The organism is Mesohalobacter halotolerans, assembly GCF_006120725.1.
Taxonomy (GTDB): Bacteria; Bacteroidota; Bacteroidia; order Flavobacteriales; family Flavobacteriaceae; genus Psychroflexus; species Psychroflexus halotolerans.
This window is the reverse complement of sequence record NZ_SWMU01000004.1, coordinates 1-56,007: the sequence shown is the minus strand read 5'-3', so window position 1 is coordinate 56,007 and position 56,007 is coordinate 1. Positions and strand designations below refer to the sequence as shown.

The 56,007-nt window shown below is 35.4% G+C and carries 68 protein-coding genes (1 of these 68 only partly in view); 20 read left to right on the top strand and 48 right to left on the bottom strand.

The window, feature by feature from the left end:
* The 4 genes from FCN74_RS10130 to eno form a co-directional block, all read right to left on the bottom strand.
* Positions 1 to 1,162: the 5' portion of a sodium:solute symporter gene (locus FCN74_RS10130; RefSeq protein ID WP_138932647.1), read on the bottom strand. Its footprint begins 275 nt before the window's first position; the window shows 1,162 of its 1,437 coding nt (coding positions 1-1,162); the start codon lies at positions 1,160 to 1,162; the stop codon falls past the left edge of the window.
* Between the two features lie 185 nt (positions 1,163 to 1,347).
* Entirely contained in the window at positions 1,348 to 1,860 is a 513-nt protein-coding gene (gene azu / locus FCN74_RS10125; RefSeq protein ID WP_138932487.1) for an azurin, read from the bottom strand.
* A gap of 17 nt (positions 1,861 to 1,877) precedes the next feature.
* Positions 1,878 to 3,164 (bottom strand): citrate synthase, encoded by a 1,287-nt coding sequence (locus tag FCN74_RS10120; RefSeq protein ID WP_138932486.1) that lies wholly within the window; start codon positions 3,162 to 3,164, stop codon positions 1,878 to 1,880.
* Between the two features lie 156 nt (positions 3,165 to 3,320).
* Entirely contained in the window at positions 3,321 to 4,616 is a 1,296-nt protein-coding gene (gene eno / locus FCN74_RS10115; protein ID WP_138932485.1) for a phosphopyruvate hydratase, read from the bottom strand.
* 214 nt (positions 4,617 to 4,830) lie between these two features.
* Here eno and FCN74_RS10110 point away from each other — a divergent pair, with 214 nt between their 5' ends.
* The gene (locus FCN74_RS10110; protein WP_138932484.1) at positions 4,831 to 5,349 is read left to right on the top strand and encodes a fasciclin domain-containing protein; all 519 of its coding nucleotides are present in this window, start codon (positions 4,831 to 4,833) and stop codon (positions 5,347 to 5,349) included.
* A 50-nt stretch (positions 5,350 to 5,399) separates the two neighbouring features.
* Here FCN74_RS10110 and carA read toward each other — a convergent pair whose 3' ends face one another.
* From carA to rpsL, 33 genes are all read right to left on the bottom strand, one after another.
* Positions 5,400 to 6,503 carry a glutamine-hydrolyzing carbamoyl-phosphate synthase small subunit gene (gene carA / locus FCN74_RS10105; protein WP_138932483.1) on the bottom strand — a complete coding sequence of 368 codons (1,104 nt, stop codon included), beginning with the start codon at positions 6,501 to 6,503 and terminating at the stop codon, positions 5,400 to 5,402.
* Positions 6,504 to 6,578: 75 nt separating this feature from the next.
* Positions 6,579 to 7,181 (bottom strand): 50S ribosomal protein L17, encoded by a 603-nt coding sequence (gene rplQ, locus FCN74_RS10100; RefSeq protein ID WP_138932482.1) that lies wholly within the window; start codon positions 7,179 to 7,181, stop codon positions 6,579 to 6,581.
* Positions 7,182 to 7,195: 14 nt separating this feature from the next.
* Complete coding sequence (locus FCN74_RS10095; RefSeq protein ID WP_138932481.1) at positions 7,196 to 8,188, bottom strand: DNA-directed RNA polymerase subunit alpha; 993 nt, start codon at positions 8,186 to 8,188, stop codon at positions 7,196 to 7,198.
* Between the two features lie 20 nt (positions 8,189 to 8,208).
* A complete protein-coding gene (rpsD, locus tag FCN74_RS10090) occupies positions 8,209 to 8,814 on the bottom strand; it encodes a 30S ribosomal protein S4 (RefSeq protein WP_138932480.1) in 606 nt (201 codons plus the stop codon).
* A 69-nt stretch (positions 8,815 to 8,883) separates the two neighbouring features.
* Positions 8,884 to 9,267 (bottom strand): 30S ribosomal protein S11, encoded by a 384-nt coding sequence (rpsK, locus tag FCN74_RS10085; protein WP_138932479.1) that lies wholly within the window; start codon positions 9,265 to 9,267, stop codon positions 8,884 to 8,886.
* Between the two features lie 2 nt (positions 9,268 to 9,269).
* On the bottom strand, positions 9,270 to 9,644 hold the full coding sequence (gene rpsM, locus FCN74_RS10080; RefSeq protein WP_138932478.1) for a 30S ribosomal protein S13: 375 nt from the start codon (positions 9,642 to 9,644) through the stop codon (positions 9,270 to 9,272).
* 2 nt (positions 9,645 to 9,646) lie between these two features.
* Complete coding sequence (gene ykgO, locus FCN74_RS10075) at positions 9,647 to 9,763, bottom strand: type B 50S ribosomal protein L36 (protein ID WP_015361145.1); 117 nt, start codon at positions 9,761 to 9,763, stop codon at positions 9,647 to 9,649.
* A 4-nt stretch (positions 9,764 to 9,767) separates the two neighbouring features.
* Positions 9,768 to 9,983, bottom strand: coding sequence for a translation initiation factor IF-1 (gene infA / locus FCN74_RS10070; protein ID WP_138932477.1), 216 nt, complete (start codon positions 9,981 to 9,983; stop codon positions 9,768 to 9,770).
* 2 nt (positions 9,984 to 9,985) lie between these two features.
* On the bottom strand, positions 9,986 to 11,329 hold the full coding sequence (gene secY / locus FCN74_RS10065) for a preprotein translocase subunit SecY (protein ID WP_138932476.1): 1,344 nt from the start codon (positions 11,327 to 11,329) through the stop codon (positions 9,986 to 9,988).
* 10 nt (positions 11,330 to 11,339) lie between these two features.
* A complete protein-coding gene (rplO, locus tag FCN74_RS10060; RefSeq protein WP_138932475.1) occupies positions 11,340 to 11,792 on the bottom strand; it encodes a 50S ribosomal protein L15 in 453 nt (150 codons plus the stop codon).
* Positions 11,793 to 11,799: 7 nt separating this feature from the next.
* Entirely contained in the window at positions 11,800 to 11,982 is a 183-nt protein-coding gene (gene rpmD / locus FCN74_RS10055) for a 50S ribosomal protein L30 (protein ID WP_138932474.1), read from the bottom strand.
* Between the two features lie 12 nt (positions 11,983 to 11,994).
* Entirely contained in the window at positions 11,995 to 12,519 is a 525-nt protein-coding gene (rpsE, locus tag FCN74_RS10050) for a 30S ribosomal protein S5 (protein ID WP_138932473.1), read from the bottom strand.
* A 4-nt stretch (positions 12,520 to 12,523) separates the two neighbouring features.
* Positions 12,524 to 12,874 (bottom strand): 50S ribosomal protein L18, encoded by a 351-nt coding sequence (gene rplR, locus FCN74_RS10045; protein WP_138932472.1) that lies wholly within the window; start codon positions 12,872 to 12,874, stop codon positions 12,524 to 12,526.
* A gap of 2 nt (positions 12,875 to 12,876) precedes the next feature.
* Complete coding sequence (gene rplF / locus FCN74_RS10040; RefSeq protein ID WP_138932471.1) at positions 12,877 to 13,419, bottom strand: 50S ribosomal protein L6; 543 nt, start codon at positions 13,417 to 13,419, stop codon at positions 12,877 to 12,879.
* Between the two features lie 20 nt (positions 13,420 to 13,439).
* Positions 13,440 to 13,838 (bottom strand): 30S ribosomal protein S8, encoded by a 399-nt coding sequence (gene rpsH, locus FCN74_RS10035; RefSeq protein ID WP_138932470.1) that lies wholly within the window; start codon positions 13,836 to 13,838, stop codon positions 13,440 to 13,442.
* A 16-nt stretch (positions 13,839 to 13,854) separates the two neighbouring features.
* Positions 13,855 to 14,124, bottom strand: a complete 270-nt coding sequence (gene rpsN / locus FCN74_RS10030; protein WP_138932469.1) for a 30S ribosomal protein S14 — start codon at positions 14,122 to 14,124, stop codon at positions 13,855 to 13,857.
* A gap of 1 nt (position 14,125) precedes the next feature.
* Positions 14,126 to 14,677: a 50S ribosomal protein L5 gene (gene rplE, locus FCN74_RS10025; protein ID WP_138932468.1), complete on the bottom strand. Its 552-nt coding sequence runs from the start codon at positions 14,675 to 14,677 to the stop codon at positions 14,126 to 14,128.
* A 2-nt stretch (positions 14,678 to 14,679) separates the two neighbouring features.
* A complete protein-coding gene (rplX, locus tag FCN74_RS10020; protein ID WP_138932467.1) occupies positions 14,680 to 14,994 on the bottom strand; it encodes a 50S ribosomal protein L24 in 315 nt (104 codons plus the stop codon).
* Between the two features lie 10 nt (positions 14,995 to 15,004).
* On the bottom strand, positions 15,005 to 15,373 hold the full coding sequence (rplN, locus tag FCN74_RS10015) for a 50S ribosomal protein L14 (RefSeq protein WP_138932466.1): 369 nt from the start codon (positions 15,371 to 15,373) through the stop codon (positions 15,005 to 15,007).
* 2 nt (positions 15,374 to 15,375) lie between these two features.
* A complete protein-coding gene (gene rpsQ / locus FCN74_RS10010) occupies positions 15,376 to 15,633 on the bottom strand; it encodes a 30S ribosomal protein S17 (protein ID WP_138932465.1) in 258 nt (85 codons plus the stop codon).
* A gap of 12 nt (positions 15,634 to 15,645) precedes the next feature.
* Positions 15,646 to 15,837, bottom strand: a complete 192-nt coding sequence (gene rpmC, locus FCN74_RS10005) for a 50S ribosomal protein L29 (protein WP_138932464.1) — start codon at positions 15,835 to 15,837, stop codon at positions 15,646 to 15,648.
* Positions 15,838 to 15,845: 8 nt separating this feature from the next.
* Positions 15,846 to 16,265 (bottom strand): 50S ribosomal protein L16, encoded by a 420-nt coding sequence (rplP, locus tag FCN74_RS10000; protein ID WP_138932463.1) that lies wholly within the window; start codon positions 16,263 to 16,265, stop codon positions 15,846 to 15,848.
* Positions 16,266 to 16,277: 12 nt separating this feature from the next.
* Positions 16,278 to 16,991, bottom strand: coding sequence for a 30S ribosomal protein S3 (gene rpsC, locus FCN74_RS09995; RefSeq protein ID WP_138932462.1), 714 nt, complete (start codon positions 16,989 to 16,991; stop codon positions 16,278 to 16,280).
* 6 nt (positions 16,992 to 16,997) lie between these two features.
* Complete coding sequence (gene rplV, locus FCN74_RS09990; RefSeq protein WP_138932461.1) at positions 16,998 to 17,405, bottom strand: 50S ribosomal protein L22; 408 nt, start codon at positions 17,403 to 17,405, stop codon at positions 16,998 to 17,000.
* Between the two features lie 12 nt (positions 17,406 to 17,417).
* Positions 17,418 to 17,690 (bottom strand): 30S ribosomal protein S19, encoded by a 273-nt coding sequence (gene rpsS, locus FCN74_RS09985; RefSeq protein WP_138932460.1) that lies wholly within the window; start codon positions 17,688 to 17,690, stop codon positions 17,418 to 17,420.
* 2 nt (positions 17,691 to 17,692) lie between these two features.
* Entirely contained in the window at positions 17,693 to 18,517 is an 825-nt protein-coding gene (gene rplB, locus FCN74_RS09980; RefSeq protein WP_138932459.1) for a 50S ribosomal protein L2, read from the bottom strand.
* Between the two features lie 9 nt (positions 18,518 to 18,526).
* A complete protein-coding gene (gene rplW, locus FCN74_RS09975) occupies positions 18,527 to 18,817 on the bottom strand; it encodes a 50S ribosomal protein L23 (RefSeq protein WP_138932458.1) in 291 nt (96 codons plus the stop codon).
* A gap of 2 nt (positions 18,818 to 18,819) precedes the next feature.
* Positions 18,820 to 19,449, bottom strand: a complete 630-nt coding sequence (gene rplD, locus FCN74_RS09970) for a 50S ribosomal protein L4 (protein WP_138932457.1) — start codon at positions 19,447 to 19,449, stop codon at positions 18,820 to 18,822.
* The gene (rplC, locus tag FCN74_RS09965; RefSeq protein WP_138932456.1) at positions 19,449 to 20,063 is read right to left on the bottom strand and encodes a 50S ribosomal protein L3; all 615 of its coding nucleotides are present in this window, start codon (positions 20,061 to 20,063) and stop codon (positions 19,449 to 19,451) included. Before rplC ends, rplD begins: the two co-directional genes overlap by 1 nt.
* Positions 20,064 to 20,088: 25 nt before the next feature.
* The gene (rpsJ, locus tag FCN74_RS09960) at positions 20,089 to 20,394 is read right to left on the bottom strand and encodes a 30S ribosomal protein S10 (RefSeq protein ID WP_125087413.1); all 306 of its coding nucleotides are present in this window, start codon (positions 20,392 to 20,394) and stop codon (positions 20,089 to 20,091) included.
* 10 nt (positions 20,395 to 20,404) lie between these two features.
* On the bottom strand, positions 20,405 to 22,519 hold the full coding sequence (gene fusA, locus FCN74_RS09955; RefSeq protein WP_138932455.1) for an elongation factor G: 2,115 nt from the start codon (positions 22,517 to 22,519) through the stop codon (positions 20,405 to 20,407).
* A gap of 5 nt (positions 22,520 to 22,524) precedes the next feature.
* On the bottom strand, positions 22,525 to 23,001 hold the full coding sequence (gene rpsG, locus FCN74_RS09950) for a 30S ribosomal protein S7 (RefSeq protein ID WP_138932454.1): 477 nt from the start codon (positions 22,999 to 23,001) through the stop codon (positions 22,525 to 22,527).
* A 106-nt stretch (positions 23,002 to 23,107) separates the two neighbouring features.
* Positions 23,108 to 23,482: a 30S ribosomal protein S12 gene (gene rpsL, locus FCN74_RS09945; RefSeq protein ID WP_125087410.1), complete on the bottom strand. Its 375-nt coding sequence runs from the start codon at positions 23,480 to 23,482 to the stop codon at positions 23,108 to 23,110.
* Between the two features lie 328 nt (positions 23,483 to 23,810).
* On the opposite strand from rpsL, the gene deoC reads away from it, so the two are divergent.
* The 6 genes from deoC to FCN74_RS09915 all read left to right on the top strand — a co-directional run bounded on the left by deoC (position 23,811) and on the right by FCN74_RS09915 (position 27,872).
* Positions 23,811 to 24,467: a deoxyribose-phosphate aldolase gene (gene deoC / locus FCN74_RS09940; protein WP_171047160.1), complete on the top strand. Its 657-nt coding sequence runs from the start codon at positions 23,811 to 23,813 to the stop codon at positions 24,465 to 24,467.
* A gap of 4 nt (positions 24,468 to 24,471) precedes the next feature.
* Complete coding sequence (gene deoD / locus FCN74_RS09935) at positions 24,472 to 25,179, top strand: purine-nucleoside phosphorylase (RefSeq protein ID WP_138932452.1); 708 nt, start codon at positions 24,472 to 24,474, stop codon at positions 25,177 to 25,179.
* Between the two features lie 105 nt (positions 25,180 to 25,284).
* Positions 25,285 to 25,656, top strand: a complete 372-nt coding sequence (locus tag FCN74_RS09930; protein ID WP_138932451.1) for a hypothetical protein — start codon at positions 25,285 to 25,287, stop codon at positions 25,654 to 25,656.
* A 100-nt stretch (positions 25,657 to 25,756) separates the two neighbouring features.
* Positions 25,757 to 26,593 carry a DUF1853 family protein gene (locus tag FCN74_RS09925; RefSeq protein WP_138932450.1) on the top strand — a complete coding sequence of 279 codons (837 nt, stop codon included), beginning with the start codon at positions 25,757 to 25,759 and terminating at the stop codon, positions 26,591 to 26,593.
* A gap of 123 nt (positions 26,594 to 26,716) precedes the next feature.
* Positions 26,717 to 27,250 carry a redoxin domain-containing protein gene (locus FCN74_RS09920; RefSeq protein WP_138932449.1) on the top strand — a complete coding sequence of 178 codons (534 nt, stop codon included), beginning with the start codon at positions 26,717 to 26,719 and terminating at the stop codon, positions 27,248 to 27,250.
* Between the two features lie 4 nt (positions 27,251 to 27,254).
* A complete protein-coding gene (locus tag FCN74_RS09915) occupies positions 27,255 to 27,872 on the top strand; it encodes a thioredoxin family protein (protein WP_138932448.1) in 618 nt (205 codons plus the stop codon).
* Positions 27,873 to 27,948: 76 nt separating this feature from the next.
* Here FCN74_RS09915 and FCN74_RS09910 read toward each other — a convergent pair whose 3' ends face one another.
* The 3 genes from FCN74_RS09910 to msrA are packed head-to-tail and all read right to left on the bottom strand — an operon-like array spanning position 27,949 to position 30,977.
* Positions 27,949 to 29,802 carry a CocE/NonD family hydrolase gene (locus tag FCN74_RS09910; protein WP_138932447.1) on the bottom strand — a complete coding sequence of 618 codons (1,854 nt, stop codon included), beginning with the start codon at positions 29,800 to 29,802 and terminating at the stop codon, positions 27,949 to 27,951.
* 57 nt (positions 29,803 to 29,859) lie between these two features.
* On the bottom strand, positions 29,860 to 30,447 hold the full coding sequence (folE, locus tag FCN74_RS09905; RefSeq protein ID WP_138932446.1) for a GTP cyclohydrolase I FolE: 588 nt from the start codon (positions 30,445 to 30,447) through the stop codon (positions 29,860 to 29,862).
* Between the two features lie 2 nt (positions 30,448 to 30,449).
* Positions 30,450 to 30,977, bottom strand: a complete 528-nt coding sequence (gene msrA, locus FCN74_RS09900) for a peptide-methionine (S)-S-oxide reductase MsrA (RefSeq protein WP_138932445.1) — start codon at positions 30,975 to 30,977, stop codon at positions 30,450 to 30,452.
* Between the two features lie 242 nt (positions 30,978 to 31,219).
* Here msrA and uvrB point away from each other — a divergent pair, with 242 nt between their 5' ends.
* From uvrB to FCN74_RS09875, 6 genes are all read left to right on the top strand, one after another.
* Positions 31,220 to 33,226: an excinuclease ABC subunit UvrB gene (gene uvrB, locus FCN74_RS09895; RefSeq protein ID WP_138932444.1), complete on the top strand. Its 2,007-nt coding sequence runs from the start codon at positions 31,220 to 31,222 to the stop codon at positions 33,224 to 33,226.
* A gap of 18 nt (positions 33,227 to 33,244) precedes the next feature.
* Positions 33,245 to 33,373, top strand: a complete 129-nt coding sequence (locus FCN74_RS12295; RefSeq protein ID WP_262710035.1) for a hypothetical protein — start codon at positions 33,245 to 33,247, stop codon at positions 33,371 to 33,373.
* A 224-nt stretch (positions 33,374 to 33,597) separates the two neighbouring features.
* Positions 33,598 to 34,260, top strand: a complete 663-nt coding sequence (locus tag FCN74_RS09890) for a TetR/AcrR family transcriptional regulator (protein WP_138932443.1) — start codon at positions 33,598 to 33,600, stop codon at positions 34,258 to 34,260.
* Entirely contained in the window at positions 34,261 to 35,571 is a 1,311-nt protein-coding gene (locus tag FCN74_RS09885) for an ABC1 kinase family protein (protein ID WP_138932442.1), read from the top strand.
* Between the two features lie 134 nt (positions 35,572 to 35,705).
* Entirely contained in the window at positions 35,706 to 36,911 is a 1,206-nt protein-coding gene (locus FCN74_RS09880) for an NAD(P)-dependent oxidoreductase (RefSeq protein ID WP_138932441.1), read from the top strand.
* A 22-nt stretch (positions 36,912 to 36,933) separates the two neighbouring features.
* Positions 36,934 to 37,773: a CvfB family protein gene (locus tag FCN74_RS09875; RefSeq protein ID WP_138932440.1), complete on the top strand. Its 840-nt coding sequence runs from the start codon at positions 36,934 to 36,936 to the stop codon at positions 37,771 to 37,773.
* A 45-nt stretch (positions 37,774 to 37,818) separates the two neighbouring features.
* Here the strand turns inward: FCN74_RS09875 and FCN74_RS09870 are convergent, their stop codons facing one another.
* Entirely contained in the window at positions 37,819 to 38,334 is a 516-nt protein-coding gene (locus FCN74_RS09870; protein WP_138932439.1) for an adenine phosphoribosyltransferase, read from the bottom strand.
* Positions 38,335 to 38,460: 126 nt separating this feature from the next.
* On the opposite strand from FCN74_RS09870, the gene rplS reads away from it, so the two are divergent.
* Together rplS and FCN74_RS09860 are read left to right on the top strand one after the other, a co-directional pair.
* Entirely contained in the window at positions 38,461 to 38,811 is a 351-nt protein-coding gene (gene rplS / locus FCN74_RS09865) for a 50S ribosomal protein L19 (protein WP_138932438.1), read from the top strand.
* A gap of 124 nt (positions 38,812 to 38,935) precedes the next feature.
* Entirely contained in the window at positions 38,936 to 41,161 is a 2,226-nt protein-coding gene (locus FCN74_RS09860; RefSeq protein WP_138932437.1) for an NADP-dependent isocitrate dehydrogenase, read from the top strand.
* A gap of 3 nt (positions 41,162 to 41,164) precedes the next feature.
* Here FCN74_RS09860 and FCN74_RS09855 read toward each other — a convergent pair whose 3' ends face one another.
* Complete coding sequence (locus FCN74_RS09855; RefSeq protein ID WP_138932436.1) at positions 41,165 to 42,136, bottom strand: carbohydrate kinase family protein; 972 nt, start codon at positions 42,134 to 42,136, stop codon at positions 41,165 to 41,167.
* Between the two features lie 151 nt (positions 42,137 to 42,287).
* On the opposite strand from FCN74_RS09855, the gene FCN74_RS09850 reads away from it, so the two are divergent.
* Both FCN74_RS09850 and FCN74_RS09845 read left to right on the top strand, forming a co-directional pair.
* The gene (locus FCN74_RS09850; RefSeq protein ID WP_138932435.1) at positions 42,288 to 43,775 is read left to right on the top strand and encodes a Gfo/Idh/MocA family protein; all 1,488 of its coding nucleotides are present in this window, start codon (positions 42,288 to 42,290) and stop codon (positions 43,773 to 43,775) included.
* 62 nt (positions 43,776 to 43,837) lie between these two features.
* Positions 43,838 to 44,635, top strand: a complete 798-nt coding sequence (locus FCN74_RS09845; protein ID WP_138932434.1) for a 3-keto-disaccharide hydrolase — start codon at positions 43,838 to 43,840, stop codon at positions 44,633 to 44,635.
* An 89-nt stretch (positions 44,636 to 44,724) separates the two neighbouring features.
* On the opposite strand, the gene FCN74_RS09840 is transcribed toward FCN74_RS09845, so the two are convergent.
* The 3 genes from FCN74_RS09840 to FCN74_RS09830 form a co-directional block, all read right to left on the bottom strand.
* Positions 44,725 to 44,997: a type B 50S ribosomal protein L31 gene (locus FCN74_RS09840; RefSeq protein ID WP_138932433.1), complete on the bottom strand. Its 273-nt coding sequence runs from the start codon at positions 44,995 to 44,997 to the stop codon at positions 44,725 to 44,727.
* Positions 44,998 to 45,065: 68 nt separating this feature from the next.
* The gene (gene meaB, locus FCN74_RS09835; protein WP_246062606.1) at positions 45,066 to 46,106 is read right to left on the bottom strand and encodes a methylmalonyl Co-A mutase-associated GTPase MeaB; all 1,041 of its coding nucleotides are present in this window, start codon (positions 46,104 to 46,106) and stop codon (positions 45,066 to 45,068) included.
* 11 nt (positions 46,107 to 46,117) lie between these two features.
* Positions 46,118 to 46,684 (bottom strand): DUF2911 domain-containing protein, encoded by a 567-nt coding sequence (locus tag FCN74_RS09830; RefSeq protein WP_138932431.1) that lies wholly within the window; start codon positions 46,682 to 46,684, stop codon positions 46,118 to 46,120.
* Positions 46,685 to 46,831: 147 nt separating this feature from the next.
* On the opposite strand from FCN74_RS09830, the gene FCN74_RS09825 reads away from it, so the two are divergent.
* Both FCN74_RS09825 and FCN74_RS09820 read left to right on the top strand, forming a co-directional pair.
* On the top strand, positions 46,832 to 48,811 hold the full coding sequence (locus FCN74_RS09825) for an alpha-ketoacid dehydrogenase subunit alpha/beta (RefSeq protein WP_138932430.1): 1,980 nt from the start codon (positions 46,832 to 46,834) through the stop codon (positions 48,809 to 48,811).
* Between the two features lie 54 nt (positions 48,812 to 48,865).
* Positions 48,866 to 49,558 (top strand): OmpA family protein, encoded by a 693-nt coding sequence (locus FCN74_RS09820; protein ID WP_171047159.1) that lies wholly within the window; start codon positions 48,866 to 48,868, stop codon positions 49,556 to 49,558.
* Here FCN74_RS09820 and yidD read toward each other — a convergent pair.
* The 3 genes from yidD to folE (FCN74_RS09805) are packed head-to-tail and all read right to left on the bottom strand — an operon-like array spanning position 49,555 to position 51,970.
* On the bottom strand, positions 49,555 to 49,785 hold the full coding sequence (gene yidD / locus FCN74_RS09815; RefSeq protein ID WP_394348028.1) for a membrane protein insertion efficiency factor YidD: 231 nt from the start codon (positions 49,783 to 49,785) through the stop codon (positions 49,555 to 49,557). The genes FCN74_RS09820 and yidD overlap by 4 nt on opposite strands.
* A gap of 18 nt (positions 49,786 to 49,803) precedes the next feature.
* Positions 49,804 to 51,288, bottom strand: coding sequence for a cysteine--tRNA ligase (gene cysS, locus FCN74_RS09810; protein WP_138932428.1), 1,485 nt, complete (start codon positions 51,286 to 51,288; stop codon positions 49,804 to 49,806).
* A gap of 4 nt (positions 51,289 to 51,292) precedes the next feature.
* A complete protein-coding gene (gene folE, locus FCN74_RS09805; RefSeq protein WP_138932427.1) occupies positions 51,293 to 51,970 on the bottom strand; it encodes a GTP cyclohydrolase I FolE in 678 nt (225 codons plus the stop codon).
* Between the two features lie 282 nt (positions 51,971 to 52,252).
* Between folE (FCN74_RS09805) and FCN74_RS09800 the strand changes: the two genes are divergently transcribed.
* On the top strand, positions 52,253 to 56,007 hold a 3,755-nt coding region (locus FCN74_RS09800), incomplete at its 3' end, for a PKD domain-containing protein (RefSeq protein ID WP_138932426.1).

The window sequence follows — 56,007 nt, the reverse complement described above, 5'->3', positions numbered from 1 at the left end:
AAATTAACATTACAAGAATTAAAATTAATGAAATTGCAACATGCGTTAACTTTCTGATTTTAACTTGTTTATGCTTTGGATATCTGTTTTCAATATCTAAAATATCAATGCTAAAAGAGGTTGTTAGTGAAGTTAATGCACTATCTGCGCTTGAGTAGGCTGCTGCTATGAGACCTAATAAAAAGAAAACAGCTACTGCAATACCTAATTCACCTTGCATGGCAATGGCAGGAAACAAGTCATCTTTTTGCGCACTGATACCATTATTATTGGCATAATTTGTTAATAATAAGCCTAGAAATAAAAATAAAAAGTTGACCACGGTCAAAATAATGGTAAACGAAAATATATTCTTTTGAGCATCTTTTAGATTTTTACAGGTTAGATTTTTTTGCATCATATCTTGGTCTAGCCCTGTCATGACGATAGCGATAAATGCACCGGATAAAAATTGTTTAAAAAAGAAATCAGAAGAACGCCAATCTTCAAAAAAGAAAATTTTGGCTTGGGTATTTTCACTCAAATATGCGGGAATATCACCGACTGAAATATCGAAATTTTGCAATAAAAAAACGATGGAAACCCCTAACGCCAATAACATAAACAAAGTTTGTAAACTGTCTGTCCAAACAATGGTTTTAATCCCGCTTTTAAACGTGTAAACCCATATCAACAGGATAGTGATAGTTACCGTGACATAAAACGGCACGCCTAAACTATCAAAGACAATTAATTGCAACACGCCAGCGACTAAAAACAATCTAAAACTTGCACCAACAATACGTGATAGTAGAAAAAATGACGCTCCTGTTTTATAAGCGTAAAATCCAAAGCGCTGGTCGAGATAGGTGTAAATTGAAGTCAAATTCAATCGGTAATATAAAGGCATCAACACCAGACTGATGACGGCATAACCAATAGTATAGCCCAGAACCACTTGAAAATAGCTAAATGCTGAAAATTCTACCGTTCCTGGAATAGAGATAAAAGTAATGCCGCTGAGTGATGCACCTATCATGCCAAAAGCCACCAGATACCAAGGTGACTTATTGTTAGCTTTAAAAAATTCGGCGTTGCTCCCAGTTTTATTAGTTAAAAAAGAAATACCAATTAAAACAACAAAATATCCTGCAATGAGGAGTAAAATAAATGTAGGACTCAGCATCTATAAAATTATGTGGACAAATTTAGGGATAAAATAGGAATCTGAAACAAGTTCAGATTGACAGGTTAAATGTAATCTGAAACAAGTTCAGATTGACAAAGAAAATCTAATTTGAAACGAGTTCAGATTGATTGAAAAAATGAAATTTGAAACAAGTTCAGATGGACTGTGGGAGTTGAAAACTATTCAACAATAAATTTTCCTTGCATTAAAGCTACATGACCCGGGAAACTACATATAAAATCATACACTCCTTTTTTGGGTGCATCAAATGTAATAGAGGTTTGTTCGCCACCACCAATCATTTTTGTATGCACAATAACATTTTCAGTATTTTCAGGAATGTAATCGTTATCTTTTGCGGCTACTGCACGTGAGGCAAAATCGTTGATATTTGTCTCTGGTTCAAGTAAAACAAAGTTATGACCCATAACGTTTACATCGAGTTCTCCTATATGTTTTAACGTCAATTTGACCTTATCTCCAGCTTTGACTTTAATTTGTTTTAAGTTAAAACGCATTTGATCATTGCCTGTTAATAGAATTTCTGTTACGCCATCTTCTGCTTCTTGTTGTTCAGATGTAGGTTGATTAATTTTTATAGATTGTTTCTCTTCTTTTTTATCATCTGTAGAATTGCCACAAGAGGTTACTATTAAAAGTAACAACAAAAAAGAAATATTACTCAATTTCATAAGTAGGTTTTTTATTTTTAGTTATGTCTTTCATCAATGTCTACATATGGCCTATGGTTTTCACCGGTATAAATTTGTCTTGGTCTTCCAATAGGTTCTTTCATGAGGCGCATTTCTCTCCATTGAGCAATCCAGCCTGGAAGTCTACCTAAGGCAAACATAACGGTAAACATTTCAGTAGGGATACCAAGTGCTCTATAAATTATACCTGAGTAGAAGTCAACATTTGGATATAACTTTCGCTTGACAAAATAATCATCTTCAAGAGCTTCTTTTTCTAATCCTTTAGCAATATCAAGGACAGGGTCTTCAATTCCTAAATCGCCTAAAACTTCATCAGCAGATTTTTTAATGATTTTTGCTCTTGGGTCAAAGTTTTTGTAAACGCGGTGTCCAAAGCCCATTAACCTGAATGGGTCTTCTTTATCCTTTGCTTTTTGCATGTATTTTTTAGAGTCACCACCATCTTCTTTGATGCCCTCTAGCATTTCAATCACTGCCTGGTTTGCACCGCCGTGTAGTGGTCCCCATAAGGCTGCAACTCCAGCAGAAATAGAAACGAATAACCCGGCGTGTGACGAACCAACAATTCTTACTGTAGAAGCAGAGCAGTTTTGCTCATGGTCGGCGTGAAGTATTAAAAGTTTATTTAAAGCCGATGCTACCACAGGATTTATCTTATAATCTTCGTTTGCCTTTTTAAACATCATTTTAAGGATATTTTCTACATATCCTAAAGAGCTATCTCCATAGTCTAATGGTTGTCCTGTTCGTTTTCTCAAGGCCCAAGCACATAGCACAGGAAATTTGGCAAGTATTTTGACTATAGATTTGTACATATCTTCTTCAGAACTCACATCTACAGATGAGGGATTGAATGCAATTAAAGCACTTGTCAGCGATGACACAACGCCCATAGGATGTGCAGAGCGTGGGAATCCATCGAGAATTTTTTTCATTTCTTCATCAACATAAGATTCGTCTTTGATATCTTGGTGAAATTTATCAAGCTCTTGTTGAGAGGGTAATTCTCCAAAAATTAATAAATACGCCACTTCAAGAAAGCTGGCATTTTCTGCTAAGTCTTCAATTGAATATCCACGATAACGCAAAATACCCTGTTCACCATTTAAGAATGTAATTGCACTTTCGCAAGATCCCGTGTTTTTAAAACCTCTATCTAAGGTAATCAAACCCCCTGAAGCACTTCTTAAACTAGAGATGTCTATACCGTGTTCATTTTCTGTACCAACAGTTACAGGTAATTCGTATTGTTTTCCGTCAAATTCAATTTTAGCAGTCATATGTAATATTTTATAAAATTTTTATTGATTATCTTCAAATATAACGAATGAATTGTTAAATAGGCGTTAAGCTGAAACACAAAAAAACCTATTCAACTTAAGTTATCGTTAAAAGTAAGCAGAATAGGTTTTTTAAAAAATGATTTCAATCAAGTTTTAATGAACTTCTATCTTAAAGGCTTCAATACCTGGAAAATATGCAGTTTGTCCTAGCTCTTCCTCAATTCTTAATAGTTGATTGTATTTTGCCATTCTATCACTTCTTGATGCTGATCCAGTTTTTATTTGGCCAGTGTTCAATGCGACGGCTAGATCTGCGATAGTGTAATCTTCAGTTTCGCCAGAGCGATGAGACATCACAGCTGTATAGCCTGCATTTTTGGCCATATTTACAGCTGCAATTGTTTCGGTGAGTGTTCCGATTTGATTCACTTTGATTAATATAGAATTTGAAATGCCTTCATTTATCCCTTTAGATAGTCTTTCAACGTTGGTGACAAATAAATCGTCTCCAACAAGTTGAACACGATCTCCAACAAGATCGGTCAGCATTTTAAAACCATCCCAATCATTTTCATCCATTCCGTCTTCTACAGATATTATAGGATATTTTTCGGTTAGATTAGCAATATATTTGGCTTGTTCTTCAGAAGTTCTAACCTGACCTGAGTCGCCTTCAAATTTTTTATAATTGTATTTGCCATCTTCATAAAACTCTGCTGCTGCACAGTCTAAGGCAATCATCACTTCATCTCCAAACTTATAACCAGCATTTTCTACGGCTTGTTTTATGGAGTCTAATGCATCTTCAGTACCGTCTAACTCTGGTGCAAAACCTCCTTCATCACCAACAGCTGTTGATAAACCACGCTTTTTCAGTACTTTTTTTAGATTGTGAAATATTTCAGTTCCCATTTGCATGGCATGAGTAAAGCTTGAGGCTTTTACGGGCATAATCATAAATTCCTGAAAAGCAATTGGTGCATCACTATGCGAGCCACCATTAATAATATTCATCATAGGTACAGGAAGTGTGTTAGCTGAAACACCACCTATATATCTATAAAGCGGGAGTTGTAATTCGTTGGCAGCAGCTTTAGCAACTGCTAATGATACTCCAAGTATTGCGTTTGCACCGAGTTTTGCTTTATTAGGTGTTCCATCAAGTTCTATTAAATATTCGTCAATTTCAGTTTGTTCAAAAATGGAATAACCCAATAGTTTATCACCAATTAAATTATTGACATTGTCAACAGCTTTTGAAACCCCTTTGCCCATATAAGATTCGTCTCCATCCCTTAGCTCTACGGCTTCATGTTCGCCAGTAGATGCGCCGGATGGGACGGCAAATCGACCAAGTACTCCGGTTTCTGTTGTTACATCGACTTCTAAAGCAGGATTACCTCTAGAATCAAAAATTTGTCTTGCGTGTATGTCTAAAATTGTACTCATTTTGTTTGATTTTAAGAGTATGCAATTTACGAAATTATAAAAGATAAAATGATAATATAAAATCAATATTTTAAGACCGATTTGAACTTAAAAGATTGATAAGATAAAAATAGTCTTAAACGTTTTGTGTATTGAAGTTAAATTAATTAAAATAATGAGAATTAAAGATACAATTTAACTATCTATGTATTATATCTAATAAATATATATTGTTATGAAAAAAATGATTAAAAGTACCAGTTTAATTGCAATGTTAATTTTTGCGACATCTGTGAATGCACAGAAATCTTCTTATGATATTGTAAAAAATGCTGCAAGTATTGACGATTTTTCCACACTTGTAACTGCTGTAAAAGCTGCTGAATTGGTCGACGTACTCCAGTCGAAAGGCCCATTTACAGTCTTTGCTCCAACAAATGATGCATTTGGGAAGTTACCTAAAGAAACTTTAAGTAACCTACTAAAGCCTGAAAACAAAACCACTTTACAAAAGGTATTGACATACCATGTTGTCAAAGGAAATTTAATGGCTTCTGATGTATTAACTGCCGTAAAGAAAAATGGTGGTAAATTAAAAGTTGAAACAGTAAGTGGCGACAGTTTTACAGTTACAACAAAAAATGATAGTGCTGTAATTATGGATGCCAAAGGAAATACTTCTACAATAATAAAGACCGATGTTAAATCATCTAATGGTGTAATTCACGTTATTGATACTGTGATATTACCATAAGTTTTGTATTCATTTAAATAAAAGGCGGCTAAAAAGCCGCCTTTTTTCGTTTATGCTGAGTAAATTTTAAAAAAATCATCAAATAGATAATTGGCATCATTAGGACCAGGTCCAGCTTCAGGGTGATATTGAACAGAAAAGCATTTTTTGCCTTTAAGTTTAAATCCAGCCAAAGTTTGATCGTTAAGATGTAAGTGAGTAATTTCAACACCAGAATGACTTTCTGCTTCATCTTTATTAACAGCAAACCCATGGTTTTGTGATGTAATTTCAGATTTTCCTGTAACTAAATTCATTACAGGATGATTAATACCTCGGTGGCCGTGGTGCATTTTAAACGTTGAAATTCCTTGAGATAAAGCAATAACTTGATGACCTAAACAAATACCGAAAGTAGGAATATTTTGTTCTATGGCTTTTTTTGCAAGTTTAACTGCAGATTTTAAAGGTTGAGGGTCACCGGGACCATTAGATAAAAATATGGCATCAGGCTTAAAAGACATCAAATCTTCAATACTGCTATTGTATGGAAACACTTTCAAGTAGGCTTCTCTTTCAGCCAAATATTTTAGAATATTAGTTTTAACGCCTAAATCTAAAACTGCGATTTTATAGTTTGAATTGTTGTTTCCAAAAAAATAAGGTTTACTGGTAGAAACTTTTGAAGCTAATTCAAGACCGTCCATCTTAGGATATTCTTCTAATTTCTTTTTTAAATTGTCAATATCGTCTATTTGAGTTGATATTACAGCATTCATTGCACCATGTTTTCTAATGTGTCTAACTAAAGCTCTAGTGTCTATGTCTGATATTGCAAAGAGTTTAGATTGATTTAAAAATTCTTCAAGCGATTGATCAGATGAAGGACGAGATGGGTTATAGCTGAAATTTTTACAAATAAGACCAGCAATTTTTGGAGAATCTGATTGATTTTCTTCTTTGTGTACCCCATAGTTGCCAATATGAGCATTAGTAGTTACCATAAGTTGCCCGTGATAAGATGGGTCTGTAAATATTTCTTGATAACCCGTCATACCTGTATTAAAACATATCTCTCCAAAGGCGGTATTCTGGTTATTTGAAACAGCTTTTCCATTAAATTGAGTACCATCTTCTAAAATAAGTATGGCATCTTTCTTTTTGTAGTATCTCATGATATTTTAAATATAAAAAAAGGGATAAACATTAAATTTATCCCTTAAAATTAGTAAATATAATTGATTTGATAATTATTTTTTCTCGTCATCTTTAGTTTGGTTTTTTTCTTCAGATGATTTCTCCTGTGTTTTAGGGTCTTCCGATTTAGTTTTTACAGAATCATTAGGCTTTCTATCCTCGGTTTTTTTATGCTTAGATTCATCATCGTGAGAAGCAGACTTATCCTTTGTTTTACTAGTTTCTGCTTGGCTAGTCGTTTTTTTACCAGCACGACGTGTTGATTTTTTCTTCTTTTTGCCTTTAGGGCTGTAAATTTCATTAAAATCTACTATTTCGATCATGGCCATCTCAGCGGCATCTCCAAGACGATTACCAAGTTTTATAACTCTCGTATATCCACCTGGCCTAGATGCTACTTTTGGTGCGACTTCTCTAAATAATTCTGCAACAGCATATTTATCTCTAAGTTTTGAAAAAACGATACGTCTGTTGTGGGTAGTATCAGTTTTTGACTTGGTAATTAGAGGTTCAACAAAAGTTCTCAATGCTTTTGCTTTTGCCGTTGTAGTATTAATTCTCTTGTGTTCTATAAGAGAGCAAGCCATATTAGCCAGCATAGATTTTCTATGGGCAGACTTGCGACTTAAGTGATTAAATTTCTTTCCGTGTCTCATTTTAAATTAATTTTCTAGTCTTTATCAAGGTTATAGCGTGTTAAATCCATACCAAAGTCAAGACCTTTATTGCTTACCAACTCTTCAAGTTCACTTAATGATTTCTTACCAAAGTTTCTAAATTTCATCAAATCATTTTTGTTGTAAGAAACTAAGTCTCCTAAAGTTTCAACTTCAGCGGCTTTCAAACAGTTTAAAGCTCTTACAGATAAATCAAGATCAGCAAGTTTAGATTTGAGTAGTTGTCTCATGTGAAGCGCTTCTTCATCGTAAGTTTCTGTCTGAGCCATTTCTTCAGTCTCGAGCGTAATTCTTTCGTCGGAGAACAACATAAAGTGGTGTATTAATGTTTTTGCAGCTTCAGTCAGAGCATCTTTAGGGTGGATAGAACCATCAGTTACAATTTCAAAAACTAATTTTTCATAATCGGTTTTTTGCTCTACCCTGTAATTTTCAATGCTGTATTTAACATTTTTGATTGGGGTATAAATTGAATCTGTAAATATCGTCCCTAAAGGCGCTTCATCTTTTTTATTGTCTTCAGCTGAAACGTAACCTCTTCCTTTTTCTATTGTGATTTGCATGTTTAAAGATACTTTTTTATCCATATTACAAATCACGTGTTCAGGATTTAATACCTGAAACCCGGAAAGGTGTTTTTGAAAATCACCAGCAGTAAGTTGATCTTGATTAGAAACGCTGATTACCGCAGATTCTGTATCATTATCTTCAATTTGTTGTTTGAACCTTACTTGCTTAAGATTGAGTATGATTTCAGTAACGTCTTCAACTACGCCTGAAATTGTCGAAAACTCATGCTCAACGCCCTCAATTTTAATAGATGTTATTGCAAAACCTTCTAGAGAAGATAATAGGACTCGTCTTAATGCATTACCTACGGTAAGACCATATCCTGGTTCTAAAGGTCTAAACTCAAATATACCTTCAAACTCAGAGGAGTCAATCATAATTACTTTATCGGGCTTCTGAAAATTGAATAATGCCATAGTGTTGTAGTATCTAATTATTATTTAGAGTATAATTCGACGATAAACTGTTCGTTTATGTTTTCTGGAATTTGTGTTCTTTCAGGAACACTTACGAAAGTGCCTTCTTTCTTTTCAGAGTTCCAGCTTAACCATTCATAAACAGCTGAAGAGTTTGAAAGAGACTCTTCAATAACGCTTAATGATTTAGATTTTTCTCTAACACCAATAACGTCATTAACTTTTACTTGATAAGAAGGGATATTTACAATTTCACCATTGATGGTGATGTGTTTATGAGAAACCAATTGTCTTGCACCACTTCTAGAAGGCGATAATCCAAGTCTGTAGACAACGTTATCTAAGCGTTTTTCACACATCTGAAGTAAGACTTCACCTGTAATGCCTTTTGCACTATTGGCTTTTTCAAACATATTTCTGAATTGTCGCTCTAATATACCGTAAGTATATTTTGCCTTTTGCTTTTCCATCAATTGGATAGCATATTCAGATTTTTTACCACGTCTTCTATTGTTACCGTGTTGGCCAGGTGGATATTTTTTCTTTTCAAACGATTTGTCATCGCCGAAAATGGGCTCGCCAAATTTACGAGCAATTTTAGTTTTAGGACCAGTGTATCTTGCCATTGTATTTTATTTAGATTTACAGGTTATGAATTAAGGTCTTTCCTTCGATAACCAAATTTTATGATCAAATTAAACGCGTCTTCTTTTTGGTGGACGACAACCATTGTGTGGGATAGGAGTAACGTCGATAATCTCTGTCACTTCAACACCTGAATTATGCAAAGCTCTTATTGCAGATTCTCTTCCATTACCAGGACCTTTAACGAAAACTTTTACTTTTCTAAGACCTGCTTCGTGGGCAACTTTGCTTGCGTCTTCTGCAGCCAATTGAGCAGCATAAGGTGTATTTTTCTTACTTCCTCTAAAACCCATTTTTCCAGCTGAAGACCATGAGATTACCTCACCATTATTATTGGTAAGCGATACAATAATATTATTAAATGAGGCAAAAATATGAGCTTCGCCAAATGCATCTGTTGTGACTTTACGCTTTTTTGTATTAGATTTAGCCATGATTACTTAGTTACTTTTTTCTTATTAGCTACAGTCTTTCTTCTCCCTTTACGGGTACGAGAGTTGTTTTTGGTACGCTGTCCTCTTAGGGGTAAACCAGATCTATGTCTAACACCTCTAAAGCAGCCAATATCCATAAGGCGCTTGATGCTCATTTGGGTTTGTGATCTTAATTCACCTTCTATAGTAAATTGCGACACAGCATTACGAACACCCGATATGTCTGCATCATCCCAATCAGAGACTTTCTTATTAGGATCTACTTTTGCGTCTTCAAGAATTCTATGAGCTCTTGATTTACCTATTCCATAAATATAAGTGAGCGCTATCACGCCTCTTTTTTGTTTTGGGATATCTACACCTGCGATTCTTGCCATAACTAACCTTGTCTTTGTTTAAACTTTGGGTTCTTTTTATTGATCACATAAAGGCGACCTTTACGTCTTACAATTTTGCAATCTGCACTTCTCTTTTTGATTGATGCTCTTACTTTCATAATTTTAGTATCTATAAGTTATACGTCCTTTAGTTAAATCGTAAGGACTCATTTCTAATTTGACTTTATCACCTGGTAAGAGTTTAATATAATGCATTCTCATCTTACCGGATATATGAGCTGTAACAATATGCTCATTTTCTAGTTCTACTCTAAACATCGCATTTGATAATGCTTCTACGATTGTTCCGTCTTGTTCTATTGAGGGTTGTTTAGCCATAGTTATGCAACTGCTTTTCTGTTTTTACCTGATTTCATTAATCCGTCGTAATGCTTATTCAACAAATAAACATTGACTTGATCTATAGTATCAATAGCAACGCCAACCATTATCAACAATGATGTCCCGCCAAAAAATAGAGCCCATCCTGCTTGAACATCTAGTAATGAGACAATAACGGCAGGAAAGACTGCAATGATTGCTAAAAATACTGAACCTGGTAATGTGATTTGAGACATGATTTTATCTAAATATTCGGCGGTTTCGGTTCCAGGTCGAATACCAGGTATAAAACCACCACTTCTTTTAAGGTCATCAGCCATTTTGTTGGTTGGGACTGTAATAGCTGTATAAAAATAAGTGAAAATAATGATGAGTAGTCCAAAAACAATGTTGTACCATAGACCGAACATGTCGTTGAATTCCGCAGCTATACCTTTTGCAGTAGCGGTGTCAGATAATCCAGCTAACGCAGCCGGAACAAACATAATCGCTTGTGCAAAAATGATAGGCATTACACCAGAAGCATTTAACTTTAATGGTATAAACTGTCTTGCACCACCAAAAATATTTTTCTCATATTTACCAGAAGCGTTTTTTCTTGCGTATTGAACCGGTATCTGTCTAACCGCCTTTACCAAATAAACTGAAGCTAGTATAATAATAAACCAGATGACGAGTTCAATTAAAATAAGAATGAGACCACCGGAGCCATCATCCCCAACTCTTGAAGATAATTCTTGTGCGAAGGATTGAGGCAAACGTGCAATAATACCTACCATGATGAGGAGAGAAATACCGTTACCTACGCCTTTGTCTGTAATTTTTTCACCTAACCACATAGCGAAAATACAACCAGAAGTTAGAATAATTACAGCCGATGTAATAAATAATGTATCGCTCTGGACCATAAAGGCACCACTTGGGAGAATATTATATAGATTGTAAATGTAACCAGGACCTTGTACTAAAGTAATACCAATAGTTAACCAACGTGTGATTTGCGTAATTTTTTTGGTTCCACTTTCACCTTCTTTTTGAAGTTTTTGTAAATAGGGGATAGCAATAGTCATTAACTGCACAACAATAGATGCAGAAATATAAGGCATGATACCCAATGCAAAAACTGAAGCATTAGAAAATGCACCACCGGTAAATGCATTAAGCAAACCTAAAATACCATCTTCCGTTTGGCTACCTAAGTTCGCTAATTGAGATGCATCTACACCAGGAAGTACGACTTGTGCTCCAAATCTGTAAACGATTAATAAGCCCAAGGTCAGAAGGATTCTGTTCTTGAGCTCTTCTATTTTCCAAATATTTTTTATCGTTTCAATAAATTGCATTGACTAAATATTATAGTGTTATAGCTTCGCCTCCCGCTTTCTCAATAGCTTCTTTTGCTGTTTTAGAAAACTGGTGAGCTTTGACTTTCAATTTGGTTTCAATTTCGCCATTACCTAAAATCTTAACCAAATCTTTTTTCTTTACAAGACCTAATGATACTAATGTTTCCTTATCTACTGAATCTTTTATTTTTTTATTATCAGCCAAGGCTTGTAAATCTGATAGATTAACAGGTTTATATTGAACACGATTCCTATTGGTGAAACCAAATTTAGGTATACGTCTCTGTAATGGCATTTGACCGCCTTCGAAACCAATTTTTTTGGAATAACCAGATCTTGATTTAGCACCTTTATGACCACGTCCAGCTGTATCTCCTGTACCAGAACCTTCTCCACGTCCAAGACGTTTTGTTTTACCCTTTACAGATCCTTTAGCTGGTTTTAATTCATGTAATTTCATAGTAATCTTATTTGATCTTTTCAACACTTACCAAATGGTTGACTTTGTCAATCATACCCAAAATATTTGGTGTATCTTGATGTTCAACACTTTGACCTATTTTTTTTAAACCTAAGGCTTCAAGAGTTAACTTTTGCTGTTTGGTTCTCTTGATTGCACTTTTTGTTTTTGTAACTAATATTTTTGACATTTTCAAAAGCTATTATCCGTTAAATACTTTATCGATTGATATTCCTCTTTGCTTGGCTACAGTATCAACATTTCTCAATTGTAATAAAGCATCAAAAGTTGCCTTTACAACATTATGTGGATTTGTAGAACCTTGGTTTTTGGACAATACGTCATGTACACCAACAGATTCAAGTACTATCCTAGTAGGACCACCTGCAATAACTCCTGTACCTTCAGATGCTGGAAACAAAGAGACTTTTGCGCCCGCATACTTACCTTTTTGTTCGTGAGGAAGAGTACTTTTGTTTAGTGGAATTCTCACCAAGTTTTTCTTGGCATCTTCTACTGCTTTAGCAATGGCGTCAGCCACTTCTTTAGATTTACCTAAACCGTGACCAACAACACCGTTTTCATCTCCTACGACTACAATGGCTGAAAAACCAAATGCACGACCACCTTTGGTAACTTTAGTCACACGTTGTACGCCAACAAGTTTATCTTTTAGATCTAAACCTCCTGGTTTTACAAATTCTACATTTTTATAATCTTGATACATATACTTAAAATTTTAATCCACCTTCTCTGGCTCCTTCAGCCAATGATTTGATTCTACCATGATATAAATACCCACTTCTATCAAAAGCGACTTCTTTAATATCTAATTTTGCTGCTTTTTCTGCAATAGCTTTTCCAACAGCTTTCGATCTTTCAACCTTTGGTTTATCTTTAGATACATCAGTTCTTGAAGACGCAGATGCTAATGTGTTTCCATTTACATCATCTATGAGTTGAGCATAAATCTCAAAATTACTTCTGTAAACAGATAGTCTTGGCTTAGATGCTGTACCTTTTATTGTTCTTCTGATTCTTTGATGAATCTTTTTTCTTCTTTTTTGTTTAGAAAATCTCATAATTATGCTGATTTACCTGCTTTTCTTCTTATGTATTCACCAACATACTTGATTCCTTTCCCTTTATAAGGTTCAGGTTTTCTGTAGGATCTTATTTTTGCAGCGACTTGACTTACAAGTTGCTTGTCATGTGATGTGAGTTTGATGAGTGGATTTTTCCCTTTTTCAGTAACGGTTTCGACCTTAATTTCTGGTGCCAACTGCATGACGATATTGTGAGAAAATCCAATAGCTATATCCAATTTTTGTCCTTGGTTTGATGCTCGGTAACCCACACCAACCAGTTCTAGTTCTTTGGTGTATCCTTCAGTCACGCCTTTTATCATATTGTTAATGAGTGCTCTGTATAAACCGTGCTTAGATTTAATATTTTTGTTATCATTTGGGCGTTCAATGATAATTTCATTGTCTTCCTGCTTGACTTTGACGTCCTCAAATTTTTGAGTCAGTTCACCAAGTTTACCTTTTATGGATATAGAGTTGTCCTCGAGTTTAACCTCAACACTTTCTGGTATTTTAACTGGACTATTTCCTATTCTAGACATAACTAATCTTTTATTCTATATTAATATACGTAACAAAGTAATTCGCCACCAACATTATTCCTTTGGGCTTGTTTGCCTGTCATTAAACCTTTAGACGTGGATACGATAGATATTCCAAGTCCGTTAAGTATACGAGGTATTTCGTCGTGGCCAGCGTATTTTCTAAGACCAGGAGTACTGATACGCTGAATTTTCTTAATCACTGGTTCTTGACTAAGTTTATCATATTTTAAGGCTATTTTTATAATACCTTGTTTATCATCGTCGATAAACTTATAACTTAATATAAAACCTTGGTCAAAAAGAATTTTTGTCATTTCTTTCTTAAGGTTAGAGGCAGGGATTTCTGTCGTTCTATGACCGGCAGCTACTGCGTTTCTAACTCTGGTTAAATAATCTGATACAGGATCTAAATTCATTTTTACTACTTTTAAATTACCAGCTTGCTTTTTTAACTCCTGGGATTAAACCTTTGTTTGCCATTTCTCTAAACATGACTCTAGAGATTCCAAATGTTCTGATATAACCTTTAGGTCTTCCTGTAAGTTTACAGCGATTGTGTAATCTCACCGGAGATGAGTTTTTTGGAAGTTTTTGTAATGCTTCATAATCACCTTCTTCTTTTAGGCGTTTACGTTTTTCAGCATATTTCTCTACTAATTTTTCGCGTTTTACTTCGCGCGCTTTCATTGATTCTTTAGCCATATTAATTCTTTTTAAAAGGCAAACCCAATTCTGTTAATAATGCTTTTGCTTCTTTATCGGTATTGGCAGATGTCACAAAAGTGATGTCCATACCAGATATACGATTTACTTTATCAATATTAATTTCAGGAAAAATGATTTGTTCAGTTATTCCTAAGTTATAATTTCCTCTTCCGTCAAAACCATCAGGTTTTATCCCGTTAAAATCTCTTACTCGAGGTAGAGCAGAAGTAATGAGCCTATCTAAAAACTCATACATTCTGTGACCTCTAAGTGTGACCTTAGCACCGATTGGCATCCCTTTTCTTAACTTAAAAGATGCTACGTCTTTCTTTGACATGGTCGGTACAGCTTTTTGACCAGCAATTCTCGATAATTCATCTACTGCGTGGTCAATCAGTTTTTTGTCTGCGATAGCTTCTCCAACACCTCTACTCAAAACTATTTTTTGAAGTTTTGGGGTTTCCATAGTATTGGAATAGCTAAATTCCTTAACAAGATTCTTCTTGACTCTTGTCTGATATTCTTCTTTTAATCTAGGTACATATTCCATAACTAGCTTATTACTTCTTTAGTTTTAGTTGAAACCCTTACTTTCTTATCGTCTTGGATTTCGTAACGAACACGCGTCGGGTTTCCATTTTTATCTGTCAGTGCCACATTAGATATATGAATAGGAGCTTCTTTTTCTTGAATGCCACCTTGTGGATTCTGTGCACTTGGTTTTAAGTGTTTCTTAATCATATTTACCGATTCAACAATCACTTTATCAGAATCGTATAATACTTTTAATACCTTTCCTTCTTGGCCTTTGTTTTCACCAGTAATGACTTTTACGGTATCTCCAGTTTTAATTTTATACTTTTTCATCCTTATAATTTTAAAGCACTTCTGGTGCTAATGAAACAATTTTCATGAACTTATTTTCTCTCAGTTCTTTTGCAACCGGTCCAAAAACACGAGTTCCTCTCATCTCACCAGTAGGATCTAATAACACGCATGCGTTGTCGTCAAATCTGATGTAAGAGCCATCTGGTCTTCTCACTTCTTTATTGGTTCTAACGATTACTGCTGTAGAAACTGCACCTTTCTTTATACTGCCATTTGGTGTTGCTTCTTTTACACTAACAACAACTTTATCACCGACACTGGCATACCTTTTTTTGGTACCACCTAATACTCTTATGACCAAAACTTGTTTGGCACCTGTATTGTCGGCTACTCTTAATTTTGATTCTTGTTGTACCATAATTATTTAGCTCTTTCAATTATATCAACTAATCTCCAACGCTTTGTTTTGCTCAGAGGTCTTGTTTCCATTATTTTTACTGTATCGCCTTCGTTACAGGTCTCCTTCTCATCGTGAGCGACATATTTTTTTGTTTTAAGAACGAACTTCCCATAGATGGGATGCTTAATTTTTTTGACTTCAGACACGACAATTGATTTAAGCATTTTATTGCTTGTGACAATTCCGATTCGTTCTTTCCTTAGATTTCTTTTTTCCATTATTATGAGGAATTAAACTAAATTTCTTTTGCTGATTTCCGATTTCATTCTCGCAACAGATCTTCTCAAAGTTCTGATTTGCATTGGGTTTTCCAATGGTGTTAAAGTATGAGCCATCTTAAGCTCAGTTATTTTTTGTTTGGTTGATTCCATTGTTTCAACCAAATCAGCATCGGATAACTTTAATATTTCAGATTGTTTCATAATCGTTTTTATTGTTGATAATCTCTAGCGACAACAAATTTTGTTTTTACAGGCAATTTTTGTGCTGCCAGTCTTAATGCTTCTTTTGCTATTTCTTGACTTACACCACCAATCTCAATCATAATTCTTCCCGGCTTGACAACTGCAGCATAATATTCTACAGCACCTTTACCTTTACCCATTCTTACCTCAAGTGGTTTTTTTGTTATAGGCTTATCTGGAAATATCTTTATCCATAAACTACCGTCTCTTTTCATAAATCTGGTTGCAGCAATTCTGGCTGCCTCAATTTGACGAGCCGTAATAAAAGAAGCGTCTAAAGACTTTAACCCAAATGTTCCATTAGATAGCCTATGACCTCTACTAGAATTGCCTTTCATTCGACCTTTCTGCTGCTTTCGGTATTTAGTTTTCTTTGGTTGTAACATGCTTACAATATTTTATTTTCTACGTCTAGATCTTGAACGATTAGACTTAGTATTTTTTCCTCCTTTTTTCTGTAACCCAACTAATGGTGATAATTCTCTTTTACCATAAACTTCACCTTTCATAATCCAAACCTTAATGCCTAATCTACCATAAGTTGTATGAGCTTCAACTAGAGCATAATCTATATCTGCTCTAAAGGTTGATAATGGAATTCTTCCTTCTTTATAGGATTCAACACGTGCCATTTCAGCACCGTTAAGTCTGCCAGCAATTTGAATTTTTATTCCCTCTGCGTTCATTCTCATGGTTGCAGATATAGCCATCTTTATAGCTCTTCTGTATGAAATTCTATTTTCTACTTGTCTCGCAATACTCGAAGCCACTAAATGAGCATCTAGTTCAGGTCTTTTGATTTCAAAAATGTTAACTTGAACTTCCTTATTAGTAATTTGCTTGAGTTCCTCTTTGAGTTTATCAACTTCTTGACCGCCTTTTCCAATAATTATACCTGGTCTGGCTGTAGTTATTGTAACCGTAACGATTTTAAGCGTGCGCTCAATAATCACTCGTGAAACACTAGCTTTTATCAATCTAGCGTGGATATATTTTCTTATCTTATCATCTTCTGCAATATTGTCGCCATAATCATCACCACCATACCAGTTGGATTCCCAACCTTTAATGATGCCTAATCTATTTCCTATCGGGTTTGTTTTCTGTCCCATATTTTTTTAACTTTCTAAATTGTTGTTTTCACCTAAAACTAAGGTTACATGATTTGAACGTTTTCTGATTCTATGTGCTCTACCTTGTGGTGCTGGTCTCAGTCTTTTAAGCATTCTGGCGCTATCTACTTTTATTTCTTTAATAAATAAACCAGCTTGTTCGATATCTGCATCTTCATTCTTCTGTTGCCAGTTAGCAATAGCTGAAAGTAAAAGTTTTTCCACACGTTGTGCAGCTTCTTTTTTACTAAATTTTAAGACTTGCAAGGCTTTTTCAACTTCCATACCTCTTACTAGATCAGTCACTAATCTCATCTTTCTTGGTGAAGTAGGGCAATTGTTCAATTTAGCAAAAGCCAAATTGGACTTACTTTCTTTTATAGCATCAGCACGTTGTTTTTTTCTAACTCCCATGATAGTCTATTGTTACTTTTTGTTTTTAGCTAAGGTGTGTCCTCTAAATGTACGTGTTGGTGAAAACTCACCAAGTTTGTGACCTACCATATTTTCAGTAATAAATACCGGCACGAATTGCTTACCATTATGTACGCCAATTGTTTGACCTACAAAATCTGGTGTTATCACAGATGCTCTTGACCAAGTTTTAATTACTGATTTCTTTCCTGACTCTACATTTTGAGCCACTTTTCTTTCTAATTTGTAATGAACGTAAGGTCCTTTTTTGAGTGATCTTGCCATGATTATTTATTTTTACGTTCTAAGATATGTTTGTTACTTGATTTGGTTAAAGATCTGGTTTTAAATCCTTTTGCAGGAACCCCTTTACGTGATCTAGGATGACCGCCAGAAGCTCGTCCTTCACCACCGCCCATTGGGTGATCTACAGGGTTCATAACAACAGGTCTTGTTCTCGGCCTTCTACCTAACCAACGACTTCTTCCAGCTTTTCCGCCAATGAGTAATTGATGATCACTGTTAGAAACTGCACCAACCATTGCCTTACAGTCAGAAAGTATCAATCTAGTTTCACCAGAAGGCAATTTAATCGTTACATACTTTCCTTCTTTGGCAGTGAGCTGAGCAAATGTTCCTGCACTTCTTACCATAACAGCGCCTTTACCTGGCACAAGCTCTATGCAAGATATTATTGAACCAAATGGGATGTTAGATAGTGGCAAGGCATTGCCAATGTCTGCTGCGGCTTTGTTGCCAGACTGAACCGTTTGACCAACTTTTAATCCACTAGGTGCAATAATATAGGCCTTTTCACCATCTTTGTACTGAATCAATGCTATGAATGCAGTACGGTTTGGGTCATATTCAATAGATTTTACCGTTGCAGGCATATCAGATTTATTTCTTTTAAAATCGATAATTCTGTAACGTTTTTTATGACCACCACCGCGATAGCGCATAGTCATTTTTCCTTGGTTGTTTCGACCACCAGATTTTTTTATCGGAGCAAGCAAAGACTTTTCCGGCTTGTCAGTTGTGATGGTGTCGAATCCATTTACAATTTTAAATCGCTGACCTGGCGTTATTGGTTTTAGTTTTTTTACAGGCATGTCTTAAAATTAAAGATTACTGTATAAATCAATAGTATCACCTTCAGAGACTTGTACAATCGCTTTTTTCAAAGCATCTGTTGTTCCTGTAACCATCCCTGTTTTAGTATACTTTGTTTTAACTGTTGGTTTAATATTCATTGTTCTCACTTTATCAACAGTAACGCCATAAGTACTTTCAACAGCCTCTTTGATTTGAACTTTATTGGCTTTATTATCCACAAAAAAAGAGAAGCGATTGTTTAACTCACTATCTTCTGTAGCTTTTTCTGTTATAATAGGTTTAATTAAAATACTCATAGCTATTGATTCAAGTTTTGTTCTAAATATTCTATTACCGACTCAGATAATACCAAAACATCGTTATTTAAAATCGTGTAAGTATTTAATTCTGAGGCTGTTAAGACCTTATGTCTCTTCAAATTACGGGACGACAAATATACATTATTATTTGCATCTGCAAACACAAAAACCGATTTTTTATTTTCAAGTTTCAAATTTTCTAAAACATTTAAAAACTCTTTAGTTTTTGGGTTATCGAAAGTGAAGTTTTCAACAACTAATAATTCTTTGTCGTTTGTTTTTTGAGATAGGGCAGAAGCTCTTGCTAGGCGCTTCAATTTCTTATTCAATTTAAAACGATAATTTCTTGGTTGAGGACCAAATACACGACCACCGCCTTTGAAGATAGGTGATTTAATACTCCCGGCTCTGGCTGTTCCTGTCCCTTTTTGTTTTTTAATTTTTCGAGTACTTCCTTTGATTTCAGCTCTCTCCTTAGCCTTATGCGTACCTTGTCTTCTGCTGGCAAGATGTTGTTTTACATCTAGATAAACAGCGTGATCATTTGGTTCAACACCAAATACATCTTTAGAAAGGTTTACCGTTTTACCTGTTTTTTCTCCTTTTATGTCTAATACCTCTACTTTCATTATTTCTGAATTGTTAGGTAAGTGTTTTTATGGCCTGGGACGCATCCTTTAACCACAAGTAGATTTTTATCTTCTACAACTTTTAACACTTTAAGGTTAGTAACTTTTACTTTTTTATTTCCCATTTGGCCGCCCATTCTCATGCCTTTAAAAATCCTAGCAGGATAAGAAGCAGCGCCAACTGAACCAGGAGCTCTCAGCATACTTTGTTGACCGTGTGTTTGTTCAGAACCTCTAAATCCATGGCGTTTTACAACCCCTTGAAATCCTTTTCCTTTCGAGATTCCCGAAACATCTACAAACTCACCTTCTTTAAAGATGTCGACTGTAATTTGATCTCCTAATTTAAATTCGTCTTCATAATCTTGAAATTCGACAACTTTTCGTTTGACAGATGAATCCGCTTTTTTGAAATGGCCTTTTTCAGCCATGGTAGCGTTTTTGTCTGATTTGTCATCGAAACCAATTTGAAGCGCGTCATACCCGTCAACCTCACTGGTTCTGACTTGGGTAACTGTGCATGGCCCAGCTTGTATTACGGTACACGGAATGTTTTTTCCGTTTTCGTCATATAAGCTGGTCATACCTATTTTTTTTCCTAATAACCCAGACATTTGTTTATTGATTTAATTAAATTTATTATACTTTTATTTCAACTTCTACTCCACTTGGCAATTCTAACTTCATTAAAGCGTCAATTGTCTTAGATGAAGAGCTATAAATGTCTAACAATCGCTTGTAAGAATCTAACTGAAACTGCTCTCTAGCTTTTTTATTGACGTGAGGTGAACGTAACACTGTAAATATTTTCTTCTTTGTAGGAAGTGGAATTGGACCTGTGACTACGGCACCAGTGGTTTTAACTGTTTTTACAATCTTATCAGCTGATTTATCAACTAAATTGTGATCGTATGACTTTAATTTTATTCTAATTTTTTGACTCATTGTTCAAGTATTATTCGTTAGATGTCGTTCCTTTTGCTTCGGCTACTACTTGTTCTGAAACATTAGATGGTGTCTCTTCGTAATGAGAAAACTCCATTGTGGAAGTTGCTCTTCCAGACGATAATGTTCTTAAGGTTGTAACATATCCAAACATTTCAGAAAGAGGAACCACTGCTTTAATAATTTTGGCACCTGAACGATCGAACATGTCATTCACTTGTCCACGACGTTTGTTTAAGTCACCAACAATATCACCCATATTTTCTTCAGGTGTTACTACTTCTACTTTCATCATAGGTTCTAGAATTACAGCTCCAGCTGATTTTGCAGCTGTTTTATATCCTAACTTTGATGCTAGCTCAAAAGACAGTTGATCAGAATCTACAGGGTGGAAAGAGCCATCTTTTAAGGTGACCTTTAAACTATCCATTTGGAAACCAGCCAAGGGTCCATTTTTCATAGCTTCTTCAAATCCTTTCTGAACGGATGGAATGAATTCTTTAGGTATTCTACCACCTTTAATTTCATCTATAAACTGTAGCCCTTCTTCTTCAAATTCTTCATCAACAGGACCCATTTCAAATACGATGTCTGCAAATTTACCACGACCACCAGATTGCTTTTTGTAAACTTCTCTGTGACTTGCGGTTTTCTTTACAGCTTCTTTATACTCTACTTGTGGTTCACCAACATTGACTTCTACTTTAAATTCACGCTTCATTCTATCAATTAAGATATCCAGGTGTAATTCACCCATACCTGAGATGATAGTTTGTCCAGAGGCTTCATCAGTTTTGACAACAAATGTGGGGTCTTCTTCAGCAAGTTTTTGTAAAGCAACTCCCATTTTCTCAACATCAGCTTTAGTTTTAGGCTCAACTGCAATACCAATCACAGGTTTTGGGAATGTCATAGATTCTAAAACGATAGGGTGTTTTAAGTCGGTGAGGGTATCACCAGTTTTAATGTCTTTAAAACCAACTGCTGCTCCTATATCGCCAGCCTCAATCTTATCTATTGGTTCTTGCTTATTAGAATGCATTTGGTACATTCTAGAAATACGTTCTTTTTTACCTGATCGTGTGTTTAAAACATACGAACCTGCTTCAAGTGTACCTGAATAAGTTCTAAAGAAGGCTAATCGACCTACGTATGGATCTGTAGCAATTTTAAATGCTAATCCTGCAAAAGGGGATTCAACATTAGGTTTTCTACTTTCAACTTCAATAGTTTCAGGGTTAGTACCTTCAATAGCTTCAACATCTATTGGAGAAGGTAAGTACCTCATAACTGCATCGAGCATCGCCTGCACACCTTTGTTTTTAAATGCAGAACCACACATCATTGGTATGATAGACATATCAATAGTTGCCGCTCTAAGCGCAGCAATGATTTCGTCTTCGGTAATTGAAGTTTCATCTTCAAAAAACTTTTCCATCAATTCGTCATCATACTCGGCAACAGCTTCTACTAATTCTGCTCTGTATTTATCAACGGTTTCTTGAAGTTCTTCTGGAATATCAACTTCTTCGTAAGTCATACCCATATCTTCGTCATTCCAGATGATTGCTTTTTTGGATATAAGATCAACAACACCTTTAAAATCGGCTTCTTCACCAATTGGAACTTGTAAAGGAACCGGGTTACCACCAAGCATTTCTTTTACTTGATTACAAACCATAAAAAAGTCTGAACCTTGTCGGTCCATTTTATTTACAAATCCTAAACGTGGAACTTTATATTTATCAGCTTGTCTCCAAACCGTTTCTGACTGAGGTTCAACCCCATCAACAGCACTAAACAGCGCAACCACACCATCGAGTACGCGTAATGAACGCTCTACCTCAACGGTAAAGTCGACGTGACCTGGTGTGTCAATAATGTTGACGATATATTCCTTATCGCGGTATGGCCATGTACAGTGCGTAGCTGCAGACGTAATGGTAATACCACGTTCTTGTTCTTGCTCCATCCAGTCCATTGTTGCTGCACCGTCATGTACTTCACCTATTTTATGAGAAATACCTGTATAATATAATATTCTTTCGGTTGTTGTTGTTTTGCCAGCATCAATATGTGCTGCAATACCGATGTTTCTTGTGTATTTTAAATCTCTTTGTGCCATTATCTTTAGAATCTAAAATGTGAAAATGCTTTGTTAGCTTCTGCCATTCTATGCGTATCAACGCGTTTTTTTACAGCGGCTCCTTCTTCTTTAGCTGCTGCTAAAATTTCAGCTGCAAGTTTAGAAGGCATTGATTTTTCATTTCGCTTTCTTGCGAAAAGAATCAACCATTTCATCGCGGTTGAAACTTTACGGTCAGGTCTTATAGGTGTTGGGATTTGAAAAGTTGCACCACCAACACGACGGCTTCTAACTTCTACGTGAGGCATCACATTAGATAATGCATCCTTCCAAAGTTCTAAAGCTGTCTTTTCATCATCTTGTTTTTTCTCTTCAACAATTTCAATAGCTTGATAAAAAATATCAAAGGCTACAGATTTTTTGCCGTCCCACATCAACATATTCACAAAGCGTGTGACCAAAGGGTCATGAAATTTTGGATCGGGTATAATGGAACGTTTTTTTGCTAATCTTTTTCTCATGTCTTTTTTGAGTTTTTAGTTTATAGTTGATGTTTACTCGTTGTTAAATCCTAATCTTAAGATTGTTTTGAACACGTAATATTCAACTTTTAACTATTTTACTGATTTATTTTTTTGGACGTTTTGCACCATACTTAGAACGGCGTTGCAGTCTTCCTTCTACACCTGCTGTGTCTAGTGCACCTCTAACGATGTGATACCTAACACCAGGTAAATCTTTTACTCTTCCACCCCTTACTAATACTATCGAGTGCTCTTGGAGATTGTGTCCTTCACCGGGGATGTAAGCATTTACTTCTTTACCATTTGTTAACCTTACACGAGCAACTTTACGCATTGCGGAGTTAGGTTTTTTTGGTGTTGTTGTGTAAACACGAGTACATACGCCACGACGTTGAGGACAAGAATCCAAAGCAGCCGATTTACTCTTCTTAGTAGTGGTCTTTCTTCCTTTTCTTACTAATTGTGAAATTGTTGGCATAATATTAAATAAAATTACCCTATTTTTTCGGGTTTGCAAATGTAGAAATATATTTTTACTAAACAAACCAAACTCACAACTAAATCTAAATATTCCTAAAATTTATTTTTCAAATAGTCAATTTATATTATTTAGTAACATTTTTGTCAATTAATTTCCATATTATATCAACTGCGAAGGATAATTTTTTACGTGACTTTTGATTAATTTTTTTAAGGAAATTTATTCGACTTCAGAACTCATCTTCATAATTAATAGAATAAATGGTTTACTTTAAAAAAATCTAGTACTCAAAATCTTTATATTTATCCAAAATTTTAATGAAATTATGAATCATTACATTGACCACACTTTATTAAAAGCAGATGCTACTCACAGTCAAATAGAAAACTTATGTAAAGAAGCTAAACTTTACAATTTTACATCGGTTTGCATCCACCCACATTATGTGCAAACAGCTTCTCAACTTTTGTCAGATTGTCCTGTAAAAGTTTGTACTGTTGTGGGTTTTCCATTGGGTTCAAATACAACAAAAACCAAAGTATTTGAAACTCAAAATGCTCTCAAAAACGGAGCTGATGAAATTGATATGGTTATCAATGTAAGTTGGTTAAAAGACAAAGCCTACGACCAAATCCAAAACGAAATTACAAGTCTTAAATCAACCGTCGGAAAGCGAGTGCTCAAGGTCATTGTTGAAATTAGCCTGTTAACGAAAGAGGAGTTGGCTAAAATAAGTCAAATTGTTTCTAAATCCGGGGCAGATTTTATAAAAACCTCCACGGGGTTTAGTGCCCACGGCGCGACACTTGAAGCCGTGAAAATGATGAAAGAAAACATTTCTGAAAATGTTCAGATTAAAGCCTCCGGTGGGATACGAGATTATAAAACGGCCAAGGCTTACATAGATCTTGGTGTTGCTCGATTAGGAACCTCTTCCGGAGTAGAGATCGTAGAAGGTAGAATATCAAACAAAACCTATTAGTATTATGAGTATACACATTAGTGCAAAAAAAGGTGAGATTGCCGATAAAATTTTACTTCCTGGAGATCCATTACGGGCAAAATGGATCGCAGAAACCTTCTTAGACAATGCATTTTGTTATAATGAAGTAAGAAATATGTTTGGCTATACGGGGGAATATAAAGGGCAACGTGTTTCTGTACAAGGTACTGGTATGGGTATCCCTTCGGCAAGTATTTACATTGAAGAATTAATCAATGATTATGAAGTCAAATCATTAATCAGAGTTGGAAGTGCGGGTTCACTTCAGAAAAATGTCACATTAAGAGATATAGTGATTGCCATGTCGGCTTCTACAAACTCGTCTTTTAACCGTCTCAAATTTAATGGCAGTGACTATGCTCCAACTGCAAATTTCGAATTATTTAAAAAAGCTATTGACATTGCTAAAACCCACAATATTAAATATCACGCTGGCAATGTTTTCTCCTCAGATATTTTTTACGCAGACCAAAAAGGGTATTACGATATTTGGGCAAAATATAATGTCTTGTGTGTTGAAATGGAAGTAGCAGCACTTTACACCATAGCTGCCAAATTTGGATTACAGGCTTTGGGAATATTGACCATTTCAGATTCTTTAATTAATGGTGCACATACCTCAGCAGAAGACCGCGAAAAAAGTTTTAAAGAAATGGCATTGATTGGTTTAGATACACTTATCAATGAATAAATTCATGATTCCTATAGGAGTAGATTTGTTTAGTGATAAATTGGGTTTAACTTTATGCAAGCAATAATTTTGAATAATTAATTATAAATTTAAAAAAAATTAATTGTGAAAACTATCAAGTTTATTCAGTCTGGTTTAGTTTTATCATTTCTCTTTATTTTCAACTTAAGTTTGGCACAGGTGCAATATGAAAAAACCAATTCAGCTGATGCTATGGCTGAGCGAATGACAAAATATGAGGTTCAACAGCTTAATCTTGATGCAAAAGAGGCTGAAAGTCTAGGTCAAATTAACTTACTTTATGCTCAACAAATGGTTGCTATTCGAAAACAAAATGCATCCAATAACAACAAAACTGAGATTGAAGCTTTGAAACGCTCACACAATCAAAAGATAAGATCACTTTTAAGTTCGGAAAAATTTCAAAAATATCTGGCTTTAAAGGAAGATGAAGATAAAAAGACACCTGAAAAATAAGTGTTGTACATTTACTTTGAAACTTTAAATTTTTAGAGATAATTCCTACCTTTGGGTAGGTTTTATTTTTTTAGCTTAATAATCATACTAATCATTGAAATTGACAAAAGATCGCTCAGTAAACAATCAATTTACAGGATTTCTCAAAATACCTAATTTATTTTCTAAAACTAAAGTTTTTTCAGTAGAATCTTTTGAGACCTCTAATTATGCGAACTGTGATGTTGGTCATTTAGATTTTAAGCAGTTGCAAAAACATAAATATCTAGGTAAGCGTGCGGAGTTCTTCATGAAGTCCTATCTCGAGCAAATCAATAATTTTCATTCGATCCACCACAGTTTACAGGTTCGTGATGATAAAATTACCTTGGGAGAACTTGACTTTTTGTTCTTCGATTGTAATCGTGAGAAATGGATTCATCTTGAATTGATATGCAAATTTTACGTCTATAGAGGAAATCAAAACCATACCGATATCGAATCGTGGATTGGTCCTAACCTTAAAGATAGGTTAGATTACAAAGTCCATAAGCTCAAAACGCATCAATTGAAAATCTGTAAAAGTCTACAGGCAAAGAGACTGATTGAATCTTTAAACATAGATGCTGAACAGATTGAAACTAACATTTGTTACAAAGCAAAACTCTATTTGCCTTTAGAGGATGAAGGTCTGCAACTAAACCATACCAACGCTGACTGTATTCAGGGTAAATTTTATAATTTTGAAACGTTTAAAGCTTTTAAACATTCTGAAATGTTGTTTTACATTCCACAAAAACGAGAATGGGTAGGGCAGCCTGAAGCACACTACAGATGGTATGATTTTAATAAGGCAGAACAATTGCTAAAACCAAAAATTCATCAAAAACGTTCTCAAATGCTGTGGCGAAAAACCAAAACAGGAGACTATTTTGAGGACTTTGTGGTGTGGTGGTAAATAAAACATTGAAACATTTTTCTAAAATTCAAAACATGATAGGCAATTTTAAGTAAAGCGTTTGGTCTTAAGTTTAAGTTAATAGAAAAGTGGCTGTGTCTGTTATTTTATTATTTTTAAGTTATGAATAAGTTGATAAGGTTTTGTTGCATTGTATTTTTGATAATTTCATGTAAAAAGGAACACCCTTCAAATGAGGTTAAAAATGGTAATATTGACCAAACAGTAGAGGTCAATGAAAATATCCCGACTTTAAATTACAGCCAACTAAAACCTTGGTTAAATAAAAAAGACAACACCACCTACGTGGTCAATTTTTGGGCGACCTGGTGTGCACCTTGTGTAAAAGAATTGCCTTACTTTGAAAACGTGAGTTCAATATATAAAGATCAAAATGTAAAAGTAATTTTGGTGAGTTTGGACTTTCCTAAAATGAAAAACAGCAGATTGATCCCTTATGTTAAAAAAGAAAATATCCAACCCAAAGTACTGCACCTTGATGATACCAATGAACAATTCTGGATTAATGATATTGCTCAAAGTTGGTCTGGCGCTATTCCGGCGACCTTAATCTATAATAAAGACAAACGTAAATTTTACGAGCAATCTTTTACGCAGGAAGAATTAGAAACTGAAATACAAACCTTTATAAATTAAAACCATGAAAACAACACTCAAATTCGTGTTTGTAATTACAGCGATTATAATTGCATCAGCATTTGGTGTAAAAACCGACAAAGAAGGTTATGAAATTGGCGACGCTGCCACTGATTTTGAACTTGAGAATATCGACGGTAGTATGGTATCCCTTTCAGATTACCAAGATGCAAAAGGTTTTATCGTCATCTTTACCTGTAATACTTGCCCCTATGCTGTGGCTAATGAAGACCGCATTATCGCCTTGGACAAAAAATATAAACCAAAAGGCTTCCCGGTCATTGCCATCAATCCCAATGACCCTAAAGCTCAACCAGATGACACCATGAAAAAAATGCAAGCCAAGGCCAAACTCAAAGGCTTTACATTTCCTTATTTACAGGACAAAGGTCAAAAAATCTATCCTCAATACGGGGCTAAAAAAACTCCGCATACTTATGTTCTACAAAAAGAAGGTGAGCAATACATTGTAGAATACATCGGAGCTATTGATGATAGTTCCAGAGATGCCAGTGCTGTCAAAGAAAAATATGTTGAAAATGCAGTTGATGCTTTATTAAATGGAGAAAAGCCGGAAATAAAAACAACTAAAGCAATTGGGTGTTCTATTAAAACGCTCTAATATATTTTATTCTGAATTTAAAAACCCTGCAAAATCTTATAGTCTTGCAGGGTTTTTTCTTTTACGGTGTTTGTAGTTATTGTAATCGATAGAATATGATACTTGAATCCCCATAAATCGTATGCGTTTGCTTTTGAAAATCGTCTTCTTCAGCCTCAAAAATATTGTCTACATAAGTCTGAGGGTTCATGTCGATCAAAGGAAACCACGAACTTTGAATCTGAATTTGTAGTTTATGGCCTTTTTTAAAAGTATGGTTGATATCCTGTAATTCTATTTGGACTTGAGTCTTCTTATTTGGGGTAAACGGCTCTGGATTTACAAAACTGTTTCTGTAACGACCGCGCATCACTTCGCTTCTCACCATCATGTGGTAATTGCTCATTTTTAAATGATCTTGCATTTCCTCAGGGTCTTTAGCATCACCGGGAAAGACATCAATCACTTTCACGACCCAATCGGCTGCTGTTCCAGTTGTAGAGACATTGAGATGAGCGACAATATCACCCACAAATTTCATATCTTCTTCCAAGACTTCAGTTTCGTACACCAATACATCAGGTCGGCGTGCTGCAAAACGTTGATCGTCGGTCATGTATTTTCTTGGCGTAAAAACCACTTTGATGTCTTCTGTATAGGGTACAGGTTTTTGAGGATCGCTTACAAAAGTATTTTTAAATTTTGGGTTTGAAGTTGTACTCAAACTCTGATTATCCCCTAGAAAGAATTCGGTTTCAGTAGTGTTTTTTGGTGGCCAAACCTCATAGTCATTCCATTGCATCATGCCGGTATCATAAATATGGGCTTCTGATAATTCATTAATACTGCCTTTACCTTTCAGGAAATAATTGAAAAATGGGGTTTCAATATTGTTTTGGTAGTTGTTAGAAATATCATCACCAAAATATACATTGCCAACGGCATTGCGAGTACTCGTAATAGCCCATTGCCCATGACTCCATGGACCAAACACAAAAATATTGTAAAAATCATTGTGTTTTTCAATTTCTGAATAAGTATGAAGTGGACCATAGAGGTCTTCGGCATCAAATAAACCACCAACAGTCATTACCGCAGGTTCAATATCAATGTCGTCTAAATGCTGAATAATACCTCGAGATTGCCAAAACTCATCATAATTTGGATGCTCTTTTAACTGTTGCCAAAAGACGTTGTCTTCACCATAAAATTGATCCAATTTACTCAGCGGCATATTATCTAAGAAAAACTGGTATTGATCTCGAGTTCCTATTTGAGGAAACTTATCACCGTACCAGGATTGAGCAGTTGGCTCAGTCTTTTCATACCCAAACACAGTAGTTGCTAACCAATAGCTTAAAAAATAAGCACCATTATGGTGAAAATCATCAAAGTAGAAATCACCGATAGGCGCTTGTGGTGAAACCGCTGCCAAAGCTGGATGGTTGGATAACAAGCTGTAAGTTGAGTAAAATCCTGGGTAAGAAATGCCCCAAACCCCAACTTTACCATTATTATTTTCAACATTGTTAACCAGCCATTCTATCGTGTCGTAGGTATCTGAAGCTTCATCAACAGCTTTTCCTTTCTTTTTAGGAATGTAAGCCCGCATATTGTCGTAAATGCCTTCGCTCATCCAGCGACCACGTACATCTTGATATACAATGATGTAACCTTCTTTCATCAGAAGTTCGTTAGGGCCAATACGTTTTCTGTACTTATCATTACCATAAGGTCTTGAACTATATGGCGTGCGTTGCATTAAAATAGGGTAAGCCTGAGATGTATCTTTTGGCGAGTAAATGGTCGTATGCAACTTTATACCATCTCGCATAGGAATATCAACTTCTGTTTTATTGTAGTTTTCTTTTACAAAATTGTTTTGAGCAACCAGGATAAAAGAGTTAAAACTCAGTAATAATAAAACAGAAGCTATCTTGAAATAATTCATATACTTATAATTTTGGGGACTAATATAGTCTTTTAGATAGCCGAAGCCGAAAAAAGTTTAATGCCCAATCAATTTCAAAAACTCATTTCTTGTCTGAATTTCTTCAAATTGACCTCTAAAGCCAGAAGTGGTCGTCGCCGAATTTTGCTTTTGAACACCTCTCATCATCATACACATGTGTTGCGCTTCGATAACGACTGCTACGCCTTTGGGTTTAAGCGTCGTATTAATACACTCTAAAATATCGTGTGTTAAACGCTCTTGGACTTGTAATCGCCTTGCGAAAACGTCTACAACGCGTGGCAATTTACTTAAACCAACAATTTGACCATTAGGTATGTAAGCAATATGCGCTTTACCAAAAAATGGCAACATATGGTGTTCGCAAAGCGAATAAAGTTCGATGTCTTTGACGATAACCATATCTTTATAGTCTTCGTCAAACATGGCCGATTTTAAGATGTCTTGCGGGTCAATATTGTAACCTTGCGTTAAAAATTGCATCGCTTTTGAAGCGCGCTCAGGTGTTTTTACAATCCCATTGCGTAATGGATCTTCTCCGATTTGTTCTAAGATATTATGGAAATTTTCTTTAAGGTCTGAAGTGGTATGACTTTGGTATTCTTCAAATAATTGATATGACATGATTATGATTTTAAATAGGGTGAAAATTTGTCTTTTAGCGTTTTCAGTTTAGGTTCAATCACCAATTGGCAATAGCGGTATTCTGTATTTTTATTGTAAAAATCTTGATGCTCTTTGGTAGCTTCATAAAATGCTGTTGCAGGTTGGAGCTGGGTTACAATTTTGTCATCAAAAACTTCGGCATTAAGTGTTTTGATAACGCGTTCTGCAGTTTGTTTTTGAGAATCATTTTTATAAAAAATAGCACTGCGATATTGTGTGCCAACGTCGTAACCTTGTCGGTTTAGTGTCGTCGGATCGTGTGTAGAAAAAAACACATAAAGCAAAATGTCATAATCAATAACATTTTCATCGTAAACAATGTGAATAGCCTCGGCGTGTCCTGTATTTCCCATCACAACTTCGCGATAGGCTGGATTTTTAATGGTGCCACCAGTAAATCCTGATCGTACACTTTCAACGCCTTTTAAACGCTGAAACACGGCTTGGGTACACCAAAAACATCCATTGGCAAATATAGCTTCTGACATTAGTTTAATTTTGTTCAACAAAAGTATTTAAATATTAAACAAAATAATCAACTTTAACGAATTGTTAGCAGCTGGTAGATTTAAGCCTTAAATCCAACTTTTGTGACCGGTTGATTGATTACTAAACTTTATTTGTCAGCATAAAATTTGAATTAGCACCAGAAGTGATATACAGTTAACAAAACGTGAATTAAAGCTTGTCAACAGACTTTTGAAATAAATATTTTACTTATTTTGTAGCTATGAAATTTAATCTAAAATCTGATTTTAAACCCACAGGCGATCAGCCACAAGCTATTAAAAAGATTACTGAGGGTTTAAATCACAATGAACGCTTTCAAACCCTTTTAGGAGTAACTGGTTCAGGTAAAACTTTTACAATGGCCAATGTGGTTGAAAAAGTTGAAAAACCAACTTTAGTTTTAGCACACAATAAAACTTTAGCGGCACAACTCTACAATGAGTTCAAAGAATTTTTTCCTGAAAATGCGGTGGAATATTTTGTGTCTTACTACGATTATTATCAACCGGAAGCGTTTATACCTTCGTCCAATACGTATATTGAAAAGGATTTATCTATTAATGAAGAAATTGAAAAATTGCGCCTGAGTACGACCTCATCCTTATTGTCTGGGCGTCGCGATGTATTGGTCGTCGCTTCAGTAAGTTGTCTATATGGTATTGGTAACCCCTTAGAATTTCAAAAAAACGTCATTACTTTAGAAATTCACCAAGAGATTTCAAGAACCGAATTTTTAAAACGCTTAGTGCAAAGTTTGTATTCGCGAACAACCGCTGAATTTACACGAGGAAATTTCCGAATTAAAGGTGATACCGTAGATGTTTTTCCTGGGTATGCAGATATTGCTTACCGCATTCACTTTTTTGGCGATGAAATTGAAGAGATTGAAGCGTTTGATGTGCAATCTTATGAAATCTTAGAGCGATACGACAGATTGAATATCTATCCTGCCAATATTTTTGTGACTTCACCTGAGCGATTGAATTCAGCGATTGACCAAATTGCATTGGATTTGGGTAAACAGATTGAATTTTTTAAACATCAAGGAAAACCGCTTGAGGCTAAACGAATAGAAGAACGCACCAATTTTGACTTAGAAATGATCAAAGAGCTCGGCTATTGTTCTGGAATTGAAAACTATTCCCGATACCTCGATGGACGAAGTCCTGGCTCGCGACCTTTTTGTTTGCTGGATTATTTTCCTGATGATTATTTGATGATTGTCGATGAAAGTCATGTGACTATTCCGCAAGTTGGGGCCATGTATGGTGGAGATCGCTCGCGTAAAGAAAATTTGGTGGAATACGGCTTCAGGCTTCCTGCTGCCATGGACAACCGACCCTTAAAACTCGAAGAATTTGAAGCCCTCCAAAATCAAGTCATTTATGTCAGTGCGACACCGGCAGATTACGAACTTCAAAAAACAGAAGGCGTATATGTTGAACAAGTGATTCGTCCAACCGGTTTGCTGGATCCGACTATTGATGTGCGACCTAGCGAAAACCAAATAGATGATTTGATTGAAGAAATTCACCAACGTGTCGAAAAAGACCAACGGGTTTTAGTGACGACTTTAACCAAACGTATGGCTGAAGAATTGACTAAATATTTAAGCCGAGTCGATATCAAAACCCGCTACATTCATTCTGATATTGACACATTGGAACGCGTAGAAATTATGACAGACTTACGCAAAGGTATTTTTGATGTTTTGGTTGGCGTGAATCTCCTGAGAGAAGGCTTGGATTTACCAGAAGTTTCTCTTGTTGCCATCTTAGACGCTGATAAAGAAGGGTTTTTGAGAAGTAACCGTACTTTAACCCAGACCATTGGTCGTGCCGCGCGTCACCTGGAAGGCCAAGCGATTTTGTATGCCGATAAAATCACCGATAGTATGCAAAAAACCATTGATGAAACGGAATACCGCCGTGAAAAACAAATGAAATACAATGAAAAACACAACATTACGCCTCAGGCTTTAAAGAAGTCGCTTAAGTCTGTCTTGTATAAAGAAAAAGTTTTGCAACAAGATCCTGTAGAAACTGAAGAAAGTTTAAAAGCGGCCGAAGAAGAAATTGAATACATGAGTAAAAAAGACCTTAAAAAACTCATGACAAAAACCCGAAAAAATATGGAGCATGCCGCTAAAGAACTCGACTTTATGCAAGCAGCCAAATATCGTGATCAGCTGAAGGTCTTAGAAAAACAAATAAAAGTAAGTTCTTAATATAAAATCATTTTATAAATGAAATCTATTTACAGACAAGTTGCCGTAACTTCTATCGTCATATTTCTCATCGCTTTTTTCTTGGATGTCATTGATGTTTTTGAATATGATTTTGGTGAGATTAGAACATTGATGCTTATGATCTAATTAATTACAAGTTATAGTCACTTTAAACAAGCTGTAAAGGAAAAAGATGAGACCACTACAAAACTTAAGAATAAACTCAAAACATTTCAAAACGAGGAATAAGAATTCCAACTTCACACTTTAGAATTGGAGCAGACCCTAAAATTAATTTTTAACAAAACTTTGTTTAATATTTTAAGTAAATAATTAAACAATACGTTATTTTTGTTACAAATCATTTTAACATGGCAACGCAAACCAAAACCAAAAAAAAGTCTTCTAAACCTAATATTGTTGAGGCTTATATGAATTATGTTTTAGAACATGAACATGAACCTAAATCAGTTTACAAATTTGCTAAAGATTTAAAAATTAAAGAAGCTGATTTTTATAAACATTTCGGCAGTTTTAAAGGTTTAAAGCAACATATATGGGACAGTTTTTATCAAAATACCATAGAAGTAATTTCAAAAGCTGATGGCTACGAAGAATACAGCAGCAGAGAAAAAATGTTGATTTTCTTCTACACTTTTTTTGAAGTGCTTACGGCCAATAGAAGTTATGTCTTGTTTACACTCGATGAAAACAATGATATGACAAAAAATATGGCTCAACTTAAAAGTCTGCGAAAACACATTAAATCTTTTGCTAAAGAATTAATTGAAATTGATAATGATGACAAACAAATAAGTCTACTCAAACGCAATGAAAGTGTGTTTTCTGAAGGCGCTTGGATTCAATTTATGTTTTTGCTCAAATTTTGGATAGATGATAATTCTGCTGAATTTGAAAAAACAGATGTTGCTATTGAAAAATCTGTAAATACCATTTTTGATGTATTTGATAACACACCACTCGAACAAGTCATCGATTTTGGGAAGTTCCTTTTTAAAGAACGTATGCAATAAATGAAAACCATAGATAAAATACCAACCGGAAAATTTAACCGTACTTCACGAATGGTTAAAACAGGTGCTAAAATTGGGGGTAATTACTTAAAATACTACTCAAAGAAAGCATTTGACAAAAATTATAGTCGCGACGAACTTGATGAAAGCAATGCTTCTGATATCTATAATGGTCTAAAAAGTTTAAAAGGTAGTGCGCTAAAGGTGGCTCAAATGCTCTCGATGGAAAAAAGTCTTTTACCTAATGCTTACGTCGAAAAATTTAGTTTATCGCAATTTAGCGTACCGCCATTGTCAGCACCTTTAGTAAGAAAAACATTTAAAAAATACCATGGCGACTATCCAGAACAATTGTTTGATCACTTCACTGCTGAATCGGTCAATGCTGCCAGTATTGGTCAAGTACATAAAGCCGAAAAAGATGGGAAAAAACTTGCTGTGAAAATTCAATATCCCGGAGTAGCTGACAGTATAAGTTCAGATTTAGCCATGGTTAAACCTGTCGCGGTAAGAATGTTTAATTTGAAAGGAAAAGATTCTGAAAAGTACTTTAAAGAGGTAGAACACAAGCTATTAGAAGAGACAGATTATGTCTTAGAAGTCAAACAAAGCCAAGTTATTTCAGAAGCATGTGCTCATATTCCAAACCTCATATTTCCTAAATATTATCCTGAACTATCAAGCCAGCGTATCATTACAATGGATTGGATGGATGGACTACATTTGAGCGAATTTGCTAAAACTGATTTTGATCTTAAAGACGGGCAAAAAATAGGTCAAACCCTATGGAACTTTTATATGTATCAAATCCATCACTTAAAAGAAGTTCATGCAGATCCACATCCGGGTAACTTTTTAATCAATGAAAATAAAGAATTGATAGCTATAGATTTTGGATGTATAAAGAAAATACCACTCAAATTTTATACACCATATTTCGAATTGGCAGTACCTGAAAATATCAACAATAAAGAATTCTTTTTAAAAAAATTATACGAGTTAGAAATCTTAAGACCTGATGATTCACAAGAGGAAATTCAATATTTTTCAGCTTTATTTCATGAAATGTTGAGCTTATTTACAAGTCCTTTCCATAAAGAAAACTTTGATTTTGGTGATGAGGAATTTTGGCAAAATGTGTCATCACTTAGTGAAAAATATAGTCAAGATCAAACGTTGAGAAAAATGAATGGCAATCGTGGTAGTAAGCATTTCCTTTACATCAATAGAACTTTTTTTGGACTTTACAATTTACTTCACGATTTGAAAGCCCACATTAAAGTTAACGACTACAAAAAATACATCGCATAAAGATTGGTTTGGTTGGTTGAAAACGCACTTTGGCATCTTTGCCGGGTGCGTTTTTTTATATTAGCATAAAGGTCAAGTCACTTGTAAAATATATATTATTTTCGCAACATTATTAAATGCGTAAAATATATTAAATGAAAATAGGCATCATCAAAGAAAGGAAATCACCGCCAGACCGAAGAGTTGTGTTTTCTCCACACCAACTAAAGAATATTGAAAATACTTACAAAGCATTGCAATTTGTTGTTGAACCATCAGACATTCGAATTTTTTCTGATGAATCCTATAGAAATCATGGTATTTTAGTAAAAGAAGACCTTTCAGATTGCGATGTATTACTTGGTGTAAAAGAAGTTCCTATTGATGCATTGATCCCAAATAAATCGTATTTTTTCTTTTCTCATACCATCAAAAAACAAGACTATAACAGAAAATTACTGCAAGCTATACTTCAAAAAAACATCAATTTACACGATCATGAAGTTATTACAGATTCCAAAGGCAATCGCTTGATAGGCTTTGGTCGATATGCAGGTTTAGTCGGCGCATACAATGGATTGAGGTTACTAGGCAAAATGCACCAAAGTTTTGAACTTCCTAAAGTCGAAAACTTACCCGACTTAAACGCTGTTTTAGTGGAGCTTGATGCCATAACAATTCCTAATATTAAAATTATATTGACTGGATCTGGCAAGGTAGCGCGTGGTGCTAGAGAAATTTTAGAACACTTAAAAATAAAAGAAGTAAGTGTTGAAGACTATCTGAGCAAAATGTACCAAGAACCTGTTTATACCATTGCAAAAGTGATGGATTACAACAAACGAAAAGATGGTAGTGCAGGAGATGTCAAAAGGTTTTTTAAAGATCCAACACCTTATGAATCTGATTTTATGAAATTTGCTAAGGTCTCAGATCTATTTATAGCCGGTCATTTCTATGGTGATAATGCGCCTTTTTTATTCACTCGACAAGATGCCAAACATCCTGATTTTAATATAAAAATTGTAGCGGATATCAGTTGTGACATCGACGGTCCTGTGGCTTCAACCATTAGACCATCAACTATAGACAATCCATTTTATGGTTACGATCCTGTAAATGAGAAAGAAGTTGACTTTAGGAATGAAAATGCAATAGGTGTAATGGCCGTAGACAATTTACCCTGTGAATTACCCAAAGATGCCAGTGAGGGTTTTGGTGATATGTTTGCAAAACACGTTATTCCAGCCTTTTTTAACCATGATAAAGACTGTATTCTAGAGCGTTCCTTGATTACTCATGAGGGTAAACTCACTAAAAGATTCTCCTATTTACAAGATTTTGTAGAGGATAAATCCTAAATTGAACCTATAAACTTATACCATGCTAACAATAGGTGAATACCATACTTTAATAATAGATCGAGATACCGAACCTGGACTGTTTCTTAGGAATAAAAATGGTGACGAGGTTTTATTGCCTAATAAATACAAACCAGAGTCTTTTGAAATTGGAGAAGAATTGCAAGTTTTTGTTTATTTAGATCACGATGAGCGTCCAGTCGCTACTACTTTAACTCCTAAAGTTAAACTTGATGAATTTGCCATGCTAAAATGTGTTGATGTGAGTCATCACGGTGCGTTTTTAGATTGGGGATTAGAAAAACACCTATTTGTTCCCTTTGCAGAACAAGCATATAAAATGGAGGTTGGAGAGACATATCTTATTTTTTGTTTTCTAGACGAAGAAAGCCAACGTCTGGTAGCTTCAAGCAAAGTCAATCATTTTGTAGATAATTCTATACTGACGGTCAAAGAGTTTGATGAAGTTGATCTTATTGTAACCAATAAAACAGATTTAGGGTATAACATGATCATCAATGATATTCATCTTGGATTATTGTATTTTGATGAAGTCTTTGTAGACTATAAAACAGGTGATCAACTTAAAGGATACATCAAAAAAATCAGGTCTGACCATAAAATTGATTTGACACTTTCAAAATTTGGTTATAAAAGCATAGAACCCAATGCCCAAAAAATTTATGAGATTTTAAAAGATAATGAAGGATTCTTAGCTTACCACGACAAATCTGATCCCAAAGCTATTTACAATAGGTTCAATATTAGTAAAAAAGCCTTTAAAAAAGCAATTGGGAGTTTGTATAAAGACAAACAGATAGAAATTTTAAAAGGGGAAGGAATCAGGTTGAAAGACCAGTAAATATTAAAAAAAACCAACTGGTAAACGGTTGCTAACTCAAGATTTTTAATACATCATTAAACTGTAAATCTCCTGATTTAATAATTGACCTCTACCTTGAAGAGATTCGAGCTCGATTAAAAAGTTGTTCTGAACCACCAATCCGCCACACATTTCAACCAATTCATTTGTAGCTTTTGCCGTGCCTCCTGTGGCCAAAACGTCATCATGTATGAGGACATTTTCACCTTTTTTAACAGCATCTACATGCATTTCAATAGCGTCTTCTCCATATTCTAAGCTGTAAGATTTTGTATGGGTTTTATAAGGAAGTTTTCCGGGTTTACGAACTAATACCACACCAGCATTCAACTTTTGAGCAATAAGTGTCGATAGTAAAAATCCTCGAGACTCTATGCCAACAACCTTGTGGATTTGCTTCTGCGGTGGAATGTTGTCACAAATGGCTTCTACACAAAGATTTACAATTCGGGGTTCAAGAAGTAATGGGGTGATATCTTTGTAACTCACACCTGGTTTAGGAAAGTTTGGGACTTCTCTGATATATTGCTTAAAATCCATGTGTTTTTTCTGTTTTTATTTTATTTGTTTTGCGGTGTAATAAAATTAGAATATATTTGCACCCGCTTTATAACCACTGGCGAAAATCGTGTATGTTCTAAAGCATTTACAATAATACATTTTATCATGGATTTATTAAAATACGTTCAAGACGAATTCATTGAAAAAAAAGACTTTCCTGATTTTTCAAGTGGAGATACCATTACAGTTTACTATGAAATTAAAGAAGGTCAAAAAACACGTATCCAGTTTTTTAGAGGAACGGTTTTGCAAATTAAAGGCTCTGGAATGTCAAAAACATTCACTATTCGTAAAATGAGTGGGACAGTAGGAGTAGAGAGAATATTTCCTATAAACATGCCATCCATTCAAAAAATAGAGGTCAATAAACGCGGAGACGTTAGACGTTCTAGAATTTATTACTTTAGAAACTTGACTGGTAAAAAAGCGAGGATTAAAGACCAAGTAAAAAAATAAATTAGTTTAAAAATACGATAAAAGCCTTCATCAAAATGAGGGCTTTTTTTTTGATATACATATAATATTAACCTCAATATGAGCTAATTTTTATTATTTTAGCACGCCTTAAACAAACCTTAATATGACAATTCAAACCGCAAAAATATATTACACCAAAACAGATGAAGCTCCTGCTTTAGCAACTTATAGCTTTTTACCAATTGTAAGAAAATTCACTGACTCTGCCGATATAGAAATTGAGTCTAAGGATATTTCTTTAGCTTCGAGAATATTATCATTATTTAATGATAGATTAACAGCTGAGCAAAAAGAAGAAGACGCTTTAGGGTTTTTAGGAGATTTGGTTAAACAACCTGAAGCCAATATTATCAAATTACCCAATATTTCTGCCTCTGTTCCTCAGTTATCAGCAGCTATTACAGAATTACAAGATAAGGGCTATGATATACCGGATTATCCAAGGCAAGTAAATACAGAAGAAGAAAAAGCGATTCAATCTAGATATGCTAAAGTACTAGGAAGTGCTGTAAACCCAGTTTTAAGGGAGGGAAATTCCGACAGACGAGTTGCTCAACCCGTCAAAGACTTTGCACAAGAAAACCCCCATAAACTAGGCGAATGGGATAAAAATTCTAAGTCTCATGTCGCACATATGACAGATGGAGATTTTTACGGTTCTGAAAAGTCTGTGGTCTTAGATGAAGCTGATGATGTAAAAATTCAACTAAAGTCAAAATCTGGTACAACGCATGTTTTAAAAGACAGTACTGTCTTAAAAAAGGGGGAAGTTATCGACGCATCGGTTTTAAGTAAGTCAAATCTCATTGCCTTTCTAGAAGATCAAGTCAAAGATGCTAAAGATAAAGGGGTGTTGTTTTCTGTTCACCTTAAAGCGACAATGATGAAAGTGTCTGATCCCATTATTTTTGGTCATGTAGTTAAGGTGTTTTATAAAGAAATTATAAATCAATATGTCGAAGAATTAAACGAAATTGGCTTTAATCCTAATAATGGAATCGGAGATCTTTATAACAAATTGGATCAGCTCGATTCGGAAAAAGCAAAAGAAATAAAGTCCAGTATTGAAGATCTCTACACAGATAAACCCGATTTAGCAATGGTAGATTCTCACCAGGAGATTACAAATTTACACGTTCCTAGTAATGTCATTATTGATGCTTCTATGCCAGCAGCTTTCAAATCTTCTGGTAAGATGTGGAACAAAAACGACGAGCTTCAAGATATGAAAGCTATTATACCAGATAGAAGTTATGCAGGGATTTATCAATCTGTAATTGACTACTGTAAAACACATGGCGCATTCGATCCGGCCACTATGGGAAATGTTTGCAATGTAGGTCTTATGGCACAAAAAGCAGAAGAATACGGATCGCATGACAAAACTTTTGAAATTCCTGAAGCAGGTGTTGTAGAAGTTGTAAATACTATGGGCGAAGTCATAATTTCTCATCATGTTGAAAAAGGTGACATTTGGCGAATGTGCCAAACTAAAGATTTACCAATTCAAGATTGGGTTAAACTCGCCGTCACGCGTGCCAAACAAACCGGTTCACCTGCAGTGTTTTGGTTAGATGAAAATCGAGCTCATGACGCCAACTTAAGAGAAAAAGTCAATACCTATTTAAAGCATCATGATACGACGGGATTAGACATTAAAATCATGAATCCTATGGATGCCATGGACTATACTTTAGATAGAGTCAAAGCCGGGAAAAACACCGTGTCTGTGACTGGAAATGTTTTAAGAGACTATCTTACAGATTTATTTCCAATATTAGAGCTAAATACAAGTGCAAAGATGCTTTCTATCGTACCATTATTATCCGGTGGTGGATTGTATGAAACTGGAGCTGGAGGCTCTGCACCAAAACACGTTCAGCAATTTTTAAAAGAAGGTCATTTGAGATGGGACTCTTTGGGCGAGTTTTTAGCATTAGCTGTTTCACTAGAAGATATTGCTGAAAAAACTGATAACGGAAAAGCTCGCATCATAGCTGAAGCACTAAATTATGCCAATTCTCAATACCTAAAACAAGATAAATCTCCATCTAGAAAAGTGAATGAACCTGATAACCGTTCTACCCATTTTTACATTGCCAAATTTTGGGCCCAAGCACTGGCTAAACAAGATAAAGATGAAGATTTAAAATTAAAATTTGAAACGGTTTATAGGCGATTAAATGAATCTGAAGCTGAAATCTTACAAGAGTTCATTGACGCACAAGGTCAACCTGTGGATATTAAAGGGTATTATAAACCCGATGAAAAATTAGTTACACAGCAAATGAGAATCAGTAAAACCTTAAACCGTATTATAGATGCTTAAATCTTAATTGTAATAAGACTCTAAAATTTTATTTGTGTCTTCTTTACTTTTAAAAACATCAAAGGTTTTACCTTGAGTACGAAGTGCGCCTAGAATATTAGCGTATTGTCCAGCAATTACTGGATTACTGTGATATGCAAATCCATAAGCTAAACCACCGGCAAAGCTATCGCCACATCCAGTTGTGTCTATAACATCTTCCATTTTCATGGATTTAATAAAAGTCTTTTCTATGGTTTTATCTTGAGATAAAGTGTAGTGAACACAACCTTCGGTATCTAAGGTTATATACAAATGCGACGTTTTATGTTGTAAGACAAATTTAGCTAAATCGTCAAGGTGTTCTTTATGTTGGTCATCATAAGCTTGCATTTCATTTAAGTCATATTCAGATTTAAACCAGCAACACTGAGATTCTTCGAGATTCATTTTAAGGATATCAATATAAGGTAACCACTGTTTGATTTCTATCCAAAATCGTCGCAATCGGTCACCTTGAGTGGTGACACTTGTCGTGGGGCCATGGGCATCAAATATTATTTTAGCCTTAGAATTGGCTTTGATAAACTGTAAAGTTTGTAAAGGAATCTCAAAATCACTTATAGGCACAAACACAAAAGCATCTACATTGAGGAAAGGTTGTACATCCTCAGGAAGTATTGGCGACATAAATGCTGTTTGTTTTTCACGTCTATTATTTTGATCTACAAAGTCAAGAAATATTACAGTTCCTGCATTATTTGAAGATGAAACCCCTTGAGTTTTTATGGCTTTATAATCTGAAAATAAAGATTTTATGTCTTCTTCATCCGCTTTATGAATATGAGATATTGGATAAACTTCACCGTCGTTTTTCATAAGTTTTGCTAAAGCAATGCATGGATGTGTGATGCAGCCGTATTTTTTTATAACTTCATCATGATGGGTACTTATGGTATCTCTAGGAATTGGTCCTACAACAGCAATTTTTTTCATATATTAATTTTTACATTATAAATTTAAAAAAAATTATGAACTGCGTAAAAATAAACAGGGATATGTAACTATCTTACAAAAACCAAAGACCTGAATTAAAGATTTTTTTATTAAATTTATATCCTTAAAATATTAACCCAAAACAATCAAGATGGATAAAATCAAAAACAGTATTCTTTCAAGGCGTAATTTTATTAAGAATGTGAGTATTGCCACAGCTGGCGTTTCGGTAGTTCCCAGCCATGTAGTCTCAGGACTGGGATATACACCTCCTAGTGATAAACTCAATATCGCTGGTATTGGCGTCGGTGGAGTGGGACGTGGTAACTTAAGAAATATGAGCTCTCAAAATATTGTTGCACTGGCAGACGTAGATTGGTCTTATGCTAAAAAGTGTTTTGATGATTATCCAAAAGCTAAAAAATATAAAGATTATAGAATAATGCTTGAGGAAATGGATAAGGATATTGATGCTGTGATGATCAGTACACCAGATCATACCCATTATGTTAGTGCCAAAGACAGCATGTCTGCGGGTAAACATATCTATCTTCAAAAACCCCTGACACATTCTGTTTATGAATCTAGAAAATTAGCTGAATTAGCTAAAACGACAGGAGTAGCAACACAAATGGGAAATCAAGGCAACTCTTCTGATGATATGAGAAAAGTTTGCGAGTGGATATGGAACGGTGAAATTGGAGAAGTGAAAAAAGTAGACGCTTGGACAGACCGACCAATTTGGCCACAAGGTTTACAAAGACCTACTGAAAAACATGCGGTACCCGACACGCTAGATTGGGATTTATTTTTAGGACCTGCTGCTGAAAGACCTTATCATCCTGCCTATACACCATGGAATTGGAGAGCTTGGTGGGACTTTGGCACAGGCGCTTTAGGAGATATGGCTTGTCATATTATGGATCCAGCTTATAAAGCTCTAGAACTTGGATTTCCTTATGCGTTTGAGGCGAGTTCTTCACAAGTTAATACAGAAAGTGCTCCAGTAGCTGAAAAAGTGACCTATTACTTTGGTCAAAGACCTAAAAAGGGTAAAATTAATATGCCTCCTGTAGAATTTACGTGGTATGATGGTGGCTTAAAACCAGATCGTCCTGAAGGCTTAAAACCAGGAATGTACCCTGGAGACCAGCAAGGTTGGGGTGGAGCTATTTTTTATGGAACCAAAGGCACATTGATTTGCGGAACTTATGCGATGAATCCATTTATTATTGGACGAGAAGATAATCCACCTCCTACAACTGGCGAATTAAGAAGAATTCCTAAAGCCATGGAAGGTGGTCATGAAATGGACTGGGTACGTGCAGCAAAAGAGAAAAAGAAAAACAGAGTAGAAGCCAGTTCAAACTTTTCTTATGCCGGACCTTTAAATGAAGTTGTTGTTGCCGGTAATCTTGCGGTGAGACTACAAGACTTAAGAAGACGACTTGAATGGGACGCAGAAAATATGAAAATCACAAACATTGCAGATAATGAAGAAATTAGAGTGGTGAGCACAGATAGTTTTGAAGTAATTGATGGAGATCCTAAGTTTGATACTCAATATGAAACCATTAATGCTAAAAAAGCAGCTGAAGAATATGTAAAACACACCTATAGAAATGGATGGTCATATTAAACCAGAACTACTAAAAAGGATAAACGATAAAACTAATTTTAAATTAAAAAAACAATAAAACAATGAGAAAATCAATTTTATTATTACCTGTAATTGCACTTTTGATTATTGCTTGCGGAAAATCTAAAACAGAAGAAAAAGAGGTTGTTGAAAATACAGATCAAAAAGATGTATCAGTCAAAACAGCCCCTAACACTTTATCTCAACAAGAAAAAGAAGATGGCTGGAAATTGCTTTTTAACGGAAAAAATAGTGAAGGTTGGCGTGGTTACAATAAGGATAGTTTTCCATCAGATTGGAAAGTTCAGGACGGAACACTCTTTATGGCTGGTTCCGGAAGAGGTGAAGCAGGTTCAGAAAACGGTGGTGACATTCTTTACGACAAAAAATTTGACAACTTCCATTTAAAATTAGAATGGAAGATTTCAGAAGGTGGTAATTCAGGCATATTCTATCTAGGTAGAGAATCAGACGATTATAATTTTATTTGGGAAACAGCTCCTGAAATGCAAGTGCTAGATAATGAAAAACATCCAGATGCCATGTTAGGTACCGATGGTAATAGACAAGCAGGTTCTCTGTACGATATTTACCCGGCAAAACCTCAAAATGCTAAACCTGTTGGTGAATGGAATCAAGTTGAAATCATAGTCTATAAAGGGACTGTCGTGCACAAACAAAATGGCAAAACTGTGGTTGAATACCATTTATGGACGCCAAAATGGGAAGAAGATGTAGCCAATAGTAAATTTCCTGAATTAAACGAGAACTGGGCTGATGTGGCTAAAGAAGGTTATATTGGTCTGCAAGATCACGGTGATGATGTATGGTTTAGAAATATTAAAATTAAGAAAATGTAAGGTTTACTGAATTTGATTTTCATAAACTATTTAAAAACAAAAAACCCCAATTCTGAGAATTGGGGTTTAATTTTAATATAATCGAAAAATTACTTTTCTTCCTTAGTTTCCTTTTTCTTGAATTTTTTGTATTTGTTTTTAAATTTATCAATTCGACCAGCTGTGTCAACTAATTTAGTCTTACCAGTATAAAATGGATGAGAGGTTCTGGAAATTTCTAATTTGACTAATGGATATTCAACACCGTCTATTTCTGTTGTTTCTTTTGCTTCTGCAGTAGATTTTGTAATAAACACATCGTTATTAGACATGTCTTTAAACGCAACTAATCTATAATTTTCTGGATGTATGCCTTTTCTCATAGGTACTCTATTTTTACGGAGTGCAAATGTAATGATTTTTTTTGATTCAAAAAATATAGATCTCAATATTATTTTGCGTTAAGCAAATCTAAATAATATTTATACAATTCGTCAGCTGCTTTGAATGATGAAATCTCTTGCTTTTCAATTTGCGTAAGATAAGTTTTGAGCTTAGATTTCAACTTAGGATTGTCATAAAAGTTTTGTTTTAGCTTTTGATTTAAGCTATCGTATAACCAAAACTTTTGCTGTTCAAATCGATTTTGATGAAAAAACCCGTTTTCAATGGTTTTATTTTTATAGGATTCTATCATGTCCCAAACCTTGCCTATACCGTCATTGTTTAATGAAGAAACACACTTGACCTTTGGCGCCCATTTGCTTTGTTTTTCAGGATATAAATGAAGCGCTCTTTTAAATTCCATTTGAGCTTGCTTTGCTGCTTTTTGGTTTTCGCCATCTGCTTTGTTAATCAAAATGACATCAGCCATTTCTATGATGCCGCGTTTTATGCCTTGTAACTCATCTCCGGCGCCGGCCAGTTTTAACAACAAAAAGAAATCTGTCATGCTGTGTACTGCGGTCTCACTTTGACCTACTCCGACAGTTTCTACAAGGATTACATCATACCCAGCTGCCTCACAGAGAATAATATTTTCTCTTGTTTTACGTGCTACACCACCGAGAGAACTTCCTGAAGCCGTGGGTCTTATAAAAGCATTTTTTTCATTTACTAAACTCTGCATTCGAGTTTTATCTCCCAAAATGCTACCTTTTGAGACTGAACTTGTTGGGTCTACAGCTAAAACTGCAATGCGTTTCCCCTTTCGTATAAGCATTTTACCAAAGGCTTCAATAAATGTGCTTTTGCCAACACCAGGCACTCCTGTAATGCCAATTCTAATAGACTGGCCTGAATGCGGTAAAGACGAGGTGATAAGTTTGTCTACAAGTTTTTGATGCTTTTTTTGTTCACTTTCTATTAGAGTTATAGATTGACTAAGAGCAACTTTATCCCCATTAATTAACCGTTGAAGTAAGTTTTTTGTAGATAAACTCTTTCTCTTTTGAAGTGAGCTTTTATATTTAGGATTAATATGGTTATTCAAACGAATAAGTTTTACGTATCAGAGGGTTTTAGAGAAACTGGAACAACAATGTCATCCCAAGCTAAAAACATATTTATATCTCCAAACTGTTCATCAAAATAGATGGTAAACTGTTCAATAGTTTTTAAATTTTTTGAAAAAGGGACTTCTATTTTTAATGCGTCAAATTCTTCTATTCGCGAGGCTTTACCGTCAGAGAAATTTACACCCCAATTGTACATTTTATCATTAAATATGACTACCCAAGACGTTTCATTAGGAATGGTCCATAATGTATATTTCCCTGCTTCAAGTAAGGACCCGTCGATAATTAAATCTTGATTGGTTTTGAATGTTGTGGCTTCATTGGCTCCAGTTCGCCAGACCTCGCCATAAGGTACTAGACTACCAAAAATATCTCTTCCTTTCTTGTAAGGCCTGTTGTAAAAGACTTCTATTTGTAGACTATCTTCTTTAAAGACGACAAGCTCTTCTGGGCTGAATTTTTTTGTGTTGGCTTTCATGATGTAAAAACCAGCAATTCCCACAATCACAAGTCCGGCGATAATAAAAAATGCGATTTTTAAAGCCTTTGGCATAGTGGATTGAGTTTTTTATTTTCAAGTCAAATATACATTTTTATTGTATTATTGAATTAAAAAATGTCATATAAGTATAAATTTTAATCGTCAACTCTGTACTAGTCATTTAAATGTTATAATTTAGTATTAATAATAAACTTTCACATGCAAATTGACACCCAACAGCTTGATAAAGCAACCTACATCAAGCTTTATAAAAAACTACTCAAACCTAGACTAATAGAAGAAAAAATGCTCATTTTGCTCAGGCAAGGCAAGATTTCTAAATGGTTTAGTGGGATAGGACAGGAAGCCATTGCAGTTGGTGTAACGCTTGCTATGAAAGATGACGAGTATATTTTGCCTATGCATAGAAATTTGGGTGTTTTTACAACAAGACAAATTCCACTTCATCGATTATTTAAACAATGGCAAGGCAAAGCAGGTGGTTTTACCAATGGTAGAGACAGAAGTTTTCATTTTGGAACTCAAGACTATAAGATCGTAGGGATGATTTCTCATCTTGGTCCACAATTGGGCGTGGCTAATGGTATTGCTTTAGCTCAGAAACTCAAAAAGACCAATAAGGCCACTTGTGTGTTTACGGGAGAAGGCGGAACCAGTGAAGGTGATTTTCATGAAGCTTTAAATATTGCCTCGGTCTGGCAACTGCCTGTGGTGTTTTGTATAGAAAATAACGGTTATGGATTGTCTACACCATCTTCTCAACAATATTTTATTGAAGATTTGGCAGATAGAGGTGCCGCCTATGGTATAGAATCTCATATTATTGACGGCAATAATATTGCTGAAGTCTATGAAAAAATGACTTATATATTTGAAGAGGTTCGAAAAAAGCCAAAGCCTGTTTTGATCGAATTTAAAACTTTTAGACAGCGTGGTCACGAAGAAGCTAGTGGAACCAAATACGTACCTGATGAGCTTATGGATCACTGGAAAGAAAGAGATCCAGTAGATAGTTATGAAAATTTTCTCTTCGAAAAATCTATAATTGAAAACTCTGAAATAGAGGATATCAAACAGACTATAAAAGCAGAAATTGATGAACATCTCAAGATAGCTTATGATGAGCCCGATATAGAATCAACACTTGAAGACGAAAGCTGTGATGTGTTTTCCCCACATAAGCTTAAACCTATTGAAATTGAGAATCATAACACAAAATCGCTCCGTTATGTTGATGCCATTTCTGCTGGTCTCCGACTGGCAATGCGCAAATTTAATGATATGGTCATTATGGGGCAGGATATTGCAGAATATGGTGGTGTCTTTAAAATTACAGAAGGTTTTGTAGAGGAATTTGGGCAGGATCGGGTTCGCAATACACCTATTTGTGAATCCGGTGTCATTGAAGCTGCTATGGGTCTAAGTATTTATGATATCAAGTCTGTTGTAGAAATGCAATTTGGTGATTTTGTCTCCTCTGGATTTAATCCTATTGTTAATTATTTGGCCAAGGTTCATTACCGTTGGGGGCAAAATGCAGATGTAGTAATTAGAATGCCTTGCGGTGCAGGAGTTGGTGCTGGACCTTTTCACAGTCAAACCAATGAAGCTTGGTTTACAAAAACTCCTGGACTTAAGGTAGTGTATCCCGCATTCCCTGAAGATGCCAAAGGGCTTTTATGTGCGGCAGTAGAAGACCCCAATCCAATTTTGTTTTTTGAGCATAAAGCACTGTACAGAAGTTTAAAATCACCAGTACATGAAGGTTATTATACGCAAGAAATCGGTAAGGCAAATATTGTAAATTCAGGAAACAAGATCAGTATCATTACTTACGGCATGGGTGTACACTGGGCTTTAGCTTTGCTTGAATCTTATCCTGAAGACACTTTTGAAATATTGGATTTAAAAACTTTAAAGCCACTTGATAATGTTTCTATATTGGAAACGGTTAAAAAAACCAATAAAGTTGTAGTTTTACAGGAAGATTCGGAGTTTGGTGGTGTTGCTGCTGAAATTTCAGCTTGGATCAGTGAGTATGCTTTTCAATTTTTAGACGCACCTGTTAAGAGAGTCTGCAGCTTAGACACGCCCATTCCTTTTGCTGAAAATTTGGAGAAAATTTACTTAGCAAATTCCAGGCTTAAGCAAGCTGTAGATGAATTACTTGAATTTTAGACTAAAGTAATCTTGAAGCTTAATTTTTTGTATTTTTGAATGAAATATCATCTTATGTCAAAACACCTTTTCATCGGCTTTGCAATTTGCTTTTTGGCTCTTGCTTGTGGCAATACCAAAAAAACAGTTGAGACAAAACCGAGTCAAAGTACAGATTATATCAATCCCCAAAGCGATATTGCCATAACGGGATCTGTCAATTTTGACAATGAAGAAAGCCTTACTATATATTCTGCCATCATCAAAAATGTCATAGGCGATAAGGCTGGGGCTTATATAGGAAATGAAATGGACAAAATAGCTAGTCAATTACAAGAAACTATAGATTATTCGGAGTTACTTAGAGCAGGAGAAGGTCTTATATTAGAGTTTAATTCTACATCAGATTTTTATTTTAATACGGGAAAAACAAATTTAAATTATAATTCAAAGCAAAACTTAGATATTATTGCGTCTGTATTAAAAGAAAACCCTAAAGTCCATTTGATTATAGAAACTCATACAGACGCTAATGGAAATGAAGAAGTCAATATGCAATTATCTCAAGAACGTGTACAATCGATTAAGGACTATTTAGTTGAGAAAGGCATAGATGCTAGTCGAATTAAAACCAAAGCCTTTGGTGAAAATCAACCTAAAGTGAATAACGACACCAAAGAAAATCGACAACGTAACAGGCGAGTGGAGTTTGGTTTTTATGCTTCTGAAGAATTAAAAGAAGAAGCATTAACACAAACCAATGACTAATCTTTGTCGGGAACCGGGTCATAACCGGATTTTCCCCAAGGATGACATTTAGATATTCTTATAACAGACAATCTTAGTCCTTTTAATAAACCGTGTTTTTGTAATGCTTCATAAGAATAATGTGAGCATGTGGGCTGAAATCGACAACTACCTGCGGTTAATGGTGATATCAAATACTGATATATTTTAATTAAAACCAGAAAAGGGAAAACCAAGATGGATTTCAAAATTTTCAAAACCTTAATTTATGATGAGATTTCATAAGTTGTACCTTCTGCAGTGTCTTTGAGCTGAATTCCCATATTAACCAATTGGTCTCTAATTTTGTCACTTTGTTTAAAATCCTTGTTTGCACGTGCTTCATTTCTCAATTCAATCAACAATTCAATGAGTTGGTCTTCATGTTGACTTTCACTAGTTTTTTCGTCAATTTCTTCTAAACCTAATACTTCAAAACTAAACGCCTTTAAGGTTTTAGATAACAATTGAATGTCATTTTCAGTTAGATTTAATTTTCCGTGTTTGCAAGCGTTAATATGTTTTACAGCTTCAAAAAGTTGGGCTATTAAAACTGGCGAATTAAAGTCATCATTCATGGCATCGTAGCAAGATTGTCTCCAGGCTTTGACGTTGATGTCTGAGGATTTTGAGGCTTGTAATGAGTTTAAGCTTTCAATAGCTTTCATAAGTCTGTCAAAACCTTTTTCAGCAGAGCTTAAAGCTTCATCAGAAAAATCTAAAACACTTCTATAATTGGCCTGTAACATAAAAAAACGCACAACTGAAGGGTGATAGCCTTTAGATAAATTTTCATTATCACCACTGAAGAGATCATCCGGTAAAATATTATTCCCGGTACTTTTCGCCATTTTTTTACCATTCAATGTCAGCATATTGGCGTGCATCCAATACCTTACGGGTTGTTTTCCATTGGCTGCTGTGCCTTGAGCAATTTCACATTCATGATGAGGAAATTTTAAGTCCATACCGCCACCATGGATGTCAAACTCTTCGCCTAGATATTTTGAACTCATCACGGTACATTCCAAATGCCAACCGGGAAAACCCACACCCCAAGGAGATGGCCAACGCATGATATGTTGAGGTTCTGCTTTTTTCCACAAGGCAAAATCTTGAGGGTTTTTTTTATCGGACTGCCCGGCGAGTTCTCGGGTGTTGGCAATGAGATCTTCTAGTTTTCGTTTGCTCAAAATGCCGTAGTGTTCATTTTCATGATACTTCAAAACATCAAAATATACATTGCCATTAGCTTCATAGGCCAAGCCTTTATTGATAATAGTTTTGATAATCTCAATTTGTTCAACAATATGACCTGTTGCTGTTGGTTCTATACTTGGCGGCAGATTATTGAATTTTTGAAGTGTATTGTGAAAGTCAACGGTATATTTTTGAACCACTTCCATGGGTTCTATTTCTTCTAATCTGGCTTTTTTAGCAATGCGATCTTCGCCTTCTTCTGCATCATTTTCAAGATGACCAGCATCAGTGATATTGCGAACGTATCTAACTTTATAGCCCAAATGCCTGAGGTATCTAAAAACTAAATCAAAAGAGATAAACGTTCTGCAATTACCCAAGTGGACTTTGTTGTAAACCGTTGGTCCGCAAACGTACATCCCGACAAGACCTTCGTTTAAAGGCTTAAAATCCTCCTTTTGCCCAGATAATGAATTGTATATCTTGAGTGTTTGGTTTTTATATAATGTCATAAATTTAAAAGCTTGTATCGAGTTTGATATAATCTAAAAACTCTTTCTTGACATCTTTATTTTTAAATTGGCCTCCAAATTCACTAGTTACAGTGCTACTATCAATGTCTCTTATGCCACGCGAGTTCACACAAAGATGTTTAGCATCGATAACGCAGGCAACATCATCTGTATCTAGAGCCTCTTGTAACTCCTTTACAATTTGCATAGTCAATCGTTCCTGAACTTGTGGACGTTTGGCAAAATAATCAACAATTCGGTTCATTTTTGAAAGCCCAATAACTTGTCCTGAAGATATGTAGGCCACATGTGCTTTACCTACAATAGGCAACAAATGGTGCTCGCAAGTAGAATATACGGTGATGTTTTTTTCGACCAGCATTTCCCCATAACGGTATTTGTTCTCAAAAGTTGACATTTTAGGTTTGTTTTCAGGCTTTAAACCTGAAAATATTTCGTTGACAAACATTTTGGCTACACGTTGAGGTGTACCATTAAGGCTATCGTCTGTCAAGTCTAAACCTAAAGTATGCATAATGTCTTTGATATTAGTATGAATACGTTTTATTTTGTCTTCATCACTTAATTCAAAAGCATCCTGGCGTAATGGGGTCTCACTTGAGGTACCAATATGATTATGACCTAACTCTTCAATCTCAGACAATTTTTCTTCTAAACTCATAGTTAATAAATATTTGCAAAGATAGTTTTTTTTGAGTGTTTTGAAATCTTAACCTACGAAAACTCATTTTATTGGCTATTGTTAACACGGCTTTAGGATAAGTTTCAAGGTGGATTCGGATGATAATTAATTTGCGAACACGATGTAAGACGATAATAGTCCTTGAAGTGTTTAATCTTCTATCGATTTATTAATTTAATTTACTTGTATTGCTTTAAGATAATTTTATTACTTTTCGCCTCTATTGGCAAAAGCCAATTTTTTTTCAATAATTAAGTATTTATGAAGCGATTTAAGTTTATATATTTTACAGTATTTTCAATCATTTTTAGTATAACTTCAGCCCAAGACATATTAATGCAGGACGGTACTTTTAACCAATGTAGCGGTACCTTTTTTGACTCTGGCGGTGCAGTTGACGATTATGGAACAGGTGAAGATTTTACAATTACAATTTGCCCGGATATGCAGGATATGCGTGTGGTTTTAGACTTTGTGAGTTTTCTAGTGAATAACGACGGTGAAGATCAAATGGTCATTTACGACGCAGATACTGCCGATCCCGCCCAAATTATTGGAACATTTACAGATGATTTGGCAAGCAATCCTCAATTAGCTTCTATCACAGCGTCGGATGCAAACCTATCGGGCTGTTTAACTATAGAATTTTCTTCTAACACGTTTTTTGAAGCCGCTGGGTGGGAGGCAATTATTAGTTGTAGAGAGCCTTGTCCAGTAATTACCCCAGATATTGATAGTGTAACTCCATCAGTTATTGATGGAAATAATTATAAGGTATGTTTAGATGATGAAATTACATTTGATGCAAATGCCACCTTAACTACAGGGGATCTAAGTTTAGTCACTTACGATTGGGATTTTGACAATGGTGAAGTTGGAAGTGGTGAAATAGCAAGTACAACTTATAGTGCGCCAGGTTTATACATTGTAAGTTTGACGGCCAATTACCCAAACTGTAATTCTGAAACAATTGATTTACAAGTTCAAGTTGGAACAGAACCAGAAATAACTTTGACCGCAGATCAGACTGAAGTTTGTTTAGGGGAATCTATTCAGTTAACAGCACAAGCTGATACGGTTCCATTTGAAGAGGAATGTACAATTCCTGTAAGCGAAACTACTTTTTTACCTGACTCTAACGCTAATGATTCATATTTTTCAACAATTCCTGTTGACTGTTTCGATGATAATCAAACATTACAAGATCCTAATGATATTTTAGAGGTTTGCATTAATATTGAGCATTCTTTTTTGGGTGATTTAGATATCATATTAATAGCTCCCGACGGTACTCAAATATTTTTTAAAACCTTTCCAGGTGGTGGAGGTACCTTTTTAGGACAAGCTCTTGATGATGGTAGCTTAGATCCTGGTGTAGGATTTGAATATTGTTTTACAAATACGGCAACTACTCAATTAGTTAATGGCCCTACAGTGCCAACAGGTGGACCTACGCCGGGACAAGCTATTGCTCCAGGAGACTATGCGCCTGTTGATTCTTTTAATAATTTAGTAGGTGTACCACTTAATGGTGATTGGACTATTCAAATCACAGACAATTTAGGGATAGACAATGGCTATATTTTTGAATGGTTTTTAAATTTCGACCCTGATATTATACCACCTGATGCCTCATTTGAACCTCAAATTGTTGACGAAAATTGGACAGGTTTTGAAGGTCAAGGTAGCCAGATTACAGTAACTCCCAGTACTGTTGGATCTAATTGTTATGATTACGTAGTTTTAGATGATTTTAATTGTGAATTTACAGAAACGATATGTGTTAATGTATTACCTAATCCTGAAATTGAAAATCTTGAAGACCTAACTGTATGTGATCCTACATTTCCAGTTGAGTTCGATTTGACTGTGAATGATTCTAATATATTGGGGACACAAGATCCTAGCTTATACAATATTAGTTACCATAATTCTCAAATTGATGCCGATAACGATCAAAATCCAATACCATCACCAGAGATGTACACTACAAATAGTTTACCAGAAACTATTTATGTACGTATTGAAGATTTAAATGGAAATTGTTTTGAAACGGGGTCTTTTATGTTATTGGAAGCTGGAATAACTAATGGTCCACCTGATAATCTTGAATCTTGTTTTGTTAATGGTGAAGCAACTTTTAATCTTAATTTAAATAATTCTGCTCTTTTAGATGGTCAAAATGCAAGCGATTTCACTATTCAATATTTTGAAAGTGAACAAGATGCCATAGATAATGTTAATGGTATAGTAAATCCAACAAACTATATTTTAACAATGATAACCTCTGTTACTATTTGGTATAGGATTGAAAATAATGACAATAATTGCTTTAACGTCGATTCTTTTCAGTTGGAAGTGTTTCAAACCCCCGAAATCACAACTCCACCTCAGGATCTAAGTCAATGCGGTGATTTCACCTTAACCCAAACCTTTGATTTGACCCAAAACGACGCTGCTGCCCTTGGCATTGCCAATACTGCTGAGACGCAAGTGACTTACTACAATACCCAAGCCGATGCTGATGCGGGCACTAACCCTATCACCGACCCGGCCAACTATAATCCGGGGTCAGTTTCTGAAACCATTTTTGTGCGTGCAGAAAACATCAACAGCGCTGATTGCTTTAGCGTTGACAGCTTTACCATTCAAATCTTCGATGTCGAAGCCAATCAGGCGGACGACATTGCCGTTTGTACTCCAACAGGCAATACCGGCCAAACCCAATTTGACCTCACTCTGCAAAATAATACCGTATTTGGGCCTGATCAGGATTCTACCACCCACAGTATTTCCTATCACATCTCAAATGCAGATGCTCAGGGCGGTGCTAATCCAATCCCCAATCCCGATAATTATACCAATACATCCAACCCGCAGACCGTTTGGGTAAGGGTACAGAATAACAATGATCCCAGTTGTTTTGCGGTAAGTGATTTTGTACTCAACATCATTGAAGAACCGGAAATCACCCAAACACCTTCCCTATCGCAGTGCGGTGATTTTTCCGGCACACAGGTTTTTGATCTTACAGTGAATAATGCCGCAACCTTGGGTATTGCCAATGCCGTCGATACACAGCTCTCCTACTACAACACCCAGGCCGATGCCGATGCGGGTACAAATCCAATCACAGACCCGGCCAATTATAATCCGGGGTCTACTTCTGAAACCATTTTCGTTCGTGCGGAAAATATTAATAACAGTAATTGTTTTGCCACAGCCAGTTTTAACATTCAGATCTTTAATGTTGAAGCTAACGACCCCGGACCAATTGTTCTCTGTGAAGCTACAGGAAATACCGGCATAAGCCAGTTTGACCTGACCGAACAAAATACTGCGATCTTTGGACCAAATCAGGATGCTACCACCCATAGTATTTCTTATCACACTTCATTTGCTGATGCACAAGGTGGCGCCAGTCCTATTCCAAATCCGGATAACTATACCAACGCCTCCAACCCACAACCCATCTGGGCCAGAGTTCAAAACATTACTGATCCTTCCTGCTTTGCTATTGTCGATTTCACAATTAGTGTGACCGAAGAACCGGAAATCCTTAACCCACCTGTAACACTGTCTCAGTGCAGTGATTTTACAGCTACTCCTGTTTTCGATCTGACCCAGTACGATGCTGCCAATCTTGGAATACTCAATGCCGGTGAAACACAAATTACTTACCACAATACTGCTGCTGATGCCAATACAGGCGATAATCCTATTCCAAATCCCGCTAACTACCAGCCGGCTAATGCTCAGGAAGATATTTTCATTAGAGCTGCAAATGTTAACGATAGCGAATGCTATGCGACTGCCGACTTTAGTGTAGAATTTTATGACGTAGAGATCATTCTGCCTCTCGAAAATCTGGAAAACTGTGATGATGGCACCGGTACGGCGACTTCAAGTTTTGACCTGACATCGAATACTGTTACTGTGTTAGGGCCTAACCAAAACTCGAGTACTCATAATGTCACCTATTATGAAACTCAACCCGACGCCACCGGCGGAGTCAA

Excerpts from the sequence above, each read along its gene's own strand:
- azu (WP_138932487.1), bottom strand. The coding sequence starts at position 1,860 with ATGAAATTGAGTAATATTTCTTTTTTGTTGTTACTTTTAATAGTAACC.
- FCN74_RS10120 (WP_138932486.1), bottom strand. The coding sequence starts at position 3,164 with ATGACTGCTAAAATTGAATTTGACGGAAAACAATACGAATTACCTGTA.
- eno (WP_138932485.1), bottom strand. The coding sequence starts at position 4,616 with ATGAGTACAATTTTAGACATACACGCAAGACAAATTTTTGATTCTAGA.
- FCN74_RS10110 (WP_138932484.1), top strand. The coding sequence starts at position 4,831 with ATGAAAAAAATGATTAAAAGTACCAGTTTAATTGCAATGTTAATTTTT.
- carA (WP_138932483.1), bottom strand. The coding sequence starts at position 6,503 with ATGAGATACTACAAAAAGAAAGATGCCATACTTATTTTAGAAGATGGT.
- rplQ (WP_138932482.1), bottom strand. The coding sequence starts at position 7,181 with ATGAGACACGGAAAGAAATTTAATCACTTAAGTCGCAAGTCTGCCCAT.
- FCN74_RS10095 (WP_138932481.1), bottom strand. The coding sequence starts at position 8,188 with ATGGCATTATTCAATTTTCAGAAGCCCGATAAAGTAATTATGATTGAC.
- rpsD (WP_138932480.1), bottom strand. The coding sequence starts at position 8,814 with ATGGCAAGATACACTGGTCCTAAAACTAAAATTGCTCGTAAATTTGGC.
- rpsK (WP_138932479.1), bottom strand. The coding sequence starts at position 9,267 with ATGGCTAAATCTAATACAAAAAAGCGTAAAGTCACAACAGATGCATTT.
- rpsM (WP_138932478.1), bottom strand. The coding sequence starts at position 9,644 with ATGGCAAGAATCGCAGGTGTAGATATCCCAAAACAAAAAAGAGGCGTG.
- ykgO (WP_015361145.1), bottom strand. The coding sequence starts at position 9,763 with ATGAAAGTAAGAGCATCAATCAAAAAGAGAAGTGCAGATTGCAAAATT.
- infA (WP_138932477.1), bottom strand. The coding sequence starts at position 9,983 with ATGGCTAAACAACCCTCAATAGAACAAGACGGAACAATCGTAGAAGCA.
- secY (WP_138932476.1), bottom strand. The coding sequence starts at position 11,329 with ATGCAATTTATTGAAACGATAAAAAATATTTGGAAAATAGAAGAGCTC.
- rplO (WP_138932475.1), bottom strand. The coding sequence starts at position 11,792 with ATGAAATTACATGAATTAAAACCAGCTAAAGGATCTGTAAAGGGTAAA.
- rpmD (WP_138932474.1), bottom strand. The coding sequence starts at position 11,982 with ATGTCAAAAATATTAGTTACAAAAACAAAAAGTGCAATCAAGAGAACC.
- rpsE (WP_138932473.1), bottom strand. The coding sequence starts at position 12,519 with ATGTATCAAGATTATAAAAATGTAGAATTTGTAAAACCAGGAGGTTTA.
- rplR (WP_138932472.1), bottom strand. The coding sequence starts at position 12,874 with ATGAGATTTTCTAAACAAAAAAGAAGAAAAAAGATTCATCAAAGAATC.
- rplF (WP_138932471.1), bottom strand. The coding sequence starts at position 13,419 with ATGTCTAGAATAGGAAATAGTCCAGTTAAAATACCAGAAAGTGTTGAG.
- rpsH (WP_138932470.1), bottom strand. The coding sequence starts at position 13,838 with ATGAATTTAGATCCTGTATCAGATTATTTAACCAGAGTTAGAAACGCA.
- rpsN (WP_138932469.1), bottom strand. The coding sequence starts at position 14,124 with ATGGCTAAAGAATCAATGAAAGCGCGCGAAGTAAAACGCGAAAAATTA.
- rplE (WP_138932468.1), bottom strand. The coding sequence starts at position 14,677 with ATGGAATATGTACCTAGATTAAAAGAAGAATATCAGACAAGAGTCAAG.
- rplX (WP_138932467.1), bottom strand. The coding sequence starts at position 14,994 with ATGAAAAAGTATAAAATTAAAACTGGAGATACCGTAAAAGTCATTACT.
- rplN (WP_138932466.1), bottom strand. The coding sequence starts at position 15,373 with ATGGTACAACAAGAATCAAAATTAAGAGTAGCCGACAATACAGGTGCC.
- rpsQ (WP_138932465.1), bottom strand. The coding sequence starts at position 15,633 with ATGGAAAAAAGAAATCTAAGGAAAGAACGAATCGGAATTGTCACAAGC.
- rpmC (WP_138932464.1), bottom strand. The coding sequence starts at position 15,837 with ATGAAACAATCTGAAATATTAAAGTTATCCGATGCTGATTTGGTTGAA.
- rplP (WP_138932463.1), bottom strand. The coding sequence starts at position 16,265 with ATGTTACAACCAAAGAAAACTAAATACCGAAAGCAGCAGAAAGGTCGA.
- rpsC (WP_138932462.1), bottom strand. The coding sequence starts at position 16,991 with ATGGGACAGAAAACAAACCCGATAGGAAATAGATTAGGCATCATTAAA.
- rplV (WP_138932461.1), bottom strand. The coding sequence starts at position 17,405 with ATGGGAGTTAGAAAAAAACAACGTGCTGATGCTATAAAAGAAAGTAAG.
- rpsS (WP_138932460.1), bottom strand. The coding sequence starts at position 17,690 with ATGGCAAGATCACTCAAAAAAGGACCTTACGTTCATTACAAATTAGAA.
- rplB (WP_138932459.1), bottom strand. The coding sequence starts at position 18,517 with ATGCCTGTAAAAAAACTAAAACCAATAACGCCAGGTCAGCGATTTAAA.
- rplW (WP_138932458.1), bottom strand. The coding sequence starts at position 18,817 with ATGAGTATTTTAATTAAACCTATTATAACAGAAAAAGCTACAGAAGAT.
- rplD (WP_138932457.1), bottom strand. The coding sequence starts at position 19,449 with ATGAAAGTAGAGGTATTAGACATAAAAGGAGAAAAAACAGGTAAAACG.
- rplC (WP_138932456.1), bottom strand. The coding sequence starts at position 20,063 with ATGTCTGGGTTATTAGGAAAAAAAATAGGTATGACCAGCTTATATGAC.
- rpsJ (WP_125087413.1), bottom strand. The coding sequence starts at position 20,394 with ATGAGTCAAAAAATTAGAATAAAATTAAAGTCATACGATCACAATTTA.
- fusA (WP_138932455.1), bottom strand. The coding sequence starts at position 22,519 with ATGGCACAAAGAGATTTAAAATACACAAGAAACATCGGTATTGCAGCA.
- rpsG (WP_138932454.1), bottom strand. The coding sequence starts at position 23,001 with ATGAGAAAAAGATTAGCAAAAAAACGTTCCATTATACCCGATCCAAAA.
- rpsL (WP_125087410.1), bottom strand. The coding sequence starts at position 23,482 with ATGCCAACAATTTCACAATTAGTAAGAAAAGGAAGAAAGACCACTACT.
- deoC (WP_171047160.1), top strand. The coding sequence starts at position 23,811 with ATGAATCATTACATTGACCACACTTTATTAAAAGCAGATGCTACTCAC.
- deoD (WP_138932452.1), top strand. The coding sequence starts at position 24,472 with ATGAGTATACACATTAGTGCAAAAAAAGGTGAGATTGCCGATAAAATT.
- FCN74_RS09920 (WP_138932449.1), top strand. The coding sequence starts at position 26,717 with ATGAATAAGTTGATAAGGTTTTGTTGCATTGTATTTTTGATAATTTCA.
- FCN74_RS09915 (WP_138932448.1), top strand. The coding sequence starts at position 27,255 with ATGAAAACAACACTCAAATTCGTGTTTGTAATTACAGCGATTATAATT.
- FCN74_RS09910 (WP_138932447.1), bottom strand. The coding sequence starts at position 29,802 with ATGAATTATTTCAAGATAGCTTCTGTTTTATTATTACTGAGTTTTAAC.
- folE (WP_138932446.1), bottom strand. The coding sequence starts at position 30,447 with ATGTCATATCAATTATTTGAAGAATACCAAAGTCATACCACTTCAGAC.
- msrA (WP_138932445.1), bottom strand. The coding sequence starts at position 30,977 with ATGTCAGAAGCTATATTTGCCAATGGATGTTTTTGGTGTACCCAAGCC.
- uvrB (WP_138932444.1), top strand. The coding sequence starts at position 31,220 with ATGAAATTTAATCTAAAATCTGATTTTAAACCCACAGGCGATCAGCCA.
- FCN74_RS12295 (WP_262710035.1), top strand. The coding sequence starts at position 33,245 with ATGAAATCTATTTACAGACAAGTTGCCGTAACTTCTATCGTCATATTT.
- FCN74_RS09890 (WP_138932443.1), top strand. The coding sequence starts at position 33,598 with ATGGCAACGCAAACCAAAACCAAAAAAAAGTCTTCTAAACCTAATATT.
- FCN74_RS09885 (WP_138932442.1), top strand. The coding sequence starts at position 34,261 with ATGAAAACCATAGATAAAATACCAACCGGAAAATTTAACCGTACTTCA.
- FCN74_RS09880 (WP_138932441.1), top strand. The coding sequence starts at position 35,706 with ATGAAAATAGGCATCATCAAAGAAAGGAAATCACCGCCAGACCGAAGA.
- FCN74_RS09875 (WP_138932440.1), top strand. The coding sequence starts at position 36,934 with ATGCTAACAATAGGTGAATACCATACTTTAATAATAGATCGAGATACC.
- FCN74_RS09870 (WP_138932439.1), bottom strand. The coding sequence starts at position 38,334 with ATGGATTTTAAGCAATATATCAGAGAAGTCCCAAACTTTCCTAAACCA.
- rplS (WP_138932438.1), top strand. The coding sequence starts at position 38,461 with ATGGATTTATTAAAATACGTTCAAGACGAATTCATTGAAAAAAAAGAC.
- FCN74_RS09860 (WP_138932437.1), top strand. The coding sequence starts at position 38,936 with ATGACAATTCAAACCGCAAAAATATATTACACCAAAACAGATGAAGCT.
- FCN74_RS09855 (WP_138932436.1), bottom strand. The coding sequence starts at position 42,136 with ATGAAAAAAATTGCTGTTGTAGGACCAATTCCTAGAGATACCATAAGT.
- FCN74_RS09850 (WP_138932435.1), top strand. The coding sequence starts at position 42,288 with ATGGATAAAATCAAAAACAGTATTCTTTCAAGGCGTAATTTTATTAAG.
- FCN74_RS09845 (WP_138932434.1), top strand. The coding sequence starts at position 43,838 with ATGAGAAAATCAATTTTATTATTACCTGTAATTGCACTTTTGATTATT.
- FCN74_RS09840 (WP_138932433.1), bottom strand. The coding sequence starts at position 44,997 with ATGAGAAAAGGCATACATCCAGAAAATTATAGATTAGTTGCGTTTAAA.
- FCN74_RS09830 (WP_138932431.1), bottom strand. The coding sequence starts at position 46,684 with ATGCCAAAGGCTTTAAAAATCGCATTTTTTATTATCGCCGGACTTGTG.
- FCN74_RS09825 (WP_138932430.1), top strand. The coding sequence starts at position 46,832 with ATGCAAATTGACACCCAACAGCTTGATAAAGCAACCTACATCAAGCTT.
- FCN74_RS09820 (WP_171047159.1), top strand. The coding sequence starts at position 48,866 with ATGTCAAAACACCTTTTCATCGGCTTTGCAATTTGCTTTTTGGCTCTT.
- cysS (WP_138932428.1), bottom strand. The coding sequence starts at position 51,288 with ATGACATTATATAAAAACCAAACACTCAAGATATACAATTCATTATCT.
- folE (WP_138932427.1), bottom strand. The coding sequence starts at position 51,970 with ATGAGTTTAGAAGAAAAATTGTCTGAGATTGAAGAGTTAGGTCATAAT.